Genomic DNA, 55,695 nt, shown 5'->3' on the forward strand with positions numbered 1-55,695 from the left:
TCGAGGGAGACGACCGGCTCGACGGTGACGCCGTCACCCACGGGCACCGCCCGCAGCTCGAGCGCGTCGCCGGCGCCGGTCGGCACGAGCAGCACGTGGGCCTCGAGCGCCCCGGCGACGGAGCGCACCACGACGCGGGCCCCGACCGCCGGCACACGCCCCTCCGGCGCGGTCGTCCACGGTACGACGAGGCTCGCCGTCACCTGCCCGCCCGCGAGGTCGGCCAGCAGGCGGTCGGCCTCCGACGTCCCGGCGTGGGCGAGCACGGTCGTCGCGACGACCGCGCTGGTCACGAAGGGCACGGGGGCGACGGCGGCGGCGAGCTCCTCGGCGACGGCCGCCGCCTCCCGCAGGGAGGCACCGTGCCCGCCACGGTCCTCGTCGACGAGCAGCCCGGCGAGGCCCAGGTCGACGCCGACGGCGCGCCACAGGGGCGCGACGAGGGACCGGTCGCCGTCGTAGCAGGCCGTGACGGCCCCGACGGGGCACCGGTCGGCGAGCAGGTCGCGCACGGCCGCGCGGAGGTCGGAGACGACCTCGGAGTCGAGCAGGTCCGGGACGGCGTGGGTGGTCATCGCGGGATCTCCTTCCACGGCACGTCCTTGTCGACCCGGGGCTCCCCGGGCAGTCCGAGCACCCGCTCGGCGACGATGTTGCGCAGGATCTCCGAGGTGCCGCCCTCGATGGAGTTGCCCTTGGCGCGCAGGTAGCGGTAGCCGGCGTCGCGGCCGGTGAAGTCGACCCGGTCGGGGCGCACCAGGGTCCAGTCGGAGTAGCGCAGGCCGTCGTCGCCGAGGAGCTCGACCTCGAGCCCGGAGAGCTGCTGGGCGAGGCGCGCGAAGACGAGTTTCATCGCCGCCCCCTCGGGCCCGAGCTGGCCGCGGGCCAGCTTCTGCTGCAGCCGCAGCCCGGCGGCGCGGGCGACCTCGGCGTCGACCCAGTGCCGCACGAGCCGGTCGTGCAGGCCGGGCGTGCGCGCCTCGGGGTGGGCGCGCCAGGTCTCGGCGACCCGGCCCACCATGCCGCTCTCCCGCGCGGGCGACCCGGCGCCGATCGCGACGCGCTCGTGGTCGAGGGTGGCCGTCGCGACGCGCCAGCCCTCCCCCACCTCGCCCAGCCGGTGGGCGTCGGGGATGCGGACGCCGGTGAGGAACACCTCGTTGAACTCGGCCTCGCCGGTGAGCTGGCGCAGCGGGCGGACCTCGACGCCGGGGTCGGTCATGTCGCACAGGAAGTAGGTCAGCCCGCGGTGCTTCGGCACGTCCGGGTCGGTGCGGGCCACGAGGATCGCGAACCGGGCCGTGTGGGCGCCCGAGGTCCACAACTTCTGGCCGTCGACCACCCACGTGTCGCCGTCGAGCACCGCCCGGGTGCCGAGCGCGGCGAGGTCGGAGCCGGCGCCCGGCTCCGAGAACAGCTGGCACCACGTCTCCTCCCCCGTCCACAGCGGGCGCAGGAAGCGGTCCTGCTGCTCGGGGGTGCCGAAGGCGAGGATCGTGGGGGCGGCCATGCCGAGGCCGATGCCGTTGCGGTGGGGCGCGTTGTCGGGCGCGCCGGCGGCGGCGAACGCCTCCTCGACCACCGGTTGCAGGGCCCGGGGCAGCCCCAGCCCGCCGCGACCCGGCGGGAAGTGCACCCACGCCAGCCCCGCGTCGTACCGGGCCCGGAGGTGGTCGAGGCGCTCGGTCGTGGCGGGGTCGTGCTCGGCGAGGAACGCGGCGACCCGCTCGCGCAGCTCGGCGGCGGCGCTCACGCCGGCTGCCCCGCGGCGGCGCGGCGGTCGGCCTGGCGGCGCAGCTCGTGGCGGGCCAGGGCCTGCTTGTGCACCTCGTCGGGGCCGTCGGCGAAGCGCAGCGTGCGGATGCCGGCGTACGACGCCGCGAGGGGGAAGTCCTGCGACAGCCCGCCCGCGCCGTGCACCTGGATGGCCTTGTCGAGGATCCACTGCACGGTCGACGGCGTCGCGATCTTGATCGCCTGGATCTCGGTGTGGGCGCCGCGGTTGCCGACGGTGTCCATGAGCCACGCCGCCTTGAGGACCAGCAGGCGCAGCTGCTCGAGGCGCACCCGGGACTCGGCGATCCAGTCGCGCACGACGCCCTGCTCCGACAGCGAGCGTCCGAACGCCACGCGGCCGTCGGCGCGGGCGCACATCAGCTCGATGGCGCGCTCGGCGACGCCGATGGAGCGCATGCAGTGGTGGATGCGGCCCGGGCCGAGCCGGGCCTGGGCGATCGCGAAGCCCTGGCCCTCCTCGCCCACCAGGTTCGCGCGGGGCACCCGGACGTCGTGGAAGACGATCTCGGCGTGCCCGCCGTGGTCGCGGTCGTCGTACCCGAAGACCTCCATCGGCCGGACGATCTCGACGCCCGGGGTGTCGCGGGGCACCAGGATCATCGACTGCTGGCGGTGGCGGTCGGCGTTAGGGTCGGTCTTGCCCATGACGATGAGCAACTCGGCCTGCGGGTTCATCGCGCCCGTGATCCACCACTTCCGCCCACTCACGACGTACTCGTCGCCGTCGCGGACGATGCGCGTCGCGATGTTGGTCGCGTCGGACGAGGCGACGTCGGGCTCGGTCATGGCGAACGCCGAACGGATCTCGGCGTCGAGCAGCGGGCGCAGCCACCGCTCCTGCTGCTCGGGGCTGCCGAACATCGACAGCACCTCCATGTTGCCGGTGTCCGGGGCGGAACAGTTGAGCGCCGCCGGGCCCAGGCGGGGGGCGCGTCCGGTGAGCTCGGCGAGCGGCGCGTACTGCAGGTTCGTCACCCCCGGCCCGTGCTCGCCGGGGAGGAACAGGTTCCACAGCCCCCGGCGCCGTGCCTCGGCACGCAGCTCGTCGAAGACCGGCACCGTGGACCAGGCCCACGGGTCCTCGAGCGCGTCGAGCTCGGCGGTGAACCGGGCGTCGGCGGGCTCGACGTGGGTGGTCAGCAGGTCGTCCAGCGAGGAGAGCAGCTCCTCGGTGCGGGCGTCGTGGCGGAAGTCCATCGTGGTGTCCTCGCTCGGGGCCGGTGCTGGGGTGGGCGGTGCTGGGACGGGCGCTGGTCAGGGGCGTGCGGGCAGGGCGGCGAGCCCCATCTCCAGGAGGGGTACGACGACCGCGCCGACGTCGGCGAAGCCGTCGCCGACGGTCTGGCCGTGCTGGTGCCGGAAGTGGATGCCCTCGAGGATCACGGCGAGCTTGAACGCGGCGAGCCCGAGGTGGACGTCGAGGGCGCGCAGGTCGGTGTCCCGCGCGGCGGCGTAGCGCTCGAGGATCGCGTCCTCGTCGAGGAAGCCGGGCGCGCGGCCGGCGTCGGCGACGGCGCCCGGGGCGACCTCGGCGAGGCGGCCGTAGAGGACCATCAGGGCGACGTCGGTGAGCGTGTCGCCCAGCGTGGCCATCTCCCAGTCGATGACGGCCGCCACGGCACCGGTGTCGTCGACGAGCGCGTTGTCGAGGCGGTAGTCGCCGTGCACGATGCCCGGGCGGGTGCCCGCGGCCGCCGCCTCGACGGCGCCCTCGAGGCGCCGCTGGAGCTCGTCGGCCGCCGGGAGGTCGCGCGAGCGGGAGCGCTCCAGCTGCGTCGACCACCGGCGTACCTGGCGCACGAGGAAGCCCTCGGGGCGCCCGAAGTCGCCGAGACCGACCTCCTCGGGCGCCACGGCGTGGAGCGCGGCGAGGGTGTCGACGAGCCCCTCGCTGATCCGCCGGGTGCGCTCGGGGCCGAGGGGGGCGAGCTGGTCGGCGGTCCGGTACGGCGTGCCCGCGACGTCGGCCATGACGTAGAAGGGGGCGCCGAGCACCGTGTCGTCGCTGCACAGCGCGTACGTCGCGGGGACCGGCACCGTCGTCGGCGCCAGGGCGGTCATCACCCGGTGCTCGCGCGCCATGTCGTGGGCGGTGGCCAGCACGTGGCCCAGGGGCGGGCGGCGCACGATCCACGTGCGGGCGCCGTCGCCGACGCGGTAGGTCAGGTTGGACTTGCCCCCGGCGATGAGGGAGCCGCGCAGGTCGCCGGCCAGCTCGGTGGCGGGGTCGGTGGTGAGGGTGGCGCGCCACCAGGCGGTGAGCGCGGCGGGGTCGAGACCCGGGACGTCGGTGTCGGTCATCGGGGCGCCGTCACCCGACCAGGATGCTGACGACCTCGGCCACGCAGGCGGGCTTCGCGCCGCCCTCGATCTCCACCGTGACCCGCGTCGTGAGCTGGTGGCCGCCGCCGCCGGGCTCGAGCGCGAGGATCTCGACGCCGGCGCGCACCCGCGAGCCGACCGGCACGGGCGCCGGGAACCGCACCTTGTTGCTGCCGTAGTTCACGCCCATGCGCAGGCCGGTGACCGTGTAGACCTGCTGGCCGAGCATCGGCACCAGCGACAGGGTCAGGTAGCCGTGGGCGATGGTGCCGCCGAACGGGCCGGCGGCGGCCCGCTCGGGGTCGACGTGGATCCACTGGTGGTCGCCGGTGGCCTCCGCGAACGTGTCGACCTGCTGCTGGGTCACGGTGTGCCAGCCGGAGTGGCCGAGGTGGGTGCCGACGAGCTCGCGCACCCCGGCGACGCCGTCGACGATGCGCGGCCCGGCTGCTGACCCGGGAGCGGACTCAGGCACGGGGGCCGCCGGCGACGTAGAGCACCTGGCCGGAGACGAAGCCGGCGCCCTCGCTGGCGAAGAACGACACGGCGTGGGCGATGTCGTCGGGGCGGCCGGTGCGCGCGACGGGGATCTGGGAGGCGGCGGCCTGCTTGAACTCCTCGAAGTCCATGCCGACCCGGGCCGCGGTGGCCGCGGTCATGTCGGTCTCGATGAAGCCCGGGGCGATGGCGTTGGCGGTCACGCCGTACCGACCCAGCTCGATCGCCAGGGTCTTCGTCAGCCCCTGGATGCCGGCCTTGGCGGCGGAGTAGTTCGCCTGGCCGCGGTTGCCGAGGGCGGAGGTGCTCGACAGGTTGACGATGCGGCCGAAGCCGGCCTCGCGCATCGGCGCGGCGACGGCCCGCGACAGCAGGAACGCCCCCCGCAGGTGCACCGCGACGACCGAGTCCCAGTCGTCCGCGGACATCTTCAGCAGCACGTTGTCGCGGATGATGCCGGCGTTGTTGACGAGCATGGTCGGCGCGCCGAGCGCCTCGGTGACGCGCCGGACGGCCTCGGTGACGCCCTCCTCGTCGGTGACGTCCACGCCGACGGCGAGCCCCCGGCCCCCGGCGGCCTCGATCTCGGCGACCACCGCGCCGCAGGCGGCCTCGTCGAGGTCGAGCACGGCGACGGCGTGGCCGTCGGTGGCGAGGCGGCGGGCGACCGCGGCCCCGATGCCGCGGGCGGCGCCGGTGACGATCGCGACGCGCTGGGTGTCGTTCACGGGGGGTCCTCCAGGGTGCTGGGTGGGGTGGGGTGGCACGGCGATGGGGTGGGTGGGTGGCGCGGGCGGGCGTCAGGCCCGGTGGCCGCCGGCCTCGAGCGCCTGCTGGAGCCGGTTCATCTGCCCCAGCCAGCGGTCGGTGTCGCGGGCGCGGCCGACGTAGTAGTCCGCGACCTGCGGGTGCGGCAGCACGAGGAACCGGTCGTCGGCGAAGGAGGCCCACAGCGCCTCGGCCACCTCCTCCGGGGCCAGCGCCTCGTCGCGGGTCAGCAGCTCCTTGAGCGGGCCGGACTCCTCGAGCATGCGCGTGCGCACGCCCTGGGGGCAGATGGCCTGCACGACCACGCCGCGGTGGCGGTAGGTCGCCGACAGCCACTCCGCGAAGGCGACGGCGCCGTGCTTCGTGACCGAGTACGTCGGGCTCCCCAGCATGGTGAGCAGGCCCGCCGCGGAGGCCGTGACGACGAACCGGCCGCGACCGCGCTCGAGCCAGCCGGGCACGAGCAGCCGCGCGGCCCGCACGTGGGCGAGGACGTTGACGTCCTGGGCCAGCGTCCACGCCGCGTCGTCGGCGTCGAGGCCGTGACCCGCCTCGATTCCGGCGTTGCCGCACCACACGTCGATCGGGCCGAGGACGGCCTCGGCGCCTGCGACGACCGCCTCGACCCCGGCCGCGGTGGCCAGGTCCCCCGCGACGGCACCCTCGGCTCCGACCTCGGTGGCGACCTGCTCGGTCGCCGCCGGGTCGCGGTCGCTGACGACGACGCGCAGGCCGCCGGCGACGAGCCGGGCGGCGAGCGCCCGGCCGATGCCGCCGGCCGCGCCGGTGACGACCGCGGTGCTCCCGACGGGGGCGCTGAACGCCTCGCTGACGGGGGTGCCGTCGGCCATCGTCACGAGAGGCGCTCCAGCACCATCGCCATGCCCTGGCCACCGCCGACGCACATCGACTCGACGCCGAACTGCTTGTCGTGGTGCTGCAGGGAGTTGATGAGGGTGCTCGTGATGCGCGCGCCCGTCATCCCGAAGGGGTGACCGAGCGCGATGGCGCCGCCGTTGACGTTGAGCTTGTCGACGTCGATGCCGATCTGCTGCGCGGAGCCGAGCGCCTGCACGGCGAACGCCTCGTTGATCTCGAACAGGTCGATGTCACCCAGCTGCATCCCGGCGTGGCGCAGGGCTGCGGGGATGGCCTCGACGGGCCCGAGGCCCATGATCTCCGGCGAGAGGCCGGTGACCGCGGTCGAGACGATGCGCGCCAGCGGCGTGAGCCCCAGTTCCTTCGCCTTCGTGTCGCTCATGACGACGAGCGCCGCGGCGCCGTCGTTGAGCGGGCAGGCGTTGCCGGCCGTCACGGTGCCGTCGGGACGGAAGACCGGCTTGAGGCCGCTGACGGCCTCGTACGTCGTGCCCGCCCGCGGCCCGTCGTCGCTCGACACGACGCTGCCGTCGGGCAGCGTGACCGGGGTGATGTCCTTCGCCCAGAACCCGTCGGCGATGGCCTTCTCGGTGAGGTTCTGGCTGCGGACCGCGAACCGGTCCTGCTCCTCGCGCGTCATGCCGATCGCCTCCGCCACGTTCTCGGCGGTCTGGCCCATCGCGATGTAGAGGTCGGGCAGCTCGCCGCTCTCGCGCGGGTCGGTCCACGACTCGCCGCCCCCCTCGGCGCGGCGCGCGGTGCGGGCCACGGCGTCGGCGAAGACGGGGTTCTGCGCGGCGTCGATGTCGGAGAACCCGGCACCGAAGCGGCTCACCGTCTCGACGCCGGCGGAGAGGAAGACGTCGCCCTCGCCGGCCTTGATGGCGTGGAACGCCATGCGGGTGGTCTGCAGGCTCGAGGAGCAGTAGCGGTTGACGGTGACGCCCGGCAGGTGGTCCATGCCGCCGAGCACCGCGACGGCGCGGGCCAGGTTGAACCCGGACTCGCCCGCGGGCTGACCCACGCCGAGGGCGATGTCGACGATGTCGCGGCGGTCGAGCTCGGGCACCTTGGCCAGGGCGGCCTCGACCATCTGCAGCGCGAGGTCGTCGGGGCGCATGCCCTTGAGGGAACCCTTGCCCGCGCGGCCCATGGGCGAGCGGGCGGCGGAGACGATCACGGCTTCGGGCATGGGGACCTCTTCTGCGTCGGGGCGCGCACGGGTCGCGACCGGGGGTGACTAAGCGCTTGCTTAGTGCGAGCATGGGACAGGACGCGACCCGCGTCAACCCCTCCCGAGAGGATGTGCCGGTGGACGAGACCGAGACGGCCCCGAGCCCCAGCCGCGCCGACAGCTCGCGGTCCCGGCTCGTCGAGGCGGCCGTGCGGGCCTTCGCCGAGAAGGGGTTCCACGGCACGACGACGCGCGACATCGCCACCGGGGCCCAGATGAGCCCGGCCGCCCTCTACGTGCACCACCGCTCCAAGGAGGAGCTGCTCTTCGTCATCTCGCGCGAGGGCCACCTGGCCACGCTCGAGCTGCTGCGGCGGGCGCGTGCCGCCGACCCGGACCCCGCCGAGCAGCTGCGGCAGGCGGTGCGCGACTTCGCGGTCCACCACGCCCGCGGGCACACGCGGGCCCGGATCGTGAACTACGAGCTGGCGGCGCTGAGCGAGCCGCACCTCGCGGAGATCAACGGGCTGCGGCGCGCCATCGACGCCGAGCTGCGCGGCATCGTCGTCGACGGGGTGGCGACCGGACGGTTCGCCTGCCCCGACCCGCGCATCGCCGCGGCGGCCGTGCTGTCGATGGGCATCGACCTGGCGCGGTGGTACCGCGAGGGCGGCGGGTGGAGCCCCGAGGACGTCGGCGAGCGGTACGCCGAGATCGCGCTGCGGATCGTCGGGGCCTGATCGGGCCCGAGCCCGTCGGTCGGTCGTGGCGAGCTCAGCCCGCCCGGCCCCGGCGCACGACGGTGCGGGCGAGGATGCCGAGGGTGGCCTTGAGGCTCTGCTCGGGGATGAGCGGGAAGATCGCCTTCCACTCCGGCCGCGCGGCCGACCAGTCGTAGAAGCTGGTCACGAGCGTGCGCTCGCGACCGTCGGCGCCGGGCTCGACCGGTTCCAGGCGGTAGCCGTAGACGTGCCCGATCGGCGGCCTGACGCGCCCGACGATGCTCCAGGAGACCTCGCGGTCGGGCACGAGCGACTCGATGACGACCGTGACGTCGTACTCGTGCAGGTCGGGGATGTCGCCCAGGGCGTCGCGGTCCATGTGGACGACGAAGCTGTCCCCCACCGCGCACGGCCGCTCACCGGTGGCGTCCATGAGCATGCCGGAGGCGTCGATGTCGACGTGGCCCTGCGGGTCGGTGAGCAGGTCGTAGACGGCGGCAGGCGGCGCCGCCACGACGCGCTGGACCTCGATGCGCTCGGCGGACGCCTGCTGGTCGCTCTCGCTCACGCCCCCGAGAGTACGGCGGGCCCGACGGTCGCGGGGCGCGCGACGTGCGCGACGAGGCAGGGGTCGACCTCGACCTCCTCGACGCCGAGGGGCAGCAGCATCGCCTGCAGGGCGCCGAGGGACATCTCGACGGCGGGCGTCGCCGTACCCATCGCGGCCTCGAGCGCGCGGCGACCGCTGAAGGCCAGGCCGACGCGGCCCACGCCGTCGACGCGGGCGGTGCGCAGGACGAGGGCGCCGCAGCGGGTGGTGCGGACGGGGACGAGGTACTCGCGGTTCACGGCCCCAGCCTCCGCCCGGCCGCGCGCCCCGGGGAGGGGGCAGGCCGTCAGGGAACGGCACCGCCCCGTCAGGATCCGGTCAAGGACCCGACGGTCTCAGCCGAGGGCGGCCTTCTCGGCCGCGATGGTGGTGTCGTCGCCGTGGCCGGTGTGCACGACCGTGCCGTCGGGCAGCGCGAAGAGCTTCGCGCGGATCGACGCCTCGATCGTGGGGCGGTCGGAGAACGAGCGGCCGGTGGCGCCCGGCCCGCCGTTGAACAGGGTGTCGCCGGTGAAGACGGCGCCCAGCTCGGGGGCGTAGAGGCACACCGCGCCCGGGGCGTGGCCCGGCGTGTGGAGCACCTGCAGCGTGGTGCCCCCGACCGCGATCTCCTGGCCGTCGCTGAGGTCGACGTCCCACAGCTCGTCGGTGTGGGTGAGCTCCCAGAGGGGGCGGTCGTCGGGGTGCAGCAGGATCGGCGCCGTGACGCGCTCGCGCAGGGCGGGCGCGACGCGGACGTGGTCGTCGTGGGCGTGGGTGCACACGATCGCCTTGACCTTCCGGTCCCCCACGATGCCCAGGATCGCGTCCACGTCGTGCGGGGCGTCGATGACGACGCACTCGGCGTCGTCACCCACGACCCAGACGTTGTTGTCGACGTCGAACGTCTCGCCGTCGAGCGAGAACGTGCCGGCGACGACGCCGTGGTCGATGCGGGCGGCCATCAGAGCACCACGACCGAGCGCAGCACGTCGCCCTGGTGCATCCGCTCGAAGGCGGCCTCGACGCCGTCGATGGCGATCTCCTCGGTGACGAACGCGTCGAGGTCGAGACGGCCCTGGCGGTAGAGGTCGACCAGCATCGGGAAGTCGCGACTCGGCAGGCAGTCGCCGTACCAGCTCGACTTCAGCGACCCACCGCGACCGAACACGTCGATCAGCGGGATCTCGGGGATGGTCATGTCGGGCGTGGGGACGCCGACGAGGACGACGGTGCCGGCGAGGTCACGTGCGTAGAACGCCTGCTTCCACGTCTCGGGGCGACCGACCGCGTCGATGACGACGTCGGCGCCGTCGGCGCCCCGGTGGCCCGCGGCCGCGCCGGCGATGGCCTTGATGGCCTCGACCGCGTCGGTCTCCGAAGAATTCACCGTGTGGGTGGCGCCCAGCTTCGTCGCCGCCTCGAGCTTCCCCGCGTCGATGTCGACCGCGATGATCGTGCCCGCGCCGGCCAGCGCCGCGCCCGCGATCGCCGCGACGCCGACGCCACCGCAGCCGATGACGGCCACGACGTCGCCGCGCGACACGTTGCCCGTGTTCATCGCCGCACCGATGCCGGCCATGACGCCGCAGCCCAGCAGGCCCACGGCCGCCGGCCGTGCCTCGGGGTCGACCTTCGTGCACTGCCCGGCCGCGACGAGGGTCTTCTCGGCGAACGCGCCGATGCCCAGCGCCGGCGACAGCGGGGTGCCGTCGGCCAGCGTCATCTTCTGGGTCGCGTTGTGCGTGGCGAAGCAGTACTGCGGCTCCCCCCGGTCGCACGCGCGACAGTCACCGCACACCGCGCGCCAGTTGAGGACCACGAAGTCGCCCGGGGCGACCGTCGTGACGCCCTCGCCGACCGCCTCGACGACGCCGGCCGCCTCGTGGCCCAGCAGGAAGGGGAACTCGTCGTTGATGCCGCCCTCGCGGTAGTGCAGGTCCGTGTGGCACACCCCGCAGGCCTGCACCTGCACCAGCGCCTCACCCGGCCCCGGGTCCGGCACCAGGATCGTCTCCAGGCTCACCGGCTCGCCCTTGGCCTTCGCCACGACCGCCTTGACCTCGTGCATCAGCGTCTCCCTCTTCCCGGGCCGGGGCCCGTACGTCGTCTCGCCCGCCAACGTATCGCCCCGGACCGACGACCTCAGACCAGGACGCTGGTGACGGGCTGGGAGGAGTCGGCCGGCAGGTCCAGCGCGGAGGGCGTGCGGCCGCGGGCGACCATCTCTGAGCCGAGCGCCGCGACCATGGCGCCGTTGTCGGTGCACAGGCCCGGGCGCGGGATGCGGACGCGGACACCCACGCGCTCGGCACGCTCGACGACCATCGCGCGCAGCCGGGTGTTGGCGGCCACACCGCCGCCGACGAGGAGGTCCTCGACGCCCTCGGAGGTGGCGGCGTCGAGCGCCTTGCGCACGAGGACGTCGCAGACGGCCTCCTGGAAGCTCGCGGCCACGTCGGCGACGGGCACGGTCTCCCCCGCCCGCTCGCGCGCCTCGACCCAGCGGGCGACGGCGGTCTTGAGGCCGGAGAACGAGAAGTCGAAGCGGTGCCGCTCGAGGTCGCGCCGCGCGCTGAGGCCGCGGGGGAAGTCGATGGTCACCTCACCCGAACCCGCGGCCCGGTCGATGTGCGGCCCGCCCGGGAACGGCAGGCCGAGCAGGCGGGCGACCTTGTCGAACGCCTCCCCCGCGGCGTCGTCGATGGTGGCGCCCATCGGGTCGACGCCGAGCGTCAGGTCGGTGACCCGCAGCAGGCTGGAGTGACCGCCGGAGACCAGCATGGCGATGCAGGGCTCGGGGAGCGGACCGTGCTCGAGCTGGTCGACGGCGACGTGCGCTGCGAGGTGGTTGACGCCGTACAGGGGCTTGCCGAGGCCGAGCGCGAGGGCCTTGGCGCTGGCGACGCCGACGAGCAGCGCGCCGGCGAGCCCGGGGCCGCTCGTCACGGCGACGGCGTCGAGGTCGCGCAGCCGCACGCCGGCGGTCGCGCAGGCCCGCTCGATCGTCGGCACCATCGCCTCGAGGTGGGCCCGGCTCGCGACCTCGGGCACGACGCCGCCGAAGCGGGCGTGCTCGTCGACGCTCGTGGCGACCGCGTCGGCGAGCAGGGTCGTGCCCCGCACGATGCCGACGCCCGTCTCGTCGCACGAGGTCTCGATGCCGAGGACGAGGGGTTCGTTGCTCACCGGAGCCATTGTTCCAGAGGTCGCCGGCGTCAGCAGAGGTCGGCGTCGACCGTGCGCGGCACCGCGATCATCAGCCGGGCCTCCGCCGACGAGACGACGTGGGTGCCTGCGTGGTCGACGAGGAAGCCGAGCCCGTGCGGGGTCGACCAGACGTAGCGGCCCGGTCCCGTCTGGCGGGAGCGGTAACCGGCGTGCGTCTTCCACCGGTGGTGCCGGCGGCCGAGGGGGCCGCTGTTGTGGGTGCCCGTCTGCGCGCGCCCCGGTGGGCCCGTGTCGTCGTACGGCGTGGGGTGGTCGAGGTCGACCGCCCGGCTGGTGGAGGTCGCGTAGGGCCAGTAGTCGCCACCGGTGACGAGGTGGACGCGCTCCCGGAGCGACTCCGGGTGCTCGTAGGCGGTGGTGCGGACCCGGTCCGCCAGGTCGATGACGGGCCGGACCGTCACCTCCGCCCCGGCGAGCAGCCCCTGCAGGGCGGTGAGGGTGCGGGGGCCCAGCTGCTCGACCCGCGTCACGCCCGTCTCGCCGAGCAGCACCGCCTCGTGCAGGTGGACGTAGAGCGTCGACCGCGGGCGCAGGGCGCTCCAGTCCGTGGTGCGGAGCGCGTCGAGGAGGTCGGCGGGGAACGCGGTGGCCCGGGACGGCTCGTCCCTGGCCTGCGTGTCGGCGTCCCCCGCCTCGGCTCGCGTCTCGGCCTTCGCCTCGGACTCCACCAGCAGCTGCAGCAGCTCGGCGGGTCGGGCGAGGTAGCCGAGCGCCACGGCCCGCAGCTCGTCCGCTCCCGCGTCGGGGTGCTGCGGCGCGAGGATCTCCGCCGTCCGCGTGACGGTCGCGTCGACCCAGGCGGCGTCGCCCGCGTCGATCCGGGCGATCAGCGTCCGCAGCCCGTGCTCGTCGCTGCGGCCCAGACCGACGTAGCGCCGACGGCGCTCCTCCTCGGCGCGGGCCTCGTGCAGGTCGGGGTCGGCCTCGACCACCTTCGCCTCGGCGACGGCGATCACCCGGCCGCCGGCCTCGGTGGCGATCATCCGGGCGATCGCGGCGTCGACCACCCCGACGCGGTCGAGCGGCAGGTGGCGGGACATGCGGGCGACCCGGCGCGCGACGTACACCTCCGCCGTCCCCGTCCGCAGCACCGCCCAGGTGCGGGGCAGCCGGTGCTGCAGGTCGAGCACGTCGGCCAGCGCGTTCACCGTCGCCGTGACCCCGGTGCCGCGGGCCAGGGCGATCTCGCCCAGCGCGTGGTCCTGCACCCGCGGGGTGCCCTCGCCACCCACGGGCACGAGCGGGTTGCCGCGGCGCGCCGACTCCCCCGAGTGCAGCGCCGCCCACGCGGCCAGCAGCTCCAGGTCGCGCACCTCGGCGAGCCGACGATCGCGCACCGCAGCGGACGCCGCAGCGAGCAGCTCCGCCGGGACCAGGTCGTCGAACATGTGTTCGATTCTACGCCGGGCGCGAGATCCGGGCAACGGTCCGTCCCCAGCCTTTGGGCACTCGGCCCACCTGCACGACAGGACTCACCTCGAGCACCGCCGAGCCCGCTGCTGGTGCACACGCGTCGGCTCCTCGCCGGAGGGAGAGAGCGCCGCGTCGGGAAGGCCGCGGCCGGCAGTGGCAGACCAGCGCCGCTCACCCGAGCCGCCACCGGCCAGCCGGCCGCGGGACCACGCGCCGGCCGGCGCCTGCGGGACTACAGCTCCCGCTGCAGCACCAGCGCGTCGGAGCCGTCGCGGTAGTACCGCGGCCGACGGTGGATCTCGGCGAACCCGGCGTGCGCGTAGAACGCCACCGCCCCCGCGTTGCCCGCGGCCACCTCGAGCAGCAGGCGCTCGGCGCCCGCCTGGCGAGCGACGTCGAGCACCGCGGCGAGGAGCGCCGTGGCCACACCGGTACGCCGCGCCTCGGGTGCCACCCCGATGCGGAGCAGGTCGGCGACGTCGCCCGCGACGCCCAGGACGGCGTACCCGACGACCGGTCCGGCCGAGGGCGTGCCCGGTCCACCGGCCGGCGGCGCGGCCACCACCACGGTGCGCCCCGGGCCGGTGAGCTCCTCGGCGACGAGGTCGGCGCTCCACGCGTCGACCCCGAAGAGGGCGGCCTCGAGGGCGACCAGCCGGGAGACGTCGGCGGGCCGGGCGATCCGCAGCGCCGGGGGCTCGCCCGCGCTCACCGGTCGGCGGCGGCGACGGCGTCGGGGCGCCGCAGGTAGAGCGGCTCGGGGTCGAGCAGCTCCACCCGCTCGCCCGCGACCGCCCGCGCGAGCCAGCCGGCGTCGGGCTCGGTGGGCCCGACGGACCGCGGGAAGGCCTCGGGGTAGAGCAGCGCGCCGGCCCCGACGACCGGCACGTCGGACGCCACGTCGGCGGGCCGGGCCACGACGGGACCCTCGCGGCGGGTGCCGTCGGCGTCGTACGACGCCAGGTAGACCTCCTTGCGCCGCGCGTCCGTGGCGACGAGGAACGGCTCGCCCACCGCGCCGGTGGCCACGGCCTCGACGGCGAGCGCGTCGAGGGTGCACACGCCGTACGTCGGGAGCTCGAGCACGTGCGCCAGCGTGCGGGCGGTCACCAGCCCGACCCGCAGGCCGGTGAAGGGGCCCGGGCCCACCCCGACGACGAGCGCCGTGAGGTCGAACCGGTCGACGCCGGCCTGCGCGAGGCAGGACGCGACGAGCGGCGCGAGCTGCTCCCCGTGCTTCATGGGGCGCTCGGCGACGCCGGCGGCGAGGACGGTGTCGGTGTCCGCGTCGTAGACCGCCGCGCAGACCCGGGGCGTGGCGGTGTCGAAGGCGAGCAGCACGCGGGCGAGCCTAGACGAGCACGCCGGCCCAGCGCGGGCCGACGCCGCGCACGCGGACGACGCGGGGGTCGGCGACCTCGGCCCCCTCGGCCCCCACGGCCCCGTCGCCGCCCTCCGCGCGCTCGATCACGACCTCGAGGCGCTCGTCGGCGAGCTGCTCGGCCAGACCGGCGCCCCACTCGACGACGGTGACGGCCTCGTCCAGCGAGGCGTCGAGGTCGAGGTCGTCGAGCTCGGCCGCGCCCCCGAGGCGGTAGGCGTCCACGTGCACGAGGTCCGGCCCGCCGACGGTCGAGGGGTGCACCCGCGCGATGACGAAGGTCGGCGACGTGACGTCGCCGCGCACGCCGAGGCCGGCACCGAGGCCCTGGGTGAAGGTGGTCTTCCCGGCCCCCAGCCCCCCGGTGAGCACGAGCAGGTCGCCCGCCCGCAGCACCGCGGCCAGCCGCCGGCCGAGCGCCCGCATGGCGTCGGCGTCGGGCACCTCGTGGACCGACGCCACACCGCTCGCCCCGCCGCTCACCGGGCACCCCCCGCGGGGCGGACGAGCTCGACGTACGGCGCGGGCCGACCTGACTCGACGAAGCCGTGCGCCTCCCAGAACGCCAGCGAGCGGGGCAGCTCCGGACGGGCGAGGACGGCGAGCGTGCGGTCGCCGGCGTGCGCGACGACGGCCTCGACCATGCGCGACCCGACCCCGTGGGCCTGCCACCCGGGCAGCACCCCGAAGCGGCGCACCCACACCAGCCCCCGCACCGGGTCGGGGTCGAGGAGCAGGGCACCGACCGCCTCGCCGGCGCCGTCGGGGCCGGTCGCCTCGGCCAGCATCCCGCCCGCGGGGCGCAGGGCGGCGGCCAGCGACGCGGGCGTCTCGGCGAGCGCGTCCGCCGGCGGGTCGAGCGCCGGACGGGCCGCGAACGCGGCGCGCACCACGGCGTGGACCCGCGCGGCCTCCCCGGGACCCACGAGCCGCACGGCCAGGGTGCCTGCGACGGGTACGACGGGTGCGGCGGGCACGGCGGGACCGGCGGGAGCGGCGGGAGCGGCGGGAGCGGCGGGAGCGACGTCAGCCACGGGAGGCCGCCTCCAGGAGGTCGTCGAGGGCCTCGTTCACGCGCTCGTGCCGCTCGAGGATGACCATGTGCCCCGCGTCGTCGAGCTCGAGCAGGCGCGACCCGGCGATGTGGGCGTGCAGCTTGCGGCTGTGGCCGATGGAGGTGAGCTTGTCGGCGGTGCCGCAGACGATCGTCGTGGGGACGGACTCGAGCGCCTCGACGACCGCGAACTTGTCGAGGGTGCCGAACGCCGGGAAGAACTCGGCGAGCACCTCGAAGGAGGTGCGGCTGAGCATCCGGTCGACGAAGCGGACGTAGCTCTCGGGCACCTCGCTGCCGAACGCGTAGCGCTCGGTGGCCACCAGTGCGACGGCCCGCCCGGCGCGCCGGAAGCCGTCGACCACCCGGTGGCCCCGCGCCAGCGCGGCGACCGCGCGCACGGCGAGCTGGCCGCCGATGGTGCGGGGCAGCACGGGCACCAGCACGCGGCTCGGGTCGAGGCCGCCCGCGGTGGTGGAGACGAGACCGACGCCCACGACGCGGTCGCCGAACATCTCCGGGTGCTCCTCGGCCAGGGCGATGACCGTCATGCCGCCCATCGAGTGGCCCACGAGCACGACGGGGCCCTCGGGCACCACGTGGTCGAGCACCGTCCGCAGGTCGCGGCCGAGCTGCTCGATCGTGGCGTTCTCCCGGCTCGACCGGCCCGAGCGTCCGTGCGAGCGCTGGTCGTAGAAGACGGTGCGCACCTGGCCCCGGTAGGCGGCCCGCTGGAAGTGCCAGCAGTCGAGGTCGAGGGCGTAGCCGTGGACGAACACGACCGTCGGGAGCACGCCGCCCGTCACCCCGGCCGGCGCCGCCTCGGGCTCGTCGACCTCGACGTGCAGCGCGACGCCGTCGTCGGCCACGACCGTCACGGCGGGCGAGCGCAGCGACCCCAGCTCGACCTCGTCGCCGGCGCCGCGGCGTCCGATGACCTTGCGCCGGTGCGCGACCCCGGCCGCGGCGGCACCGGCCAGTGCGGCACCCGTCGCACCGGCGGCCAGCGCCCACAGCGCCCGCCGGCCGGCCCGGCCCTCGTGCGACCCGTCAGCCACGACGTACCCCCTCGCTGTCGACGTGGACCCGCCGTGCTCGCCCGCGCATGCGGGTGACGACCTCGTAGTCGATCGTGCCGCAGGCCCGCGCCCACTCCAGCGCGGTCGGCTCGCCGGCGGTGCCCGGGCCGAGCAGCACGACGGGGGTGCCGGGCGGCAGCAGCTCGCCGTCGAGGTCGACGACGAACTGGTCCATGCAGACGCGGCCCCGCACCGGCCGGCGGCGGCCCGCGACCAGCACCTCCGCGGCCTGCTCCGGGCCCACGCCGGCAGCGGCGTGCCGGGGGACGCCGTCGCCGTACCCCAGCGGGACGAGCCCCACCGTCGTCGCCCGGTCGGCGACCCAGGTGTGGCCGTAGGAGACACCGTCGCCCGGCCGCAGCGCCTTGCTCAGCACGAGGGGCGCGCGCACCGTCATGGCCGGCACGAGCGCGGGCCGTCCCCCGGGCACGTCGGCCTCCGGCACGTCGGGGGCGGGGTCGATGCCGTACGACGCGATGCCGCACCGCACGAGGTCGAACCGGGCGTCGGGCCGCAGCAGCGCCCCGGCGGAGTTGGCGAGGTGCCGCACCTCGGGCCGCAGGCCGGCGGCGTGCGCCACCTCCAGCGCGGCGCGGAAGACCTCCTCCTGCGCGGCGTTCGCCGGGTGCGCGGGCTCCTCGGCGGCGGCGAGGTGGGACCAGATCCCCGTGACGCGCAGGTCCCCGGCCGTCTCCGCCGCGCGAGCCGAGGCCACGAGCGCGGGCCAGGCCTCGGGCAGGGCGCCGCCGCGGTGCAGACCCGTGTCGACCTTCAGCTGGAGCCGGGCGGGCCGGCCGGTGGCCCGGGCCGCCCGCACCACGCCGTCGACCTCGACGGGCGAGTACGCCGTCACGTCCACGCCCGCGGCGACCACCGGCGCGAGGTCCTCGCCCGGCATCGTCAGCCAGCAGAGCAGCGGTCCTTCGTCGCCCGCGGCGCGCAGCACCAAGGCCTCCGCGGGCGTCGCCACGCCCAGCCAGTCGGTGCCGGCCGCGCGGGCGGCGCGCGCCACCTCGACCATCCCGTGGCCGTAGCCGTCGGCCTTGACGACGGTCATCATCGCGGCCGGCGCGACCCGTTCCCGCAGCACGCGGACGTTGTGCCGCACGGCCGCGAGGTCGACGACGACCTCCGGGCGGTCCGCGGCAGACATGGGGGCGATCATCGCAGGCCGACGAGCAGGTCGCGCACCACCTCGGGGATGGCGTCGGCCACCTGCCCGGCGGTGATGGGGCCGCCCTGGCTCGCGTACGTCGCGGCCGCCCCGTGCAGCCACGCGCCGGCGGAGGCGGCGTCGTACGGCGTCAGCCCGGCCGCGAGCAGCGCGCCCACGAGGCCGCCCAGCACGTCGCCGGCCCCCGCGGTCGCGAGCCACGGCGTGCCGCTCGCGACGACGCGCGCCCGGCCGTCGGGGCGGGCGACGACGGAGCGGCGGCCCTTCAGCAGCACGACGGCGTCGTGGCGCTCGGCCGCGCGGCGGGCGTGGGTGAGCTGGTCGGCCTCCACCGCGGCGCGCTCGACGCCGAGCATCGAGGCCAGCTCGCCGGCGTGCGGCGTCAGCACGGCCGGCACGGGCAGGCCCTGCTCGGGGTCGACGTGACGCAGGGCCTCCGCGTCGACGACGACGGGCACCCCGTCGGCGAGCGCGGCCCGCAGGGCGGCCCCGGCGCGCTCGTCACCGCCCGAGCCGACCGTCCAGGCCTGCACGCGGCCGACCCCGACGACCTCGGGGTGCACGTGCCGCACGCGGTCGAGCACGGCCGGGTCCCCGACGTAGCGCACCATCCCGACGAGGCCGGTCGCCGCGCCCGCGACGGCCAGCAGGCCGGCGCCCGGGTAGCGTCCCGACCCGGCGCGGACGCCGACGACGCCCCGCACGTACTTGTGGGCGTCCGGCGCCGGCCGGGGCAGCAGGGCCGCGACGTCCGCCGCCTGCAGCGCCTCGACCTCGGCGAGCGGCAGGTGCGGGCCCAGCCCGATGTCGACGAGGTGCACCGTGCCGGCCGCGGCCGCGGCCGGGTCCACGAGGTGGGCGACCTTGTGGGTGCCGAACGTGACGGTCAGGTCGGCCCGCACGTGGTCGGCCTCCGGCAGGCGCCCCGTGTCGACCTCGACGCCGCTGGGGACGTCGACGGCCACGACCTTGACGCCCGACCCCGCGGGGGCCAGCACCTCGAGCGCGCGCCGGGCGTCGGGGCGGAGCCCGGGACGACCGCCGATGCCGACGATGCCGTCCACCACGACCTCGGGCAGCCGGCGTCGCGCGCCGGCCCCGTCGTCCTCACCCAGCCCCCGCCGCACCCGGCCGCCGGCCGCGCGCAGCGCCGCCAGCCCCGCGGCGTGCACCTCGTCCGCCAGCAGCACGGCCTCGACCGCGACCCCGCGGCGGGCGAGGAGCGCGCCGGCGAGCAGGGCGTCCCCGCCGTTGTCCCCGCCGCCCACGAGGAGCGTGACCCGGCGCCCGTAGGCGGAGCCGAGCAGCCCCACGACCGCGTGCGCCAGACCGGTGGCCGCCCGCTGCATCAACGTGCCGGCGGGCAGACCCACCGCGAGCGCCGCCTCCGCGGCCCGGACCTGCTGCTGGGTGTGCGCCGACCTCATGGGGTCACGCTATCGACCCGGCGCGCTGGCGGGACCTGGCACGGTGGGGGGATGACGCACGACGCCTCGTCCCCCACCGCCGACGTCGCCGTGATCGGCGGCACCGGCTTCTACTCCTTCCTCGACGACCCGCGCGAGGTCACGGTCACCACGCCGTACGGCGAGCCCTCCGCCCCCGTGTCCGTCGGCACCGTGGCGGGTCGCTCCGTGGCGTTCGTGCCGCGGCACGGCCCGCACCACGAGTTCCCGCCGCACCGCATCAACCACCGCGCCAACCTCTGGGCGCTGCGCTCGCTGGGGGTGCGGCAGGTGCTCGCGCCCTGCGCCGTCGGCGGGCTGCGGCCCGAGGTGGCGCCCGGCGACGTCGTCGTGCCCGACCAGCTCGTGGACCGCACGTCGGGCCGGGTGCAGAGCTACGTCGAGACCGGCGCCGTGCACCTGCCCTTCGCCGACCCCTACTGCGCGGGGGTGCGGGCCAGCGTGCTCGCCGCGGGCGAGGCGACCGGCGGCGGGGCCGAGCGCGGCATCGTCGACGGCGGCACGATGGTCGTCGTCGAGGGCCCGCGCTTCTCGACGCGCGCCGAGTCGCGCTGGTTCGCCGACCAGGGCTGGACGCTCGTGAACATGACGGGCCACCCCGAGGCGGCGCTGGCCCGCGAGATGCGGCAGTGCTACGCCGCCATCGCGCTCGTCACCGACATGGACGCGGGCGCCGAGGGCGGCGAGGGCGTCGGCCAGGCCGAGGTGTTCGAGCGGTTCAAGGCGAACCTCGACCGCCTGCGGGGTCTCCTCACGGCGACCATCGAGCGGCTCCCCGACCCCGACGGCTGCAGCTGCTCGTCGTGGGCCGACGACGTCGAGCTCACCTACGACGTGCCCGGACCCGCCTGATGCGCGTGCTGCTCACCGGCGCGGCCGGGTTCATCGGGGGCGCGATCGCCGACGCGCTGGCCGAGGCGGGCCACGAGGTCGTGGGCGTCGACCTCATGCTCCCGCAGGCGCACGGCTCCGCGGAGGCGCCGCCGGGCGTCCACGTGCACGACGTGCGCCGCCCCGAGGTCTGGCCCGCGCTCCTCGAGGGCGTCGACGCGGTGTGCCACCAGGCGGCCGTCGTCGGGGCAGGCGTGAAGGTCGCCGACCTCCCCGACTACGCCTCCCACAACGACCTCGGCACCGCCGTGCTGCTGGCCGCGATGCACGAGGCCGGCGTCGACCGCCTCGTGCTCGCCTCCTCGATGGTGGTCTACGGCGAGGGCCGCTACACGTGCCCGGAGCACGGCGACGTGAGCCCGCCCCCGCGGCCGGTCCCGGCGCTCGAGGCGGGCGACTTCGAGGTGCCGTGCCCCGTCTGCGGCGGGCCGCTCGACTGGGCCCTCGTCGACGAGTCGGCACCGCTGGCCCCCCGGGGTGCGTACGCCGCGAGCAAGGCCGCGCAGGAGCACTACGCCGCCTCGTGGGTGCGCCAGGCCGACGCCGCGGCGGTGGCGCTGCGCTACCACAACGTCTACGGCCCGCGGATGCCGCGGGACACGCCGTACTCGGGGGTGGCGGCGATGTTCCGCTCCTCGCTGGAGCGGGGCGAGGCGCCGCGCGTCTACGAGGACGGCGCCCAGGTGCGCGACTTCGTGCACGTCGCCGACGTGGCGCGGGCCAACGTGGCCGCGCTCGAGGCCGTGGTGGCCGCCGAGCCGGGCCACTGGGCGGCGTACAACGTCGCGTCGGGCCACCCCGTCACCATCCGCGAGGTCGCCGAGCTCGTCGCGACGGGCACCGAGGCCGGGCTCGCGCCCGAGGTCACCGGGCAGTTCCGCCCCGGCGACGTGCGCCACGTCGTCGCCTCGCCCGAGCGGGCGGCGGCCGAGCTCGGCTTCCGCGCGCAGGTGCTGCCCGCCGACGGGCTGCGGGCGTTCGCGACGGCGCCGCTGCGCGCCTGAGGTGGCGCCGCCGCGGGCCCGCGGCTCACCAGCTGGTGTAGAGGAGGTGCTCCAGGACGAGCGCCAGCACCACCTGCAGCCCCAGGGCCGGGGTGCGCCAGCGGGCCGGCAGGAGGGCGAGCGAGAGCGTCAGCCAGGGGATGAACGGCAGCCAGATCCGCTCCACCTCCGCCTTGCTCATGCCCGAGGCGTCGGCGGCGAGGACGCAGGCGAACCCGCCGCCCGCGAGCCACAGCAGGGCCCGCAGGTCGGGGCCGGGCCCCGGCTCGTCGCTGCGCCGGGCCCGCAGCGCGGCCGCGACGTGGGCGCCCCAGGCCCCCGCGCCGGCGCCGACGGCGAGCCCCGCGCTGAGCAGCAGCGCGGCGAGGTTCCCCCACGCCCAGTACGACGCGGGCCGCAGCGTCGCGATGCCCGCCCAGTAGCGCTCGACCAGCACGGGGTAGGCCTCCCACCACGCGAACCCGGCCGCGGCGAAGAGGAGCACCACGACGAGCGCGGTGGCGGCCGCCACGGGCAGCGGGCGCCACGAGCGCGCCACGAGGAGCACCGCGAGGGCGACGAGCCCGATGAGCGGCATGCCGTAGGACATGAGCACGCCCAGCCCGAGGAGCACGCCGGCCAGGCCCGACCAGGCCAGGCCGCGCCAGGCCAGCCAGCCGCCCGTGCGGCTCGCCCGCGCCCCGGCCGCGAGGCACGCGAGCCCCCACGCGGTCGTGACCGCGATGACGGCGTCGCCCGAGGTGGCGAGGTAGACCGCGGACGGGGTGAGGACGAGGAACGGCGCCGCGCGGCGGGCCGCCGCCTCGGCCCCGAGCACCCGGAGGGTGACGAGCACGGCGGGCGCCAGCGTCGCGGCGAGCAGCACGACCACGACCGCGGCGGCGAGGTCACCGCCCAGGCCCAGGCGCACGAGCAGCACGAAGAAGAGCGTCATGCCCGGCGGGTGGCCCGCCACGTGGGTGGGCCACTGGCCCTCGGACTCGTCGGGGATCCGGGCGGTGAAGCCCTGCAGGAACGCCCCCACGTCGTCGACCGCGCGCGCGGTCGGGAGGTACTCGTCGTCCGCGCCCAGCTTGCGCGTCAGCCCGCTCTCCCCGTCGGTCAGCGCGAGCGCCAGCAGCCAGGCCAGCCCCGCGCCGTACGCGACGAGCAGGAGGCCGCGCCAGCCCAGGCGGTCCGCGAGTCGACCGCCCCAGGCGACGCCGGCTGCCGCGAGCAGGAGGGCGGGCACGGTCCCGACCCCCACCCCGGGCCGCCAGAACCCGTGCAGCGGCGGCAGGTCGCCGGAGACCTGCGCCCTCGCGGAGCGCGCCCACACCTGCCAGTCGACGGCGGGCGGCACGACCAGCGCGGCCAGCACCAGCAGGGCGGCCACCACCAGCCCCACCCCGGCCGCCGTCGCGACGGTGCGGGGCCGGGGGCCCGCGGCGGGCGCGGAGGTCGAGGTCGGGGGGAGGTCGGCCATGCCGGTCACCCTAGGCAGCGACCGGTTGGGCGAGGGGGCCCCGCGCACGGCCGCGTCGACCGGGCGTCGCCCAGGCGCCACCTACTGTTGGCTGCTGTGACACCCCCCTCCTCCTCCGGGGACCTCCCCGCCGGCGCCTGCGACCTGGTGCTGCCGTGCCGGGACGAGGCGGCCGCGCTGCGGCACCTGCTGCCGATCGTCCCCGACACGTTCTCCGTGGTGGTGGTCGACAACGGCTCGCGCGACGGCACGGCGGACGTCGCCCGGTCGCTGGGCGCCCGAGTGGTGGCCGAGTCGACCCCGGGGTACGGCGCCGCGTGCCACGCCGGCCTGCTCGCCGCGACCGCCGACCTCGTCGCGTTCATGGACGGCGACGGCTCGTTCGACCCCGCCGCCCTGCTGCCCCTGGTCGAGGACGTGCGCTCCGGGCGCGCGGACATGGCGGTCGGGCGCCGCCGCCCGGTCGGGCGCGGCGTGTGGCCGTGGCACGCCCGGGCCGGGAACGCGCTGGTCGTCGCCTGGCTGCGGCGCCGCATCGGCATGCAGATGCACGACATCGGGGCCGTGCGGGTGGTGGGGCGCACCGCGCTGCTCGACCTCGGCGTCGAGGACCGGCGCTTCGGCTACCCCGTCGAGCTGGTCGACCGGGCCGTGCGCGCCAGGTGGCGCATCGCCGAGCACGACGTCGCCTACCACCCGCGGGCCGAGGGCACCCGCTCGAAGGTGTCCGGCTCCGTGCGCGGCACCGTCCGCACCGCCCGCGACTTCTGGCGGGTGCTCTCGTGAGCGAGGGGCCCCCGCAGCCCGCCCACGTCCTCGTCGTCGCGAAGGCGCCCGTCCCGGGCCTGGCGAAGACGCGGCTGGGCGCCGAGGTCGGCATGCCCGAGGCCGCGGCGCTCGCCGCGGCGGCGCTGCTCGACACGCTCGAGGCGGCCGAGGCGTACGCCGGCCCCCACCGCTGCCACGTCGCGCTCGCCGGCGACCTGGCGGAGGGCGCCGAGACCGAGGCGCTGACGACGGCGCTGGCCGGCTGGACGGTGCGGCCGCAGGTCGACGGCGACTTCGACGAGCGGCTCGCGGCGGCGCACGCCGCCGTGCCCGGCCCCGTCGTGCAGGTCGGCATGGACACGCCCCAGGTGACCCCGGCCCTCCTCGCCGAGGTGGCCGCCGGCCTCGCCGACCACGACGCGGTGCTGGCCCCGGCGGCCGACGGCGGCTGGTGGGCGCTGGCCCTGCGCGACCCGCGCGACGCGGCGGCCCTGCGGGGCGTGCCGATGTCGACGGCCGACACCGGTGCCGCGACCCGCGCGGCGCTCGAGGCGGCCGGGCTGAGCGTCGCCACGGCGCCCGAGCTCGTCGACGTCGACGAGGTGGGCGACGCCCGCACGGTGGCCGCGGCGGCGCCCGCGACCCGCTTCGCCCGCGGCTGGCGGGCGGCCACCGGGCACGCCGACCCATCCGCTTCCGCCGCGGCGTCGAACCCCACCCCATGCGCACGTCACGACGACCCGGCGGGAGGAGGTGCCCGATGACGGAGCTGTCCTTCTCCGAGCTGTTCGCCCGCGCCCTCAACGGCACGCCCTGCACGGTGATCGGGGCCGCCGACGCCTCGGGCGACGCCCCCGAGGCGCTGCCGGTGGGCGAGTGGCGCCGCCCCGCCCAGAAGTCCGACCTCGCCGTGCTCGACCTCTGCGAGGGCGTGACGATCGACGTCGGCTGCGGACCGGGTCGGATGGCGGCGGCCCTGGCCGAGCGGGGCCACGACGTGCTCGCCATCGACGTCGTCGCCGAGTCCGTCCGCCTGGCGCGCGAGCGGGGCGTGGTGGCGATGCAGCACGACGTCTTCGAGGCGCTGCCCCACGAGGGCCGCTGGACCACCGTGCTCCTGGCCGACGGCAACGTGGGCATCGGCGGCGACCCGGCGACGTTGCTGCGCCGGGTGCGCGAGCTGGTGGAGCCCCGCGGCCGCGTCGTCGTGGACCTCGCCGGTCCGGGCGTGGGCATCGCCTCTCGGTGGGCCCGCCTGCAGTGCGGCGACGACGTCAGCCGCCCCTTCCGCTGGTCGGTCGTCGGGGTCGACGCGATCGAGGATCTGGCCCGCGCGGCCGGCCTCGAGGTCCTCACCCTCCACGTGGTCGACGACGACGAGGACGAGCGGTGGACCGCCGTCCTCGGCAACCCCGCCCCCGCCACCGGGTCCGGCGCGTCTTCGTGAGCCGGCCGGCCGTGCCCACCGAGGCCGCTTTCACCTCGCGGCTGCGGAGCGCGGCCGTCGCGGCCCGGGTGGGCGCCGTCCTCGGCGTCTGCTTCGCCGTCTGCTTCCTCACCGGGCTCGTCAGCCACTGGGCGCAGCTGCCCCGGCCCGCGGTCCCGTTCCCGACGTCCCCCGCGTGGGGCTACCGGGTGACCCAGGGCCTGCACGTCATCAGCGGCATCGCGTGCGTGCCCCTCCTGCTCGTCAAGCTCTGGTCCGTGCAGCCCCGCCTGCTGCGGCCCGTGCCCCGCGGCACGCGCCGGCGCCTGCTCGAGGTCGCCGAGCGCGGCTCCATCGGCGTGCTCGTCGCCGCCGCGATCTTCCAGCTCGCGACCGGCCTGGCCAACGCCGCCCGCTGGTACCCCTGGCAGGACTTCTCCTTCCGCACCACCCACTTCGCCGTCGCCTGGGTCGCCATCGGCGCCCTCGTGCTGCACGTCGCCGTCAAGCTGCCCGTCATCCGCGCCGCGCTCGGCGCCGACGTCGACGACACCGCCCTCGACCGGCCGACCGCCACCCGGGCCGACGCCCTCTCGCGGCGCGGGCTGCTGCGCACCACGTGGGCCGCGGCCGGCGTCGCCGTGCTCGCCACCGCCGGCAGCAGCGTCCCGTGGCTGCGCGACGTCTCCGTGCTCGGCGTCCGCTCGGGCGACGGACCCCAGGGCGTGCCGATCAACACCTCGGCCGAGCGCGCGGGCGTGCGGGCGGCCGCGAGCGACCCGGCGTACCGGCTCGAGGTGGTGCACGGCGAGCGCACCGTGCTCCTCACCCGCGCGGACCTCGCGGCCCTCCCGCAGCGCACCGAGACCCTCCCCATCGCCTGCGTCGAGGGCTGGAGCGCGTCGGGCACGTGGGGCGGGGTGCGGCTGCGCGACGTGCTCGACCTCGTCGACGCGCCACGCCGCCCGCACGTCGTCGTGACCTCGCTGCAGGAGTCGGGGCCCTACCGGCGCACCGAGCTGCCCGGGAACTTCGCCGACGACGACCGCACTCTGCTGGCCCTCGAGCTGTCCGGCGAGCCGCTGACGCTCGACCACGGCGCCCCGACGCGCCTCATCGCGCCGAACCGGCCCGGCGTGCTGCAGACCAAGTGGGTCACCCGTCTGGAGGTGCGGTCGTGACGGCGGTCCGCGGGGTGCTGGGGGCGCTCGGCGTCGGGCTGGCGGCGTACGGCGCGTTCCTCCTGCTCACGCGCCAGGAGGGGCCGCAGGTGCTCGACGTCGCCCTGTGGTTCGTCGTCGGCGTCGTGCTGCACGACGCCGTGCTGGCCCCCCTCGCGGGGGCGGTGGGGTGGGCGCTGCCCCGCGTGGTGCCCGGGCCCGCCCGCGCGCCCGTCGCCGCCGGTCTCGTCGTGCTGCTCACCGTGACGCTGGCCGCGGTACCGGTGCTCGGCCGGTTCGGCGCGCTGCCCGACAACCCCACGCTGCTCGACCGGCCCTACGCGGCGGGCTGGGGCGTCCTCGCGGGTCTCGTGACCGCGGCCGTCGTGGCGGGCACGGTCGTGCGGGCCCGGCGCGCCTAGGCGCGGCTAGCGCTCCAGCACCACGAACGCCGTCGCGACCCCCGCGTCGTGGCTCAGCGACACGTGGGAGTCGCGCACCCCCAGCGCCGTGGCGCGGGCCAGCACGGTGCCCCGCAGGGCGAGGTACGGCGCCGCGCCCGCCTCGCGCAGCACCTCGGCGTCGTGCCACGCGAGGTCGCCGGGGGCGCCCAGGGCCTTGGCGAGCGCCTCCTTGGCGGCGAAGCGCGCGGCCAGCGACTCCAGCGAGCGGCCCGCGACCTCGGCGGGGGTGAAGAGCCGCTCGCGCAGGCTCGGGGTGCGCTCCAGGGAGGCACCGAACCGGCCGACGTCGCAGACGTCGACCCCCACGGCCACGATCGGCACGCCCGGCCCGCGCCTACTCGACCGTGACGGACTTGGCGAGGTTGCGGGGCTGGTCGACGTCGTGGCCCATCACGGTCGCGAGCTCGCAGGCGAAGAGCTGCAGCGGCACGGTGGCCACGAGCGGCTGCAGCAGCGTCGGCACCTTGGGCAGGCGGAAGAGCACGTCGGCGTAGGGCTGGATGTCCGTGTCGCCCTCCTCCGCGAAGCAGATGGTGCGGGCGCCGCGCGCGCGGACCTCCTGGATGCCGCTGATCATCTTGTCGTGCAGCTGGTCCCGCCCGCGCGACGGCACGATGCAGAGCACGGGCAGGCCCTCCTCGACGAGCGCGATGGGGCCGTGCTTGAGCTCGCCGGCGGCGAAGCCCTCCGCGTGGAGGTAGGCCAGCTCCTTCAGCTTGAGCGCACCCTCGAGCGCGACCGGGTAGCCCGCGTGGCGCCCGAGGAACAGCACGGAGGTGGCGTCGACGTGCTCCCCGGCGAGGTCGTAGACCTGCTGGGCGCGGTCGAGCACGTCCTGGATCTGCGCCGGGACGGCCTCGAGCTGGCGGACCACCTGGTTGATCTCGTCGCCGTACCGCGTGCCCTTGACCTGGGCCAGGTAGAGGGCGAGCAGGTAGCACGCGACCAGCTGGGTGAGGAAGCCCTTGGTGGAGGCGACCCCGATCTCGGGGCCGGCGTGGGTGTAGATGACCGCGTCGGACTCGCGGGGGATCGTCGAGCCGTTGGTGTTGCAGATGGCCAGGACGCGGGAGCGCTGGGTGCGTGCGTGCCGGATGGCCTGCAGGGTGTCGGCGGTCTCGCCGGACTGGCTGATCGCGACGACGAGCGTCGAGTAGTTGAGGATCGGGTCGCGGTAGCGGAACTCGCTCGCCAGCTCCACCTCGACCGGGATGCGGCACCAGTGCTCGATGGCGTACTTCGCGACCATGCCGGCGTAGAACGACGTGCCGCACGCGATGATGATGATCTTGTCGATGTCGCGCAGCTCGTCGTCGCTCAGGCGCACCTCGTCGAGCTGGAGCCGGCCCTGGGCGTTCGTGCGGCCGAGCAGCGAGTCGGCCACGGCGCGCGGCTGCTCGAAGATCTCCTTGCGCATGAACCAGTCGTGGCCGTCCTTCTCGGCGGCCGAGAGGTCCCAGTCGACGTGGTACTGCCGGCCCTGCGCGGGGACGCCGTCGAAGCCGGTGACCTCGACGCCCTCGCGGGTGATGGTGACGACCTGGTCCTGGTCGAGCTCGAGGGCCTCGCGGGTGTGCTCGATGAACGCGGCGACGTCGGAGCCGAGGAAGTTCTCGCCGTCACCGAGGCCGACCACCAGCGGGGAGTTGCGGCGCGCGGCGACGACCCGGTCGGGGTCCAGCGCGTCGACGGCCACCAGCGTGAAGGCGCCCTCGAGGCGCGAGCACACGCGCTGCATCGCGACCGTCAGGTCCTCCCCCGACGCCAGCTGCAGCTCGAGGAGGTGGGCGGTGACCTCGGTGTCGGTCTCGGAGACGAGCGCGATGCCCTCGTCCTCGAGCCGCTTCCGCAGCGCCGCGAAGTTCTCGATGATCCCGTTGTGCACCACCGCGAGGCGGCCCTGGCTGCCGAGGTGGGGGTGGGCGTTGACGTCGGTGGGGGCGCCGTGGGTGGCCCAGCGGGTGTGGCCGATGCCGGTGGTCGAGGTCGGCAGTGGCGTCTCGGCGATCGCCTTCTCGAGGTTCGCGAGCTTGCCCGCCCGCTTGTCGACCGCCAGCGCGCCCTCGTGGACCAGCGCGATGCCCGCGGAGTCGTAGCCGCGGTACTCCATCCGCCGCAGACCCTCGATCACGACGTCCTGGGCCGAACGCTGACCGACGTACCCGACGATTCCACACATAGCGGCTGAGTCTACGGCGCCTCCGGGCTTTTCCCGGGACCCGCGACTCCGGGCCCCGGTGCCGTCGCGGCGGGACGGCGTGCTGCAACAATGCCCCCCATGTCTGCCGCCGGCGACGTGGTGCACCTCGACCACCACGGACGCGAGCCCGCCTCCCCGTACGTCGAGCTCGACCGGTCCGCGTGGGCCGGGCTGGCCGACGCCACGGAGAGCCCGCTGACCTACGCCGAGATCCGCCGGCTGCGGGGCCTGGGCACCCACCTGGACCTCGACGAGGTGCAGCAGATCTACCTGCCGCTCTCGCGGCTCCTCAGCCTCTACGTCGAGGCGAACGGCCAGCTGCACCGGCGCACCGAGGGGTTCCTCGGGCGCCCGCAGCCCCGCCGTACCCCGTTCGTCATCGGCGTCGCCGGCTCCGTCGCGGTCGGCAAGTCGACGACCGCCCGCGTGCTGCAGGAGCTGCTGGCCCGCTGGCCCGAGCACCCCAACGTCGCGCTGGTCACGACCGACGGGTTCCTCCACCCCAACGCAGAGCTGGAGCGCCGCGGGCTGCTGGGGCGCAAGGGCTTCCCGGAGTCCTACGACCGCCGCGCGCTGCTGCGCTTCGTCGTCGACATCAAGTCGGGCCGCGACGAGGTCGAGGCGCCGATCTACTCGCACCTGTCCTACGACGTGCGCCGCGACGAGAAGGTCGTCGTGCAGCACCCCGACATCGTCATCGTCGAGGGCCTCAACGTGCTGCAGCCCGCCACCGTGCGCGACGACGGCAGCACGAGCCTCGCCGTCAGCGACTTCTTCGACTTCTCCGTCTACGTCGACGCGGCGACGAGCGACATCCGACGCTGGTACGTCGAGCGGTTCCTGCGCCTGCGCGAGACCGCGTTCCAGGACCCGGCGTCGTACTTCCGCAAGTACGCCGCGCTCACCGAGGACGAGGCCGTCGCCGAGGCGACCCGCATCTGGGACGCCATCAACGGGCCGAACCTGGTGCAGAACGTGCTGCCGACCCGGTCCCGCGCCACGCTCGTGCTCCGCAAGGACCGCGACCACTCGGTGCGGTACGTGCGGCTGCGCAAGCTCTGACGCGGGACCGGTCGGGCGCGGGCCGGGCGGGGGCCGGGGTCAGGCCCCGCCGCCGCCCGCCTTGCGCCGGTGCATCTGGGGCGCGGCGCCGCCGGCGACCTCGGGACCGTGGGCCTTGCCCTCGTTGCCCACCGAGTCGTCGGGGTGGTCGTGCGCCTGCTTGCGCGCCAACGCCTCCCGCATCTTGGCCTTGACGTCGTCCGGGGCCTTGTTCGATCCGTTCGATCCGTTCGATCCGTTCGATCCGCTCACGGGTGCCTCCTCGGCTCGCGCGTCGGGCGGGCGCCCGCCGACCTCACCACCCTGTCATCCGTCGGACTGCGGGGTCGAGCGCGTTTTCCCAACGCTGACGCCGACACCCGAGCAGGTGCCGCGGGACGCGGCCAGGGAGACCCAGCTGACGGCCGTCGGCGGCGACAGGGAGGGCGCTGTCACATCGGTGGGTGGTCCCGACGAACCACCCAGCGACTGCGGCGCGTCGAGTCCACGCTGGCGTCGGTCAGTCCGCCGGCTACCGCACCGCGACCCGCTCCCGGGCCCATGCCGCCGCGTGCGTCCGGGATCGCGCGTGCGAGGCGGTCGAGGTCGGTGGATGCCAGGGCGTCGCCTTGTCGGCAGGTGCGAACGCGGCGCCGAGGCCCGGCCGGTCACGGTTGCGGCCGGCCGAAACCATGGTCGACGCGGCGTCCTGCCGCCAAGTAGTGCTCGGTGGTCGAGACCCGCGCCTACCCGATCGACACTCGACAGCGCTGCTCGCGACCGCGAGCCATGCCAGCACTCATCCCGAGCAGGGACCCGTTTCAGGGACCGAGTCCGGACGGGTCAAACGGGACGGTCGGCGCGCGCAGTGGCTGCCCGCCGCGCGCCGGGCAGCGGTGTTCCGTTGAGGGATCCGTCAATGGGACGACGAGTCTGGGGTGCTCTCGCGCTGTTGGGCTAAGGCCGGATGCCGCGCTCGGCCAGCTCTCGTTCTGGGTCCACCGGCGCGCCAGCATCGGGACGGATCTCTAGGTGCAGGTGCGGGCCGGTTACGTTGCCGGTAGCCCCGACGGTGCCGATGCGCTGTCCCGCCTGTACCTGCTCGCCTACCGCTACTTCGATACTGGCTTGGTGGCAGTACCAGACTTCGGTGCCGTCGTTCAGTTCAAGGACGGTTCGTTGGCCGTACGGCCCGGAGGAGCCGGCTGAGCGGACCGTCCCGGCGGCTACTGCGACCAGAGGTGTCCCGGCAGGTGCGGCGAAGTCAAGGCCCGTGTGGGTGGAGGACCATCTCGCGCCGGACTGGCCAAAGCGTCCCGTGAGGCGGTAGCTCTGCAACGGGAGCACCCATCGGTTCGCCTCGCGCTCTCGAGCTTCAATCTCTGCAGCAGCTATAGCCTCCGCGCGCCGCTGACCTATAAGCGTTGCTTGGGCTTGCGCTGCGGCGGTCAGGTTCCCCAGCGCGCGAGCGCGTTGCTCTGCCGCCGCGGTCAGATCCGGTGCCTCGGGGGCGGTGGGCTCGGCCGCGCCTGGGCGCAAGGCCCCGCGGCTCACCCGGTCTGAGCGGTCTCGCAGGAGTGCAGCTTCGCGATTTGAGACGCCCGATGTGAGGTCGATCGCCGGACGCCGGTTCGAGTCGACGAGGGCGGTTGCCCCTGCGGAGCCAGAACTTCCAGTGACGGAAGCCGCCAGTCCGGCGATTATCACGAGCCCGGCGCCGACGACGCCCAAGCGTGCGTCCGCAAATCCGTCAAACCGACGTACAGAGTTCGAGGATGGGGCTCGCGACCCATGGGGCAGCAGGGAGCGTCGTCGCGGCTGAGCGGCGTGGCGGCCAGCCGAGGAGGCGCTGGAAGCAGCGGCGCGCTGCGGGGCAGCCTGTTGCTCGGGCTCGGTCTGGGGCTCGGTCTGGGCAGGCCCCGGACGCCGACGCGTTGAGTGGACTGAGAGCCGGGGCTCGCCGCGGTGCGAGGGCGCTATTGCAGGGCTGGGAAGAGTGCTTCTACGCAAGATGAAATCTCTTTGCTTCCTGTTGTCCCCGGTCGTGGTGGCTTCCGCGCGGCTTCGGCGGCGCGGTTCACACGTTGCGGGGGGAGTGCCATACGACGGCGCCAAAGGCGCACAGCCGGGTATTGACCGACGTCGGAGGGGCGGCGTGGGGGCATGCTCGGAACCACCGCGGGGGGGTTGATGATCCCGAGCATGCGTCTGAGGTTCCTGTCGCCCGCAAGAACGCGCGAGGAGGCGACTGGAATGCGGCCCGCGTGGGGGAGCATCCCACGGGCGACAGATGATTACTGCGCGAGCAACGCGCGCATCACGTCGATCTCGGCGGTCTGAGACGTGGCAATCTGTCCGGCGAGCTCGAGGGCGTCGTCGTTTTGGCCGTTAGCCTGCTCGTCCTCGGCCATCTCGACGGCGCCCTGGTGGTGCTCGATCATCATGGTCAAGAACATCTGGTCGAACTCAGGGCCAGACGACTGATCGAGCGCGTCCATTTCCTCGTCGCTCATCATGCCCTCCATGCCCCCACTCGAGCCGTGGCCCATGTCGGTGTGGTCCATTTCGGCACCGTCGGCCTCGACGTCCCACTCTTCTAGCAAGCCCGTCATGACCTCGATCTCGGGGCCCTGAGCGGCCTCGATCTGCTCGGCCAGGTCAAGCACCTCGGTGCTTTGCGAGCGGCCCTCCGCCATGGCCGCCATCTCGGTGGCCTGCTGGTGATGGGGAATCATCTGCTGCACGAACTCGACGTCGGCATCGTTGTAGTTGGCAGACGGCTCGCTGCCGTTGTCGGCGTCATTCGCGTTGTCTGAGCATGCGGCGAGGGTCGAGCTCAATGCGGTCGCGGCAGCTGCGAGCGCAACCGCACGGAAGAAAGTAGGACGGTTCACGGTCGTTCTCCTTGCTGAAAGGCTGGGGCACCCCCGGACGTCGGTCGTTTGACCGCGCCGGGTTGGTGGATCTGGGCTTGGTAGATCGAGCCCCTCAGCAGCGGATGACGCAGAGTTCGAGACGCGTGCGACCTATGGGCCGCAGGAGGCCGAAGACCAGCACCCCGAGATTGCAAAGGTGATATGGGCGGGCACGAAGCCAAAGAACGCGCCCCAGCCACGAAGCGCCCCGGGCCAGCAAGAGGAGGCCGCCAAGCGCTGCCAACACCGATAAGCACATCATCAGCAGGCCGTGCTGATGGCATCCCTCTACGTCACTAGGGGTCCCTGTCTCGTGCTCGCCGCAGTGGCCATGGCGGTCCTCGGAGGCCCCCGGCTTCCGTTCATTCTCAAGACCGAAGCTGTGTCTCGCAGCGGCGACCGCCTCTGCGGCCGCTGGATCGACCCGGGCCCGGGCAACGATCGCACCATTGATCAGCCCGCCCGTCGCCCCGGGTGCGCTCGTCCCGCCGAGGGGCTCCCCAGCGTGGAGGACCGCAGAAGATGCGGGCTGGCCATGCATGGACAGCGTGTGCATGCCGATCACGCCAGCGACCACAACTGTGCACAACAGCACTAGCGCCCAGCCCGCTCCAGCGGCACTTAGGCGCGGCGAGTAGCGGCGCAGCAGTCGGTCCATCGCGCTCAGCGTAGATGCGAAGACAAGCGCCTGCACAACGCCGGAGCCATCTCCCGGTCGTCGCACCCTTCTTGGGCGATACCCCCGGGGGGTATATGCTGGGGCGACGCATTGCCCGAAAGCGACAGGAGATGAAGGCTGATGGCTACTGCAACGTTCGACGTGGTTGGAATGACCTGCGGCCACTGTGAGGCATCCGTGCGCGAGGAGGTGTTGAGCATCGGTGACATCTCCGACGCCGTTGCAGATGCCTCTCAGGGCATTTTGGTCGTCACAACTGTGGACGTCGTCGGAGAGCAACTCGCGCGCGCCGTAGTCGCGGCCGTAGGCGAAGCGGGCTACACGGCGCAGCCCCGCTGAGTGAGCAGACCCGGGAGAGGGGCCTCGCCCGTGCCCGGGACCGCTCTTGGACCGTCCGCGGGCCGCCGGCCCGGCTCGAATCTCTTCTTCCCGCCTTCGGAAGGCTCACGATGTCCGACCAAGACCACGGACCCGACTGCCCTGTCAACACCCACGGGACTGGCCAAGAGGCCCAGCAACTGCAGTCGCAACTAGTTGAAAACAGCGATTCAGGTGCCCACCCGAGCCCTGGGCTGAGCCACCGAACTGCTGCGGTGGAGCACCCGCACGGTGGGCACGGTGGGCACGGTGGGCACGGTGGGCACGGTGGGCACGGTGGGCACGGCGGGCACGGCGGGCAATTCCGTCGGCTGTTCTGGATCATGCTGGCCTTGAGTGTCCCGGTGGTCGCGATGTCGCCGATGTTCTCGACGCTTGTCGGCTATGACCTGCCTGACCAGGACTGGGCGAGATGGGTTTCCCCCGTTGTGGGCTCGGTGGTCTACGTCTGGGGCGGGGGGCCCTTTCTGCGGGGCGCATTCGACGAGATCCGCGGCCGCAAGCCCGGGATGATGCTGTTGATCGCGCTCGCCATCACCGTCGCCTTCACTTCCTCCTGGGGCGCCAGCGTAGGTCTCGTGCACCAGGAGTTGGACTTCTGGTGGGAACTTGCCCTGCTGGTCGTCATCATGTTGCTGGGCCACTGGATTGAGATGCGCTCCCTGGCTCGCACCAACTCTGCGCTCGACTCATTAGCTGCCCTATTGCCGGACGAGGCGGAACGGGTTCAGGGCGAGCAAACCGTTCGGGTGCCGGCGGGTGAATTGCGCGTGGGCGATGTCGTCTTGGTCCGACCAGGCGGCAACGTCCCGGCCGATGGGCGGGTTGTTGAAGGTCGTGCCGAGATGGATGAGGCCATGATCACAGGCGAGTCTCGGACCGTGCTCCGCGCGACTGGTGACGCTGTCACGGCCGGCACGGTTGCTACGGACTCGGCCTTGAGGATCGTGGTCACCGCGATCGGGGACGACACCACCCTGGCCGGCATTCGGAGATTGGTCGAAGATGCCCAGAATTCGTCGTCTCGTGCGCAGCGCCTTGCAGATACCGCCGCAGCGTGGCTGTTCTGGTTCGCGCTGGGCTCAGCGCTTCTCACTGCGGTCACCTGGACGGTTCTCGGTCTTCCCGACGAGGGTGTCGTACGCACGATCACCGTGCTGGTGATCGCCTGTCCGCACGCGCTGGGCCTTGCAATCCCGTTGGTCGTGTCCATTGCTACCGAACGCGCTGCGCGAGGCGGGGTTCTCATCAAAGACCGCCTTGCTCTTGAGCAAATGCGCTCGATCGACGTGGTGCTGTTCGACAAGACCGGGACCCTCACCAAGGGCGAGCCCGCAGTCGTCGACGTCAGTTCGGACAATGCCGGGCTGAGCACGAATGAGTTGCTGGGCCTCGCAGCTGCGGTAGAGGTCGACAGTGAGCACCCGCTAGCGGGTGCGGTTGTTCGCGCCGCCCGCGACCGCGGAGCGCCCCTCTACCGAGCCAGTGGCTTCACATCCTCACCAGCTGTCGGCGTTCGCGCCGAGATCGAGGGCCACGAGTTCTGGGTCGGCGGGCCGCGGCTGCTGGAACAGCTCAGCCTGGAGGAGACCCCGGCAGCCGTCGCCTGGCGCCACGACGGAGCCACGGTCCTCCACCTCGTCCGCGACCAAACAGTTATTGGCTCACTACAACTGGCAGACGAGATCCGCCCTGAGTCCGCCCATGCGGTCAACGCACTTCGGCGCCGCGGCGTTGAAGTCGTCATGATCACCGGGGACGCAGAGGGGGTGGCACAAGCCGTCGCCAGCGAAGTTGGGATTCAACGTTACTTCGCTGGGGTCCGCCCCGAGGACAAGGCCGCCCTCGTGGCCACGTTGCAGCACGAAGGATCGCGGGTGGCGATGGTGGGCGATGGTGTGAATGACGCCCCAGCTCTAGCGAAGGCCGATGTTGGCATCGCCATCGGCGCGGGTACGGACGTGGCGGTCGCTTCCGCAGGCGTGATCCTCGCCAGCGACGATCCCCGCTCCGTGCTCTCCGTCATCGAGTTGTCGACGCAGTCCTACCGCAAGATGCGACAGAACCTCTGGTGGGCAGCTGGCTACAACCTGGGTGCAGTCCCCCTCGCTGCGGGGGTCTTGGCACCCGTTGGATTCGCGCTGCCAATGTCGGTTGGAGCGATACTGATGTCCGTCTCGACGGTCGTGGTGGCCCTCAACGCCCAGTTGCTGCGACGCCTCGATCTGCGTCCCGAAGCGCACGCCCAGGCCGGCGTCGTGCTTCGAGCTGATGCGGTACGGCAGCCAGGGCTGAACCCATGACGAGTGCCGCAAAGACACTTCTTGCCGCTGTCCTTCTCGTGACCACGGGCTGTGCGGGGTCACAAAGCACCGACTCCGAGCCCATCGCAATCACCCATCTCCACACCGCCGTCCGCGACCCAGTCGACGGTTCGCTGCTCTTGGCGACTCACCAGGGCTTGTACCGTAAACAAGCTGGCCGAGAGGGTGCTGATCTGGAGCTCGTCAGTCCCGTGATGGACCTGATGGGCTTCACCATGGGCCCAGAAGGCACCTATTACGCCTCCGGGCACCCCGTGATGGACCCCGCCTGTAGCGCGGTCACGGGGTGAGGGTGCGACCGGCGTTGTTGCGTAGCCAGGTCGAGGGGTCGTCCCCGCTGAACCCGCGACGCAGACGGCCCTCGCGGCTCGCGAGGACTTTGCTGCGGTGCCGCTCGAGCCCAGCGACCTGCGCCGCGTGGTGCGCTACCGCGCCGACGGGGAGCTGGCGCGACCGACCGAGGTTCACGGACGTCCTTCACTAGCGCTTCACTAGCGCCGTCACGGCGGTTTTCACAGGCCGCTCGTTTCTAGAGGGCGGACGGCTCAATCGAAACGGCTGTGCACGCACGGCCCAACGCCTTGTGCTGCGGGCGGTGCCCCGGGAGGGATCATCGAACGGGACGCTAAGCATCCCCGGGAGCGAGTAGCAAGACAGTCAGTGTCACTGAGAGCATCGGGAAATAAGACGTAAGTTTACATAAGGTAACTTATCGGCAAGCCGGGCATTCGTGATCGAGGGCTGCGCGCTCGGGTGTTGCTTGCAGGTGGTCGACGCATGAGCGACTTCTGCTGCGGGCCGGACGACGAGGCACCCGAGGACAACAAGACGGAGGGAGCGCCTCACGGGCACAACCTCCTGCCCCTGCTTACGCTCTCCCCCGGCGCCACCGAACGGTCCGGCGCGTCCGATGGCGCGCCGGATAGCTCCCTCGCCACCGCTCCCGCGGGGCACACCTTCGACGACGACTGCTGCGGCCCCTCGAGGCGGGCGGCCGACGCGCCCCTCAAGCTGGAGAGGTTCGCTCCGTGGTGGCGCGATCGGGCCCTCCTGCTGCCCGCGATCTCGGGGCTACTCCTCGCCCTGGGCCTCCTGGCCGACCACGTTGTCGACGCCGGCTCCTTCGCCCTGGCCCTGCACGCGACCGCGCTCGGGGTCGGCGGGTGGACGTTCGTGCCCGGAGCCCTGCGCCGACTACGGCGCGGGCGCCTCGGTGTCGGGCTGCTCATGACGATCGCCGCACTCGGGGCGGTCGCGCTGGGAAAGGTCGGCGAGGCCGCAGCACTAGCCTTCCTCTTCTCGATCGCCGAGGCGCTCGAAGAGCGGTCGATGGACCGGGCCCAGCACGGACTCCGCGCCCTGCTGACGCTCATCCCCGACACCGCCCGGGTGCGACGAGCCGATGCCGAGATCGACGTTCCGGCTGCCGAGCTGAGGATCGGCGACCTCTTGGTGGTCAGGGCCGGCGACCGGATCTCCACGGACGGCGTCGTCGTCGAGGGACGCTCGAGCCTCGACACCGCCGCGATCACCGGAGAGTCCATCCCCGTCCAGGTCGGTCCGGGTCAGACCTCACTGGCCGGCTCGGTCAACGGACAGGGGACGCTGCTGGTCCGCGCGGCCGCCGACGGCCGCGACAACTCCCTGACCCAGATCGTGCGACTGGTCGAGGAAGCGCACGCCCGCAAGGGTGATCGCGCCCGTCTGGCCGATCGCATCGCGCGGCCGCTGGTGCCCTCGATCCTCCTCCTCTCCACCCTGGTCGCCCTCGGCGGCCTGCTGCTCACCGATGAGCCGCTCGTGTGGGTCGAGCGGGCACTGGTCGTGCTCGTGGCAGCCTCGCCCTGCGCGATGGCGATCGCCGTGCCGGTGACCGTCATCTCGGCCATCGGGTCAGCGAGCCGTCTGGGCGTCATCATCAAGTCGGGCCACGCCTTCGAACAGCTCGGCACGATCCGAACCGTCGCGTTCGACAAGACCGGCACCCTCACCCGCAACCGTCCCGAGGTGGTGGACGTCCGCACGACTGCCGACTACAAGGAGGTCGACGTGCTGCGATGGGCCGCGGCGCTCGAGGCCACCAGCAGCCACCCGCTCGCCGAGGCCGTCGTCGCCGCCACCAAGGAGAGGGCTCGTGCGAGCGAGGTCAGCGAGATACCCGGGCGAGGCGTCACGGACTTCGTAGACGGCCACAGGGTTCGGATCGGCAGCCCTCGTTGGGTCGAACCCGGACCTCTGATGGTCGTCACCGACGAGCTCGCCGCGGGCGGGATGAGCGTGGTGGTCGTCGAGGTCGACGGGGCGGTCGCGGGCGCGATCGGCGTACGGGACGAGCTCAAGCCCGAGGCGGCGGAGGCCGTCTCGATGCTCCATGAGCGCGGCATCTCCACGATCATGCTCACCGGCGACAACCACCGCACGGCCCAGACTCTGGCGCAGCAGGTCGGGATCCTCGACGTCCGCTCGGAGCAGCTGCCGGCCGACAAGGTGGCCGCGATCGAAGCGTCCGCACGTCTCGGCCCGACGGCGATGATCGGTGACGGCATCAACGACGCACCGGCCCTCGCCTCGGCGAGCGTGGGCATCGCCATGGGGTGGCGGGGTCGGCGGCAGCGATCGAGTCCGCCGACGTGGCCTTCACCGGCACCGACCTTCGCCAGATTCCCCGCGCCCTGGACCACGCCCGGCGCGGCCGACGGATCATGACCGGGAACATCGTGATGGCACTGGCCATCATTGTGGTGCTCGTGCCCCTGGCGCTGCTGGGCGTGCTCGGACTGGCCGGTGTCGTGCTGGTCCACGAGCTCGCAGAGGTCCTGGTGATCCTCAACGGCGTCCGCGCATCCCGCGTACGTCGCGACCCCGACGAAGCCTCGTCCGACCTCCGCCGGAGCGCTCGACCCACGCCGGCACCGGGTGGCGAGCGCGGCGCGACGACGTCGGTCAGGGCAGGGGCAAACTAGGAGCGCGCTGAGGCACCTCCCTGCCCGCGCGAGATCTGGCCCACGAGCCGACCGGGAATGGAGTCTTTCTACTATCGCACATAGTATTTAGGCGATGCGCTCCGCGACCCCACCCCAGAGCACCCGAGGCCACGAGGCCCGAGCGGCCGCCCCGCGGCGTTCCGGGCCTGTGCGTTGGGGGTGGGGGCGATGGGTCTGGCGTCGGCTCACCGCGATGCGTACCGCCGTCATTCTGTTGGTCCTGCTTGCGGTCGCCGCCATTCCTGGTTCGGTGCTTCCCCAGCGCGGGGTGGCCAGCAACCCCGTGGCCGTGAACCGCTTCTACCTCAAGCACCCGGACCTGGCTCCGTGGCTGGACCGGATGTGGCTCTTCGAGGTGTACTCCGCTCCCTGGTTCGCCGCCATCTACGTCCTGCTGCTGATCTCGATGACCGGCTGCGTCATCCCCCGGTGCGCCACGCTGTGGCGGGAGTTCCGCAGCCCCCCACCGAAGGCACCTCGCCACCTCGCTCGCGAGTCCGACTTCCACGAATTCACGGTGGCCGACCCCGACCCCGACCCCGACCCCGACCCCGACCCCGACCCCGACCCGGCCGGCGCAGCGGGACCGCCCGTCTCCCGAGACGGCGCCGCCGCAGCCGCGCTCGACCGTGCCGAGGAGCACCTGCGGCGACGTGGTTTTGCCGTCGTACGAGCTCCCACCGAGGTCCGCGCCGAGAAGGGACGCGTCCGCGAGCTCGGCAACCTCGTCTTCCACCTCTCCCTGCTCATCCTGCTCGTCGGTGTCGCCGGTGGTCGACTGTTCGGCTACGAGGCCCGCGCCGCGGTCGTCGTGGGCGGCTCCTTCACTAACGTCGTGTCCTCCTACGACGCCTTCACCCCGGCACCCTGGATGGATCCCGAGGACCTGGAGCCGCTCAGCTTCACCCTTGACAGCTTCGACGCCGAGTTCGAGGCCGCTGGTGGCCGAGCCGGCGAACCGCGGGACTTCGACGCCCGGGTCACTTACACCACGACCGGGGGCGAAGGCACCGCTGAGGTGCGACCGAACCAACCCTTGGTCGTCAACGGCACCAAGTTTTTCCTCACCGGCCACGGCTACGCACCCCGGCTGACCGTGCGCGACAGCACCGGCGACGTCATCTCATCGGGCCCGACGATCTTCTTGCCCAACGACAGCGTCTTCACCTCCGACGGTGTCGTCAAGGCTCCCGACGCCCAGCCCGAAGGCCTCGCCCTGGAGGGCACCTTCTACCCCACCGCGGCTCCGGTCCAGGACGGGTTGGTCTCGGTGTTTCCCGACCAGCTGAACCCTCGGGTGGAGCTTGACGCCTGGACGGGCGACCTCGGACTCGACGACGGAGCCACCCAGTCGGTCTTCACCCTCGACAAGACGCGTCTGCGCGAGGTCAGGGAGGTCGACGGCACCGTGTGGAGCGCGACCCTTGCACCCGGCGAACAGGTCGCGCTGCCTGGTGGCGCGGGAACGGTGACGTTCAACGGCGTCACACGGTTCGCCAACTTCCAGGTCGCTCGCGACCCCGGCAAAGAGATCTCGTTGGTCGCCGCGATCCTCCTGATGGTCGGACTGACGGTCTCCCTCGCCGTTCCCCGACGTCGCATCTGGGTCCGCGAGAGCGCCGTCCACGAGACCCCCACGCTCGAGATCGCCGGCCGCGCACTCGCGCGCCGCGCGCTCCCCCCGGGAGAGATCGCACGGGTCGCGGCCGCCGCAGCGTCCCCCCCCGCGCACTCCCCCGCACCCCAGCCGAACGCCTCGCCTCCGCATTCTCAGGAGACCCCGTGAATTTCTTCCTCGACCTCGACGTGGCGCGCCTGTCCGACAGCCTCGTCGCCTCGGCCATGGCTGTGCTCGGGCTGGCCTTGCTGGCCTACGCCGCCGATCTGGCGCTCCGGCACCGCCGGACCAGGACCGAGCCCGCCACGGCAGCCGTGCTCGCCCCCGCCTCGATCGGGTCCTCCCACGACGTCCGCGCGGACGAGCACGCCGCACCCGAGACAGCCGCGGCCGACGACCCGAACCCGGTCGACGGCGCCTCGCGAGAACCGGAACGCATGACCGGACGCGCCGGCACGTCGCTGAGCGTGCTTGGTGTCGGCCTCCTGGTAGCAGCGGTGATCGCCCGCGGTTTCGCTGCTGAGCGCGCGCCCTGGGCGAACATGTACGAGTTCGCTCTCACCGGTTCCGCCTCCGTCGGAATCTTCTACCTGGCCTCGCTCCGCCAGGCCCCCGTCCGAGCCATGGGTGTGTGGGTCGTCGGACTCACGCTGCTGCTCCTCGGTCTGGGCACGACGGTCCTTTACACCCCGGTCGACGGGATCGTCCCGGTCCTGGACTCCTACTGGCTGGTCATCCACGTCGCTGCGGCGATCATCGCCGAAGGTCTCTTCACCGTCGGCTTCGTCGCCACCGCCGCACAGATGGTGCGCGCCCGCCGCCGCAGGTCGACCGACTCCCGTCCCCCGGCAGTCGATGGCGCGTCGGACGATCCCTTCGCCAAGGTTGCCCACAACGCCCACCTCGTGGCGTTCCCCATCTGGACTTTCGCCGTCCTCGCCGGGGCGATCTGGGCCGAGAACGCATGGGGCCGCTACTGGGGATGGGACCCGAAGGAGACCTGGGCGTTCATCACCTGGGTGCTCTACGCCGCCTATCTCCACGCCCAGGCCACCGACCGCCGCTGGGCACGCTCCGCGGGCTGGCTCGCCATCGCCGGGTTCCTCTCGTTCCTCTTCAACTTCTTCGGCGTCAACATTTGGCTGCCGGGCCTGCACTCCTACGCCGGAGTGTGAGGCGATGACCACCGCCGCCATGACCACCACCGCCATGACCAGCACCAGCAGGGAGGTCGCTATGCTGGCGCAGTACACCGGCGCAGCGAGCGAGGGCGGCTCGAGCCCCTGGGTCTCCACGCTCGTCCTCGGGATCTTCACCCTCGTCACGACCTTGGTCGTGCTCTACCTGATCGCGCGGGGCCAGAAGTGAGCCGTACCCCTCCCGCCACCCGGCGCCCGCCCCGGTTCCTCCCGACGGCCCTGCTCGCGACGCTTCTCGCCGCCACGGTGTCGTTCTTCCTCGCCTGCGCCGCTCCGACGCCGTCGTACGCCCACACCGATCTCGTCTCCTCCGACCCGGCCGACGGCGCGCAGCTCGAGCAGGCACCCCGAGAGGTCGCGCTGACGTTCAGCGAGGAGATGGATCCGGCGCTGAGCGCGGTGGTGCTCACCGTCGCCGACCGGGTCGCCGAACGTGTGACGGTCACCAGTGGTTCCTCGCCCACCGTCGTGCTCGCCTCGCTGCCCGAGGTCGAGCTCCCGGCCGGGCGCCCGGCGACCGGAGCGCCGGCAGAGACACCACCCCAGTGGCGCGTCGACTACCGCGTCGTGTCCCGCGACGGGCACCCCGTGGCCGGATCCATCACTTTCACTTCACCCGTGCACGCACCTGCGGCCGCGCCGCCGACCGCCGGCACGCCGGCGCCGACGGACGCCGAGGGGCCGGACGGGCCGGCGGCGACATCGACCCCGGCCAACAACGCCGACGGCAGCGGCAGCGGCAGCGGCTGGCGGGGTCCCGCACTGGTCCTCGGGCTGGCATCGCTGCTCCTCGCCGCCGGAGCCGGTGCGGTCGTGCGCCGCGTCCGACGGTGACGGCGCCACCCGAGCCCTCATCGCGGCCGGTGCCTTCCACCGAGGGCGGGCCCCGGCTCGCCGCCCCGGTCGACCGATCGAAGGCCGTCGTGTCAGTGGGTCTGCTGCTCCCGGCCGTCGGCGTCGGTGTCGCCCTGGTCGCGCTTGGGCTCACCGGCGGGCTCGCGCCGCTCGGCATCGTGGGACTTCCTGATCCGGGTTGGCTCACGCGCCTCGGTCTTCCCGCGGTGCAGGTCCTCCGGGACCTCGCCGCGATGGTCACTGTCGGTGCCCTCGCGATGGCCGCCTGGTGTCTTCCCGGGAAGAAGAGTGAGCGAGGACGAGGGCTCAGCACCACGCAGTCGCGCCTGGTCGGGCTGGCCCAGGCGACCGCCTCGGCCTGGGCGATCGCCGATGCGACCCTGGTGGTGCTCGTGTATTCCGACGTGGTCGGCGAACCCCCGGGAGCCCCGGGATTCTGGAACCAGGCGCTCTTCTTCGCAACCGGCATCGAGCTCGGTCAGTACCTGACGTGGGGCACGGCGGCCGCAGTGGTCGTCGCCGTGGGATGCGCGCTCGTCAGGACGACGGGCTCGCTCGGATTCGTCACGCTCGTCGCGCTGGCCGCGCTCTGGCCGATGGCACTGACCGGGCACGCAGTAGGGACACTCGGTCACGACGAAGCGGTCAACCTGCAGATGCTGCACCTGGTCGGGACGGCGGTCTGGCTCGGGGGGCTCGTCGGACTCGTCATCGCCCGGCGGTTCATCGACCGCGCGGACCTCGTCGCGGTCGTGCGTCACTACTCCACCCTCGCGGGCACCTGCCTCGCACTGGTCACGCTTTCCGGCCTTCTCGGTGCCGTCTTGAGGCTGCGCCAGTGGGACGGGTTCTTGTCGTCCTACGGAGTCGTCCTCGGCCTCAAGCTCGCCGCCGTGACGGCGTTGGCGGTGGCCGGCTGGTGGCAGCGGACACGACTCATCGCCCAGCTCGCGGCCGGGTGTGACCGAGCCTTCGTCCGTGTGGTCCTCCTCGAGGTGGCGGTCCTGGCTGCGGCCGCAGGCCTCGGGGTGGCGCTGGCTCGCACGGCCCCACCCCCACCCCCCGGCTCGGACCAGCCCCTGACGACTGCGCAGTCGCTGCTCGGCACCGACATCCCGCCGCCGTTGGACGCGGCACGCTGGTTCACGGGTTGGAGCCTGGACTCGCTCTTCGGCCCGCTCGCCGTGCTCGCCGTCGTCGGCTACCTGGCCGGGGTCCTCCGGCTTCGACGACGAGGCGACGCGTGGCCGGTGCTGCGCACCCTGAGCTGGATCGTGGGCTGCCTGCTCTTCTTGTGGGCCACCAACGGCGCCCCCGGGACGTACGGCCGAGTCCTCTTCAGCATGCACATGGTGCAGCACATGACCATCGCCACGGCCGTGCCGGTGTTTCTCGTCCTGGGCACCCCGGTGACGCTCGCGCTCCGCGCGCTGCGCCGCCGTACTGACGGCTCCATGGGTGCGCGGGAGTGGCTGCTGCGGCTGGTGCACTCCTGGCCGCTCCATGTCGTCGGGCACCCCGTCGTCGCTGCCGGCCTCTTCATCACCGGGATCGTCGGCTTCTACTACTCCTCGGCCTTCGAGACCTCCCTGGAGTCACACACCGCGCACATCCTCATGGTGGTCCACTTCCTGGCCTCGGGATACCTCTTCGCCGAGTGCATCGTCGGCGCAGACCCCGGCCTGCGCCGGCCGCCGTACCCGTTCCGGGTGCTCCTCGTCATGGTCACCTTTGGGTTCCACGCGCTCTTCTCGGTGTCCCTCATGGCCAGCACGAGCGTCCTAGCCCAGACCTGGTACGCGCTCGTGAAGCCACTTTGGGGCGAGTCGTTGGCCGATGACCAGTACCTCGGTGCCTCGCTGGGCTGGGGGCTGGGCGAGTACCCCCTGGCGGTGATGGCCGTCGCACTGATGATCTCCTGGGCACAGGCCGATCGACGCGAACGCCGGCGCTTCGATCGCAGCGAGGACCGCGGCGGCGGCAGCGAGCTGGCGACCTACAACGAGCACCTGATGCGACTCGCCGCTACCATTCCCGACAACCCGGAACGTCCGCGCAGGCTCGATGCCCTGACACAAGCGGACCCCGACCCACCTTCGGGAACCCAGCGAGAGGACGACGCAGGATGAAGCAGCTCGGGCAGCTCGAGGCCGAGGTCATGGAGCTGCTGTGGAAAAGCGAGAGCCGGCTGTCCGTCCACGACGTCCGAGACAACCTGACGCGTCCCCTGGCCTACACGACCGTGATGACCGTGCTCGACAACCTGCACACCAAGAACCTCGTCGGTCGCGAGAAGCAGGGGCGTGCCTTCGTCTACTCCCCCACCCGCAGCCATGAGGAGCACACCGCAGAGCTGCTCGGCAACGTTCTCGAGGGCAGCAACGATCGAGGTGCCGCGCTGATGCACTTTGTCGGGCAGTTGACGCCCGACGAGGTAGCCCAGCTCCAGGCTGCGGTTACGCAGGCCGATCCCGTCGGCAGGTCGACCGACCCGAGGGACGGCTCCGCATGATCGCCGCCGCCGTCCTCCTGACCTACGCGGCACTGGCCGCCAGCGTTGGGGCTAGGACGCTGAGGCGCTGGGTGTGGCTTCAGCGCCACCCCCGCTGGGGAATCCTGGCCTGGCAGACCCTCGGGCTCACCGTGCTCCTGGCGGGCCTGCTCTCCGCGGTGTCCCTCGCGCTCCCGTTCCTGTCGCTCCGCTTCCCCCTCGCCGACGTCATCGGCGTTCCCCCGATCGCTCTCGTCGAGCACTACGCGACTCCGCTGGACCCGTGGCCCGGTCTCATCGCCCTCACCGCCGTGGGAGTCCTCCTCGCCCTTACGACCGTGCGCCTCGTCCGCGACGCACGCGGGCTCACGTCAGAACGGCGGGCTCAACGCGACCAGCTCATGCTCGTCGGCCGTCGCCATCCTGACGGGTTCATCGTGGTGGACCACGACACGCCGGTGGCCTACTGCCTGCCTCGCTCGGCGCGCGGCGGCGCGCCCGCGGTCGTCGTGTCCAGCGGCGCCGTCGACCTGCTGACCGTCGAGGAGCGCTACCTCGTCCTCGCCCACGAAGCCCGTCACCTCGCTGGCCGCCACCACCTCGCACTGACCGTCGCAGGCACCCTGGCGCGGACCTTCGAGCGGATCAAGGTGTTCCCCACGGCACTCGAGCAGATCACCGTGCTCGCCGAGATGGACGCCGACGACGCGGCTCGCACCCCTCGAGAACGACGCGCGCTCGCCAGCGCGCTGGTCACCCTGGGCTGCGGAGCACGCCCTCAGGCCGCCCTCGGCGCCGGAGACACCGCGGCCCTGCAACGAGTACGTCGCCTGGTCGCGACCGAGGTAGCACCTCGCCTCAACCTGGGGCAGGGAGCGCTGGTCGGCCTCGTCGCCTCGACCATCCTTGCGATACCGCTCTCGATCGCGATGGCCCCGGCGATCGAGACGGCCGTTCGCCAGTGCTGCTCGCTCTCGGTCCGACCCGCCAGCTGAACGACCAGCCGCCGGACTCCCGGCGGCTGGTCGTTCAGCCGGTGGTCGGCCACGGGTTGCGCACGCATCCGTCCAGCCCGTAGGTCTGCTGCTGCATCACCGGGGCCGGCTGTCCAGGGGCCGGGCAGCTGACGTGCGGCTCACCCAGAGCGTGACCGACCTCGTGGTTGACCAAGTACCGACGATAGTCCGCGAGATGACCCTCGTAGTCGGGCACACCACCAGTCCATCGCCGCGCGTTGAGAACGACAAGACCACCGTTGCGGCACGAGACCTCTCCGCCCGTCCGTAGAGGGGCGCACAGGCGGTCCGTGGTGTCCGGACTCGCTACTACGATCCGGACGTCCGCGTCTCGTGCGACCCGCACAAAGTCGGCGTCGCGTTCGGCCGCCCAGCCCCGCTCGTCGCCGAGCACGGCATCGATCGCCACGGCTGCCGGTTCCGCACCGAGGGGAAGGCCCACCTCGACCTCGACGGTGTAGTGCACGGTTCGCCGGCCGGGCCCCCGATCGCCGGACACCTCGAGCGACGGCGTGCCGCCCGGAATCGAGGCGACCGCGAACCTGCCCGTGGCGGCTCGAGGGATCTCCACGGCCGTAGAGGGGTCGCCAGGAGGACCTCCCGTGCCGGGTGCGGGCACCGTCGGCGACCGCTCCGACAGAGGGTCGCCCAGCTGCCCCTGACCGGGCCCCTCGACATCGGACGCACCTGCGTCAGCTGCGTCGGCGGGGTCGGGCGCACCTGACGTGGCAACAGCAGGGCCAGAGTCGCTGAGTCTCGCTTCGCGGCCGAACGGAGCGACTGCGACGGCGCCGACCACCAGGACGCAGCAGGCAGACGCCGCGACGACGGGCACGAAGGCATCGCCGCCTCGACGCGCTTGACGACGGCCGTGGCGGTCAGCGCGGTGTCGAGCCCCGGTCCGGGGCGTCTCATTCCGCCAGCGCGTCATCGAGAAGGCCTCGCAGGGTGGACTCGTCGACGGCCCCGAGTACCCGGGCGGCCACCCGGCCCTCGCCGTCGAGCACGAGGGTCACGGGGACCGCCGAGGTCCGCAGGGCCGACCCGAACTTCAGCAGGAGCGCAGCGCTCTCCTCGGGCACGACGCTGTCGTAGGGGATGCCGTACGAGCGCTCGAACGCTCGGGCCGCATCGGCGTTGTCGCGCACGTTCAGTCCGAGGAAGACGACCTGGTCGGCGTACTCGGTGGCGACCTGGGCCAGCACCGGCGCCTCCACCCGGCACGGTCCGCACCAGGACCCCCACACGTTGACCACGGCGACACCGGCCCTCAGGTCGACGTCGGTGACCTCGTCACCACCCAGGGTGCTCGCCCGGAACTCACCGACCTGCTCCCGCTCTGCGGGCTCGTACTGCTGAACGAGATCTCGCGCTGCGCCCCCGGAGCCGGCCGGCCCGGTAGAGACCTCCACCGCGTTCAGTCGCTGGTAGGCCACTACGACCAGCACCAGCACCACGAGCGCGGCCCCCCACGCCCACCACCGGCGCCGGTTCACCGGAGGCCCAGGCGCCTCGGAAGGGCTCGGCGATCGCTCGCCCGGGCCGGTCACAGCGGCGCCTGCCAACCGGCGACGACCACCTGCAGGCTCGCCACGAGGCTCGCCCAAAGGCCAGAGACCTGCAGCACGCCGACTCCGACAAGCATGAGGCCGCCGACCCTGGTCAGCGTGACCGTGCGGGCGCGCGCCCACGCGAACACTTGCAGGGACCGGGTCAGGAAGATCGCGGCGAGCACGAACGGGATCCCCAGCCCGATGGCGTACGACATCGTGAGCAACGCCCCCCGACCGGCCGTCGAGGTCGTCGTGGCCAGCGTCAGCACCGCGGCCAGCGCAGGCCCGATGCACGGCGTCCACCCGATGCCGAAGACCGCCCCGAGGAGCGGAGCGCCGGCCAGGCCGACCCTCGGCGTGACCCGTGGCCGGACCGTCCGCTGCAGACCCGGCAGACGGCCCGCGAGCCCCATGAAGAGCACGCCGAACGTGATCGTGACTCCGCCGGCCACGCGCACGATGGTGTCCTGGTGCTGGATGAACCGCGCGCCCACCGCCCCGAAGAGAGCGCCGTAGCTGGTGAAGACGACCGCGAATCCGAGGACGAAGAGACATGCGCCGATCACCGTCCGAGAACGCTGACGACGCGGCGTCACCGCCGGGGCGGCGATGTCGGTCCCCCCGGTCCCCCGGGCGCCGCCGACCGGACCAGTCGGCGAGGCTGCCTCGGCGCCGGCCATGCCCGCGACGTAAGAGAGGTAGCCCGGGACCAACGGCAGCGAGCACGGCGTGAAGAACGACAGCAGGCCAGCCAGGAGAGCGACCGGCACGGCCAGGAGAAGGGAGGCATCGAGGATGACGCCCTGAGCCTCGGTCACAACGCGCGCCTCATAGCAGTCTCGACCAGTAGGACCAGAACCGGACGCCGATGAGGGTCAGCACGACGAGGTAGGCCGCCAGCAGCACCGGAGCCCGCCAGGCGTGGAGCGCCGCGACACCTCGATGCTCGACGATCCTGTGTCCGAACACCCCGGCACGCATGTTGCGCAGCGTCACGAACCAGAACGTCGGCAGCACCACGGCCCACACGACCATGCAGTAGGGGCACAGCGCCCCGATCCGGTAGAGGCTCTGGAAGATCAGCCACCCGACGAAGACCAATCCCAGGGTCACGCCGGCCTGGAGACCGCCCCAGTACCACCGAGCCAGGCCGGCGCCGCCCAGCAACGCCGCGCCGGTCGCGAGGACGACGGGAAACGCGGCCACTCCGATCACCGGGTTGGGAAAACCCAGCAGCGACGCCTGGGCCGACTCCATCACCGACCCGCAGCTCAGGACCGGGTTGATGCTGCAGCTGGGAACGTATCCCGAGTCCTCGGCCAGCCGGATCCGCTCGACGAGGAGGACTGCAGCCGCCACCAGCCCAACGGTTCCGGCAGCCAGCAGCCACCACGCCAACGGGCGATCCGCGGGCCGTCGGCTGGTCGGTGCTTCACTCACCGAGCGCTCTGTCGAGTGCGTCGGCGAGGTCCTGCACGGTCTCGGGCTGGACCAGTCGACCGTCGATGTAGAAGGTCGGCGTCCCCGAGACGTTCAGGCTGTGGCCGTCCTCGACGTCGGCCTGCACCCGGTCGGCGACCTCGGCGGAGGCGTAGTCGGCGTCGTACTGCGCCATGTCCAGGCCGAGGTCCACCGCGTAGCTGCGGAAGAGATCGTCCAGCGGCGCGCTCCCCTCACCCCACGACGCCTGGGTCTCGAACATGGTCTGGTACATCGCCTCGAACTCGCCCTGCCGGGCAGCCGACTCGACCGCTCGGGCGGCGCGCTCGGAGTTGAAGTGGCCCGGCAGCGGGAAGTAGCGCGCCACGAAGGTCACTCGGCCGGCGTACTCCTCGCGGAGCTGCTCCACGACCGGGTAGGCCGCACCGCACGACTCGCACTCGAAGTCGAGGAACTCGACGAAGGTCACGCCCGATGACCCCTCCTCACCGAGGATCCTGCTGTCGGCGCGGACGAGGGGTGACTCGCTGACGGTGTCGTCGACGGTCTCGGTCGGCGTCTCTCCCCCTCCGGTCAGCGAGACGATGGCGACGGCAGCGACGATCAACGCCACGACCGCCCCGATCACCAACGAGATCCTTGTCTGCAAGTTCAACGCCCGTACCTCCGCATCGCAAGCCCGCATCTACTATCAGACATAGTAATACTGGCCATGTGACGCTGCGGGAATCCGCGTTTCAACCCTAGGCTCGGGTCGGCGCCCCGCTGCGGCGGGTTGGTGGTGGCAGCACAGGCCGCATGGCTTGTGGGGCGCGACGCTCCTTAGGTACGTGGGTGACGACCGCGGTCATTACGCCGGTCGTGTCAGCACCTGTGCAGGGTTGGTTGGTCGCCGTCCCCTTCGTCCTCCGATTCGCGGGCGACACCACTCCGCTGCCGGCAGGCGTCCATGGCGCCGCCACACTCCTCGTGCTCGGGGTTCTGGCCGGCCATCTCCTCGCCGTGCTACTTCTCGTCGGTGTCGTCCGATGGGCATCCCAAGCAAGTTCATCGAGCCCCGACGGCAGGTGTGAAGACGCGGATCGCACTCGGTAGGCGGGGATGTTGTCCAGCCATAGCCCCCGGAGCGGAACCGGGTTTACGAACCGGCTCGGAGGCTAGAAGAGCGCGGGCTGATCGGCATCGGGGTCGCCAGCTCGCCGCACCTCCTCGAGCCCGGCTCCGCGCTGCAACGCTTCCCTGAAGGCCCGAGCACGCCGGTAGAAGCCCCGGACATCACGCAGCGGGCTCCCGATGCGGTGGGCGTCGCGTCGCCCATTCCTGACCGTTCGACAGGGCGTCTCCGACCTGTAGGTCATTGACGTTCACGCACAGCGGGTTGTCGCATCGGTGGGTCAGCATCGGCGCCGCCTCAAGCGCCGCTCGGCCGTGCGCGAGCGCGTAGGCGAAGCGGTGGGCGACCACCACATGGTCGCTGCCATCGGCCTTCGATCGCACCCAGAACCGGCCGTGACCGTGACCGGAGATCGCGCCGACCCACCAGGCGCATGACGACCCCGGGATGAGCACGACGTGCGACCAGAACCGGCGCGCAACCCGGTCGTCACCTGACACCGCTTCGTTGACCTCGAAGTCGGTCGGCGTGGCCGCCGGTTGCGACTGTCCCGGGCTGGGGGCGGCTTGTCGTGCCGGTGCGCTCACGTTAGCGCTGCCGCGGTCCAGCAGCGCGCCGACCTGCGGATACGAACTCGGACTCGGCGGGAGCACCCGTTGCTGCCCCGCAGCGGAGGCGAGGCGTTCGGCGAGCACGTCGAGTCGGGTGGCGGTGCTGCGCATCCGAGTAGCCGTCGCGTGGGCGGCGCTGGCCACCAACTGGCGGGCTCGCGAGCGGTCGGTGTTCCGGACCCGTGACGCCGTGACCTTCCCCGTGCTGACGGTTACCGCACGAGCGGGCTGATCGTCGCTTCGGTCGACGTCCCGGGCGGCGGCGTCGCGGGCGGTCCCGTCGGTCATCCGACCGGCTCTATGTCTCGCTGGCTTCGCGGGTCACCTGCAAGCGTGCGAACTGCGGTGCACGGCGCTCCACGGTGGCGGTGTAACGCGCTCATGCAGGCCGGTGACGGCCTGGTCGACCGCGGTTGAGAACGCCTCGACATCCTGGCGGGCGGTGAATAGATCGACGTCCTGGATGGGGCGGATGCTGATGCCGTGCTCGAGGATCGCCCCGGCGCCCGCGAGGGCGAAGTCGTCGCTCGCGATCGCGGACAGGACTGCATGGGAGACCTCACAGCGGAAGGCGCGGGTCGCGTCGTCCTCAGGGGTCACGGCGGGTCGTCGTTCTTGTCGTAGGCGTCGGTACTGGCCAGGAGCGGGAATCGCTCCTCCCAGCCCGTGCGCACCCGCTGGGGCAGCACCAGGTCGTCCCACAGCGCCACCAGCCGGTCACTGTTGAGCAGGCTGCGTTGGATCTCGACGGTGCCCTCGACCACCGCGGCGCCGTAGACCATGCGCTCCACCGCGGGGTTGGCCAGGTCCATCGCCCGGGGGTTGGGCGACCAGATCACCCAGAGGAGCACTTCGACCATGGTCCCTACGGGCCCGCGAAGCTCGTCGAGGTCGGCGGGCACGTCGAACGGCTTCACGTCGCCGAACAGCACACGCTGCGTCACCGCCACCACCCCCTTCTCTCCGTCGATCCGCTGGCCTGCTGCCCAGGGTAGGCGCCGGGCGGCGCGACCGCACTCGACTGAACCCCGACCGACCTTGCTCGCCCTCGTCGGTCAGCAATTTCCGATGAGGACGCGCATGAGCAGCGCGGCCGCCCCCAGCGCGGCGGAGACCCCCATGATCCAGCGCGCCAGGCGCGGTACGGGTTCATCGTCGAGGAATCTGAGGTCGTCGCGGCGTGCGAGGAGGTGGAGCAGCAGGCCGAGCACTAGGCCGATCACCGCCAGGATCACGACGACGTCGAGCGCTCCGACGAGCCTGTCGACGATGGGAGTCGGCGGCAGGCACGCGGGCGGATCGACGATCGGGGGTTGGGCGGTGGTCTGATCGTTGAGCCGGTTCATGCGGCTTGTTTGGCGCGGTCATGGGGTGAGGGTGCGGCCGGCGTTGTTGCGTAGCCAGGTCGAGGGGTTGATGTTGTCGGCGTAGATGGAGCCGTTGGTGGGGTGGACCTCGAAGTGCAGGTGGCAGCCGGTGCTGTTGCCGAGGGACCCGACGTAGCCCACGATCTGCCCGGACTGGACCTGGTCGCCGTCGGCGAAGTCGGCGGCGGCCATGTGGGAGTACCAGGTGGTGAGGGCGCCGGGTCCGGTCTCGATCTTGATGAAGTTCGGGCCGGCCCAGCCGCTCTGTGAGGGGTCGGTGCGCACGACGCCGGCGTGGGCGGCGTAGACCGGCTCACCGCAGGGCAGGGAGAAGTCGGCGCCGGTGTGGGCGCGGGCCCAGTTGCCGCCGGAGTTGCCCCAGTTCTGCCGGTCGATCGAGACCCCGTTGGCGACCGGGTAGGTCACCTCACCGGGTGGGACGTTGAGCCCGGAGCAGGGCTGGCCGGCCTCGAGGACCTCGACGCCGGCGTCGGTCATCTGGGTGATGAGGTCGACCGCGTCGTCCCACAGCGGGGCGTAATGGAAGGGGTCGGCGTTGCGTTGGGTCTTGTGCGCCGCGAGCGTGGGTTCCATGGTCTCCCAGCCCTCGACGCGCAGCAGGGCCTCGTAGAAGTTGATCGAGGACATGCGGGGTCCATCCGCTCCTCGTAGCTGCCCCAGGCGCCGTTGGCGCGCTGCTGGAAGAGCCCGCGGGAGTCCGGGCCGGCGTTGTCGCCGTAGTCGATGACCTTGAGGCTGGACTCGCCCATCGCGGTCATGACCGCGATGGCCTGGGCACGCGCCGGTACGGGGATCTCCTCACCGGCGACGATGATCGCCGCGGCGTTGGCGACCTGCTCGGGGTCCCATCGTTCGATCCCGCCGGTGGGGACGTTGCTGAACTCACCGCGGTGTTGCTGGCGCCCGCCCCTCCTACCGCGCCCCGACCCGCGCGCGGAGCCCGTCGAGCACGATGCCGAGGCCGACGGCGAAGTCGCCGCCGGAGCGGGGGGCGTCGTCGATGGCGCCGGCGCTCGCCGCCTGGAGGTGGGTCTGCTCGGCGACGACGTGGCCGAGCACGAAGTGCAGCAGCGTGCGCGCCCCGATCTCGGCCAGCCCCTCGTCCACCTCGCCGAGCCCCTCGGCCCGGCCGGCGCGCAGCGCGGCGAGGAGCGCGTCGTACGGCGCGGTGGCCCCGGTGCCGAAGGCGTACGCCGTCGCCACGACCTCGCCCCCGTCGCGGTAGGCGAGCACCGCGTCCCGCACCCACCCGCACACGGCGGCGACCTGCGCGTCCCAGGGGGCGGCGAGGTCGGGCTCGAAGCGCGCCCGGGCGAGGATCTCGTCGGCGACGGCGGCGAGCAGCGCCTGCTTGCTCGGGAAGTGGTGGTAGAGCGCGCTCGGCCGCACGCCCAGCTCGGCGCCCAGGCGGCGCATCGACAGGTCGCCGAGCCCGTAGCGGTCGAGCACGTCGACGGCGCGGGCGACGACGTCGGGGCGGTGGTACCGCACGAGCGCCACGACTCCTCCTCGCGGGGCCCGGCAGGCGGACCCCGATTGACCGACCGGGACTCCGACCCTAACCTGAACGCCGTTCACCTGACCACCGGTCAGGTCCGGATCCCCCAGGAGCACCCCGCATGAGCACCCCCTCCCGCACCGGCCGCCCGCGCCGCTCGACCGGCACCGACATCGCGCTCGTCGCCGGCTTCGCCGCCCTCATCGCGATCTGCGCCATCCTCCCGGCGATCAAGCTCGCCGGACCGGTCCCCATCACGCTGCAGACCTTCGGCGTGCTGCTCGCCGGCGCCGTCCTCGGCGCGCGCCGCGGCTTCCTGGCCGTCCTGCTGTACGTCGCGGCCGGCGCGGTCGGCCTGCCCGTCTTCTCCGGCGGCGCCTCCGGGCTCGGGGTCATCGTCGGCCCCTCCGGCGGCTACCTCCTCGGCTTCGCCCTGGCCGCCGGCCTGTGCGGGTTCATCGTCGAGCGCCTCCCCCGCCGCGCCGTCGCGGCGCCCGGCTACTTCGCCGCCGGCCTGTTCAGCAGCGCCGTCTTCATCCACACGCTCGGCATGGCCGGCCTGGTCGTCAACGCCGACCTCACCTGGGCCGCGGCCTTCGACGTCGACAAGGTCTTCTGGATCGGGGACGTGCTGAAGAACGTCGCCATGGCCGTCGTGGCCTTCTCCGTGCACCGGGCCTTCCCCGACCTCCTGCCCCGGCGTGGGGACGGCACGGCCGCCGGGCGCGCGGCCGCCGCACCCGCCGGCACCCCGGCCGGCTGACCACCCCTTGGGTCACATCCGGATCGAGGACGTCGTCGTCCGGGCCGACACGGCCGACGGCGACGTCCTCGTGCTCGACCGCACGACGCTCGACCTCACCGAGCGGCGCGTCGCGCTGGTCGGGCCCAACGGCTCGGGCAAGTCGACGCTCGCCCGGCTCCTCAACGGCCTCGTCGAGCCGACCGCCGGGCGCGTCGTCGTCGACGGGGTCGACGTCGCCGAGGACGGTGCGGCGGTACGGCGGCGCGTCGGCTTCGTCTTCACCGACCCCTCCGCGCAGCTCGTCATGCCCACCGCGCTCGAGGACGTGGCGCTCTCGCTGCGCCGTACCCACCGCGACAAGGCGCGCCGGCGGGCCGCGGCCCAGGACGTGCTGGAGCGGTTCGGCCTCGGGGAGCTCGCGGACCGCAGCGTCCACGCCCTCTCGGGCGGGCAGCGCCAGCTGCTGGCGCTCGCGGGCGTGCTGGCCACCGACCCCGCCGTGCTCGTGGCCGACGAGCCGACCACCCTGCTCGACCTGCGCAACGCACGCCTCGTCGGCGACCTGCTCCTCGGGCTCGAGCAGCAGCTCGTGCTCGTGACGCACGACCTCGAGCTGGCGGCGCGGTGCGAGCGGGCGCTGCTCGTCGACGGCGGCCGCGTCGTGGCGGACGGGCCGGCCGCCGACGTCGTCGACCACTACCGGGCCACGGCGTGACCACCCTGCCGCTGGGCGCCTACCGCCCCGGGCGCACGTGGCTGCACCGGCTCCCGGCCGGTGCGAAGCTGCTCGCCCTCCTCGTGACCGCGGTGGTCGTCACCCTCGTCCGCGGACCGGCGAGCGCCGTCGTGTTCGTGGCCCTGACGGTGGGCCTGGTCGCCTGGTCGGGCGCCCCCCTGCGCCGCACGCTGCGTTCCCTGCGG

General features: G+C 73.4%; 59 protein-coding genes and 1 pseudogene (2 of these 60 only partly in view). 23 read left to right on the forward strand and 37 right to left on the reverse strand.

All coding sequences use genetic code 11. The features are described 5' to 3' along the window. The 8 genes from KK617_RS01490 to KK617_RS01525 all read right to left on the reverse strand — a co-directional run. A protein-coding gene (locus KK617_RS01490) for an acyl-CoA dehydrogenase family protein (RefSeq protein WP_277497622.1) crosses the window boundary here: on the reverse strand, positions 1 to 575 show its 5' portion. Its footprint begins 556 nt before the window's first position; 575 of the gene's 1,131 nt are visible here — the first part of the coding sequence; its start codon is at positions 573 to 575; the stop codon falls past the left edge of the window. Next, on the reverse strand, positions 572 to 1,753 hold the full coding sequence (locus KK617_RS01495; protein WP_277497623.1) for an acyl-CoA dehydrogenase family protein: 1,182 nt from the start codon (positions 1,751 to 1,753) through the stop codon (positions 572 to 574). Before KK617_RS01495 ends, KK617_RS01490 begins: the two co-directional genes overlap by 4 nt. After that, entirely contained in the window at positions 1,750 to 2,994 is a 1,245-nt protein-coding gene (locus KK617_RS01500) for an acyl-CoA dehydrogenase family protein (RefSeq protein WP_277497624.1), read from the reverse strand. The genes KK617_RS01495 and KK617_RS01500 overlap by 4 nt, the downstream gene beginning before the upstream one ends. Positions 2,995 to 3,051: 57 nt before the next feature. Then, positions 3,052 to 4,098 (reverse strand): phosphotransferase family protein, encoded by a 1,047-nt coding sequence (locus KK617_RS01505; protein WP_277497625.1) that lies wholly within the window; start codon positions 4,096 to 4,098, stop codon positions 3,052 to 3,054. A gap of 10 nt (positions 4,099 to 4,108) precedes the next feature. Further along, positions 4,109 to 4,594, reverse strand: coding sequence for a MaoC family dehydratase (locus KK617_RS01510; RefSeq protein ID WP_346812588.1), 486 nt, complete (start codon positions 4,592 to 4,594; stop codon positions 4,109 to 4,111). Then, positions 4,587 to 5,345, reverse strand: coding sequence for a 3-oxoacyl-ACP reductase FabG (gene fabG, locus KK617_RS01515; protein WP_277497626.1), 759 nt, complete (start codon positions 5,343 to 5,345; stop codon positions 4,587 to 4,589). The genes KK617_RS01510 and fabG overlap by 8 nt, the downstream gene beginning before the upstream one ends. A 72-nt stretch (positions 5,346 to 5,417) precedes the next feature. Next, positions 5,418 to 6,236, reverse strand: a complete 819-nt coding sequence (locus KK617_RS01520) for an SDR family oxidoreductase (RefSeq protein ID WP_277497690.1) — start codon at positions 6,234 to 6,236, stop codon at positions 5,418 to 5,420. A 2-nt stretch (positions 6,237 to 6,238) separates the two neighbouring features. Continuing rightward, the gene (locus KK617_RS01525; protein WP_277497627.1) at positions 6,239 to 7,456 is read right to left on the reverse strand and encodes an acetyl-CoA C-acetyltransferase; all 1,218 of its coding nucleotides are present in this window, start codon (positions 7,454 to 7,456) and stop codon (positions 6,239 to 6,241) included. Between the two features lie 119 nt (positions 7,457 to 7,575). Between KK617_RS01525 and KK617_RS01530 the strand changes: the two genes are divergently transcribed. Beyond that, positions 7,576 to 8,178, forward strand: coding sequence for a TetR family transcriptional regulator (locus tag KK617_RS01530; protein ID WP_277497628.1), 603 nt, complete (start codon positions 7,576 to 7,578; stop codon positions 8,176 to 8,178). Positions 8,179 to 8,212: 34 nt separating this feature from the next. Here the strand turns inward: KK617_RS01530 and KK617_RS01535 are convergent, their stop codons facing one another. The 13 genes and pseudogenes from KK617_RS01535 to KK617_RS01595 all read right to left on the reverse strand — a co-directional run bounded on the left by KK617_RS01535 (position 8,213) and on the right by KK617_RS01595 (position 19,508). Further along, complete coding sequence (locus KK617_RS01535; protein ID WP_277497629.1) at positions 8,213 to 8,728, reverse strand: polyketide cyclase; 516 nt, start codon at positions 8,726 to 8,728, stop codon at positions 8,213 to 8,215. Beyond that, on the reverse strand, positions 8,725 to 9,009 hold the full coding sequence (locus KK617_RS01540) for a hypothetical protein (RefSeq protein WP_277497630.1): 285 nt from the start codon (positions 9,007 to 9,009) through the stop codon (positions 8,725 to 8,727). Before KK617_RS01540 ends, KK617_RS01535 begins: the two co-directional genes overlap by 4 nt. Before the next feature lie 96 nt (positions 9,010 to 9,105). Continuing rightward, positions 9,106 to 9,714, reverse strand: coding sequence for an MBL fold metallo-hydrolase (locus KK617_RS01545; RefSeq protein ID WP_277497631.1), 609 nt, complete (start codon positions 9,712 to 9,714; stop codon positions 9,106 to 9,108). Then, entirely contained in the window at positions 9,714 to 10,820 is a 1,107-nt protein-coding gene (locus KK617_RS01550; RefSeq protein WP_277497632.1) for an S-(hydroxymethyl)mycothiol dehydrogenase, read from the reverse strand. The genes KK617_RS01545 and KK617_RS01550 overlap by 1 nt, the downstream gene beginning before the upstream one ends. 74 nt (positions 10,821 to 10,894) lie before the next feature. Next, positions 10,895 to 11,938: a tRNA (adenosine(37)-N6)-threonylcarbamoyltransferase complex transferase subunit TsaD gene (gene tsaD / locus KK617_RS01555; protein WP_277497633.1), complete on the reverse strand. Its 1,044-nt coding sequence runs from the start codon at positions 11,936 to 11,938 to the stop codon at positions 10,895 to 10,897. A 29-nt stretch (positions 11,939 to 11,967) separates the two neighbouring features. Next, positions 11,968 to 13,368, reverse strand: coding sequence for a hypothetical protein (locus KK617_RS01560; RefSeq protein ID WP_277497634.1), 1,401 nt, complete (start codon positions 13,366 to 13,368; stop codon positions 11,968 to 11,970). Between the two features lie 257 nt (positions 13,369 to 13,625). Beyond that, positions 13,626 to 14,105 (reverse strand): GNAT family N-acetyltransferase, encoded by a 480-nt coding sequence (locus KK617_RS01565; RefSeq protein WP_277497635.1) that lies wholly within the window; start codon positions 14,103 to 14,105, stop codon positions 13,626 to 13,628. Next, positions 14,102 to 14,734, reverse strand: a complete 633-nt coding sequence (gene tsaB / locus KK617_RS01570) for a tRNA (adenosine(37)-N6)-threonylcarbamoyltransferase complex dimerization subunit type 1 TsaB (protein WP_277497636.1) — start codon at positions 14,732 to 14,734, stop codon at positions 14,102 to 14,104. Before tsaB ends, KK617_RS01565 begins: the two co-directional genes overlap by 4 nt. Before the next feature lie 10 nt (positions 14,735 to 14,744). Then, a pseudogene (gene tsaE / locus KK617_RS01575) lies at positions 14,745 to 15,218 on the reverse strand (tRNA (adenosine(37)-N6)-threonylcarbamoyltransferase complex ATPase subunit type 1 TsaE); the annotation flags it as partial. A gap of 35 nt (positions 15,219 to 15,253) precedes the next feature. Further along, on the reverse strand, positions 15,254 to 15,808 hold the full coding sequence (locus tag KK617_RS01580; RefSeq protein ID WP_277497637.1) for a GNAT family N-acetyltransferase: 555 nt from the start codon (positions 15,806 to 15,808) through the stop codon (positions 15,254 to 15,256). Continuing rightward, complete coding sequence (locus KK617_RS01585) at positions 15,801 to 16,886, reverse strand: alpha/beta hydrolase (RefSeq protein ID WP_277497638.1); 1,086 nt, start codon at positions 16,884 to 16,886, stop codon at positions 15,801 to 15,803. The genes KK617_RS01580 and KK617_RS01585 overlap by 8 nt, the downstream gene beginning before the upstream one ends. Continuing rightward, complete coding sequence (gene alr / locus KK617_RS01590; RefSeq protein ID WP_277497639.1) at positions 16,879 to 18,060, reverse strand: alanine racemase; 1,182 nt, start codon at positions 18,058 to 18,060, stop codon at positions 16,879 to 16,881. Before alr ends, KK617_RS01585 begins: the two co-directional genes overlap by 8 nt. Positions 18,061 to 18,068: 8 nt before the next feature. Further along, on the reverse strand, positions 18,069 to 19,508 hold the full coding sequence (locus KK617_RS01595; RefSeq protein ID WP_277497640.1) for an NAD(P)H-hydrate dehydratase: 1,440 nt from the start codon (positions 19,506 to 19,508) through the stop codon (positions 18,069 to 18,071). A gap of 51 nt (positions 19,509 to 19,559) precedes the next feature. On the opposite strand from KK617_RS01595, the gene KK617_RS01600 reads away from it, so the two are divergent. Both KK617_RS01600 and KK617_RS01605 read left to right on the forward strand, forming a co-directional pair. Next, positions 19,560 to 20,399, forward strand: a complete 840-nt coding sequence (locus KK617_RS01600; RefSeq protein ID WP_277497641.1) for an S-methyl-5'-thioadenosine phosphorylase — start codon at positions 19,560 to 19,562, stop codon at positions 20,397 to 20,399. Continuing rightward, positions 20,399 to 21,442 carry an NAD-dependent epimerase/dehydratase family protein gene (locus KK617_RS01605; protein WP_277497642.1) on the forward strand — a complete coding sequence of 348 codons (1,044 nt, stop codon included), beginning with the start codon at positions 20,399 to 20,401 and terminating at the stop codon, positions 21,440 to 21,442. Before KK617_RS01600 ends, KK617_RS01605 begins: the two co-directional genes overlap by 1 nt. 25 nt (positions 21,443 to 21,467) lie before the next feature. Here the strand turns inward: KK617_RS01605 and KK617_RS01610 are convergent, their stop codons facing one another. After that, positions 21,468 to 22,907 (reverse strand): hypothetical protein, encoded by a 1,440-nt coding sequence (locus KK617_RS01610; protein WP_277497643.1) that lies wholly within the window; start codon positions 22,905 to 22,907, stop codon positions 21,468 to 21,470. A 96-nt stretch (positions 22,908 to 23,003) separates the two neighbouring features. Between KK617_RS01610 and KK617_RS01615 the strand changes: the two genes are divergently transcribed. The 5 genes from KK617_RS01615 to KK617_RS01635 are packed head-to-tail and all read left to right on the forward strand — an operon-like array spanning position 23,004 to position 26,683. Continuing rightward, positions 23,004 to 23,693: a glycosyltransferase family 2 protein gene (locus KK617_RS01615; RefSeq protein WP_277497644.1), complete on the forward strand. Its 690-nt coding sequence runs from the start codon at positions 23,004 to 23,006 to the stop codon at positions 23,691 to 23,693. Beyond that, positions 23,690 to 24,439 (forward strand): DUF2064 domain-containing protein, encoded by a 750-nt coding sequence (locus tag KK617_RS01620; RefSeq protein WP_277497645.1) that lies wholly within the window; start codon positions 23,690 to 23,692, stop codon positions 24,437 to 24,439. Before KK617_RS01615 ends, KK617_RS01620 begins: the two co-directional genes overlap by 4 nt. Further along, positions 24,436 to 25,122, forward strand: a complete 687-nt coding sequence (locus KK617_RS01625; RefSeq protein WP_277497646.1) for a methyltransferase domain-containing protein — start codon at positions 24,436 to 24,438, stop codon at positions 25,120 to 25,122. Before KK617_RS01620 ends, KK617_RS01625 begins: the two co-directional genes overlap by 4 nt. Before the next feature lie 11 nt (positions 25,123 to 25,133). Then, positions 25,134 to 26,282, forward strand: coding sequence for a molybdopterin-dependent oxidoreductase (locus tag KK617_RS01630; RefSeq protein WP_277497647.1), 1,149 nt, complete (start codon positions 25,134 to 25,136; stop codon positions 26,280 to 26,282). Continuing rightward, on the forward strand, positions 26,279 to 26,683 hold the full coding sequence (locus tag KK617_RS01635) for a hypothetical protein (protein WP_277497648.1): 405 nt from the start codon (positions 26,279 to 26,281) through the stop codon (positions 26,681 to 26,683). The genes KK617_RS01630 and KK617_RS01635 overlap by 4 nt, the downstream gene beginning before the upstream one ends. A gap of 6 nt (positions 26,684 to 26,689) precedes the next feature. On the opposite strand, the gene KK617_RS01640 is transcribed toward KK617_RS01635, so the two are convergent. Together KK617_RS01640 and glmS are read right to left on the reverse strand one after the other, a co-directional pair. Then, on the reverse strand, positions 26,690 to 27,046 hold the full coding sequence (locus tag KK617_RS01640) for a holo-ACP synthase (RefSeq protein WP_277497649.1): 357 nt from the start codon (positions 27,044 to 27,046) through the stop codon (positions 26,690 to 26,692). A 13-nt stretch (positions 27,047 to 27,059) separates the two neighbouring features. After that, entirely contained in the window at positions 27,060 to 28,904 is a 1,845-nt protein-coding gene (gene glmS / locus KK617_RS01645; RefSeq protein WP_277497650.1) for a glutamine--fructose-6-phosphate transaminase (isomerizing), read from the reverse strand. A 99-nt stretch (positions 28,905 to 29,003) separates the two neighbouring features. Here glmS and coaA point away from each other — a divergent pair, with 99 nt between their 5' ends. Then, positions 29,004 to 29,987: a type I pantothenate kinase gene (gene coaA / locus KK617_RS01650; RefSeq protein ID WP_277497651.1), complete on the forward strand. Its 984-nt coding sequence runs from the start codon at positions 29,004 to 29,006 to the stop codon at positions 29,985 to 29,987. 39 nt (positions 29,988 to 30,026) lie between these two features. On the opposite strand, the gene KK617_RS01655 is transcribed toward coaA, so the two are convergent. Both KK617_RS01655 and KK617_RS01660 read right to left on the reverse strand, forming a co-directional pair. Beyond that, positions 30,027 to 30,239 carry a DUF5302 family protein gene (locus KK617_RS01655; protein ID WP_277497652.1) on the reverse strand — a complete coding sequence of 71 codons (213 nt, stop codon included), beginning with the start codon at positions 30,237 to 30,239 and terminating at the stop codon, positions 30,027 to 30,029. A gap of 2,021 nt (positions 30,240 to 32,260) precedes the next feature. Next, entirely contained in the window at positions 32,261 to 32,860 is a 600-nt protein-coding gene (locus KK617_RS01660) for a DUF305 domain-containing protein (protein ID WP_277497653.1), read from the reverse strand. An 820-nt stretch (positions 32,861 to 33,680) separates the two neighbouring features. On the opposite strand from KK617_RS01660, the gene KK617_RS01665 reads away from it, so the two are divergent. The 11 genes from KK617_RS01665 to KK617_RS01715 all read left to right on the forward strand — a co-directional run bounded on the left by KK617_RS01665 (position 33,681) and on the right by KK617_RS01715 (position 46,404). After that, positions 33,681 to 33,899 carry a heavy-metal-associated domain-containing protein gene (locus tag KK617_RS01665; RefSeq protein WP_277497654.1) on the forward strand — a complete coding sequence of 73 codons (219 nt, stop codon included), beginning with the start codon at positions 33,681 to 33,683 and terminating at the stop codon, positions 33,897 to 33,899. Between the two features lie 362 nt (positions 33,900 to 34,261). Beyond that, positions 34,262 to 36,241 carry a heavy metal translocating P-type ATPase gene (locus KK617_RS01670; RefSeq protein ID WP_277497655.1) on the forward strand — a complete coding sequence of 660 codons (1,980 nt, stop codon included), beginning with the start codon at positions 34,262 to 34,264 and terminating at the stop codon, positions 36,239 to 36,241. A 798-nt stretch (positions 36,242 to 37,039) separates the two neighbouring features. Continuing rightward, on the forward strand, positions 37,040 to 38,968 hold the full coding sequence (locus KK617_RS01675; RefSeq protein ID WP_277497656.1) for a cation-translocating P-type ATPase: 1,929 nt from the start codon (positions 37,040 to 37,042) through the stop codon (positions 38,966 to 38,968). Next, complete coding sequence (locus KK617_RS01680) at positions 38,965 to 39,225, forward strand: hypothetical protein (RefSeq protein WP_277497658.1); 261 nt, start codon at positions 38,965 to 38,967, stop codon at positions 39,223 to 39,225. The genes KK617_RS01675 and KK617_RS01680 overlap by 4 nt, the downstream gene beginning before the upstream one ends. Positions 39,226 to 39,319: 94 nt before the next feature. Beyond that, the gene (locus KK617_RS01685) at positions 39,320 to 41,032 is read left to right on the forward strand and encodes a cytochrome c biogenesis protein ResB (RefSeq protein ID WP_277497659.1); all 1,713 of its coding nucleotides are present in this window, start codon (positions 39,320 to 39,322) and stop codon (positions 41,030 to 41,032) included. Then, complete coding sequence (ccsB, locus tag KK617_RS01690; protein WP_277497660.1) at positions 41,029 to 42,039, forward strand: c-type cytochrome biogenesis protein CcsB; 1,011 nt, start codon at positions 41,029 to 41,031, stop codon at positions 42,037 to 42,039. Before KK617_RS01685 ends, ccsB begins: the two co-directional genes overlap by 4 nt. A 4-nt stretch (positions 42,040 to 42,043) precedes the next feature. After that, positions 42,044 to 42,232 (forward strand): hypothetical protein, encoded by a 189-nt coding sequence (locus KK617_RS01695; RefSeq protein ID WP_277497661.1) that lies wholly within the window; start codon positions 42,044 to 42,046, stop codon positions 42,230 to 42,232. Further along, on the forward strand, positions 42,229 to 42,897 hold the full coding sequence (locus tag KK617_RS01700) for a copper resistance CopC family protein (protein ID WP_277497662.1): 669 nt from the start codon (positions 42,229 to 42,231) through the stop codon (positions 42,895 to 42,897). The genes KK617_RS01695 and KK617_RS01700 overlap by 4 nt, the downstream gene beginning before the upstream one ends. Positions 42,898 to 42,992: 95 nt before the next feature. Next, positions 42,993 to 45,047 carry a cytochrome c oxidase assembly protein gene (locus tag KK617_RS01705; RefSeq protein WP_277497663.1) on the forward strand — a complete coding sequence of 685 codons (2,055 nt, stop codon included), beginning with the start codon at positions 42,993 to 42,995 and terminating at the stop codon, positions 45,045 to 45,047. Beyond that, positions 45,044 to 45,430, forward strand: coding sequence for a BlaI/MecI/CopY family transcriptional regulator (locus tag KK617_RS01710; protein WP_277497664.1), 387 nt, complete (start codon positions 45,044 to 45,046; stop codon positions 45,428 to 45,430). The genes KK617_RS01705 and KK617_RS01710 overlap by 4 nt, the downstream gene beginning before the upstream one ends. Next, the gene (locus KK617_RS01715) at positions 45,427 to 46,404 is read left to right on the forward strand and encodes a M56 family metallopeptidase (protein ID WP_277497665.1); all 978 of its coding nucleotides are present in this window, start codon (positions 45,427 to 45,429) and stop codon (positions 46,402 to 46,404) included. The genes KK617_RS01710 and KK617_RS01715 overlap by 4 nt, the downstream gene beginning before the upstream one ends. A 34-nt stretch (positions 46,405 to 46,438) precedes the next feature. Here KK617_RS01715 and KK617_RS01720 read toward each other — a convergent pair whose 3' ends face one another. The 11 genes from KK617_RS01720 to KK617_RS01770 all read right to left on the reverse strand — a co-directional run bounded on the left by KK617_RS01720 (position 46,439) and on the right by KK617_RS01770 (position 54,031). Next, positions 46,439 to 46,996 (reverse strand): DUF3152 domain-containing protein, encoded by a 558-nt coding sequence (locus KK617_RS01720; protein WP_277497666.1) that lies wholly within the window; start codon positions 46,994 to 46,996, stop codon positions 46,439 to 46,441. Between the two features lie 340 nt (positions 46,997 to 47,336). Beyond that, positions 47,337 to 47,921, reverse strand: a complete 585-nt coding sequence (locus KK617_RS01725) for a TlpA disulfide reductase family protein (RefSeq protein WP_277497667.1) — start codon at positions 47,919 to 47,921, stop codon at positions 47,337 to 47,339. Positions 47,922 to 47,971: 50 nt separating this feature from the next. Further along, a complete protein-coding gene (locus KK617_RS01730; protein ID WP_277497668.1) occupies positions 47,972 to 48,796 on the reverse strand; it encodes a cytochrome c biogenesis protein CcdA in 825 nt (274 codons plus the stop codon). 10 nt (positions 48,797 to 48,806) lie between these two features. Next, positions 48,807 to 49,376 (reverse strand): vitamin K epoxide reductase family protein, encoded by a 570-nt coding sequence (locus KK617_RS01735; RefSeq protein ID WP_277497669.1) that lies wholly within the window; start codon positions 49,374 to 49,376, stop codon positions 48,807 to 48,809. Positions 49,377 to 49,410: 34 nt separating this feature from the next. Beyond that, complete coding sequence (locus KK617_RS01740) at positions 49,411 to 50,046, reverse strand: thioredoxin domain-containing protein (protein WP_277497670.1); 636 nt, start codon at positions 50,044 to 50,046, stop codon at positions 49,411 to 49,413. Positions 50,047 to 50,693: 647 nt separating this feature from the next. Beyond that, complete coding sequence (locus KK617_RS01745) at positions 50,694 to 51,431, reverse strand: hypothetical protein (protein WP_277497671.1); 738 nt, start codon at positions 51,429 to 51,431, stop codon at positions 50,694 to 50,696. 33 nt (positions 51,432 to 51,464) lie between these two features. Continuing rightward, entirely contained in the window at positions 51,465 to 51,743 is a 279-nt protein-coding gene (locus KK617_RS01750; protein WP_277497672.1) for a hypothetical protein, read from the reverse strand. Next, positions 51,740 to 52,093, reverse strand: a complete 354-nt coding sequence (locus KK617_RS01755) for a transcriptional regulator (protein WP_277497673.1) — start codon at positions 52,091 to 52,093, stop codon at positions 51,740 to 51,742. Before KK617_RS01755 ends, KK617_RS01750 begins: the two co-directional genes overlap by 4 nt. 105 nt (positions 52,094 to 52,198) lie before the next feature. Beyond that, positions 52,199 to 52,489 (reverse strand): hypothetical protein, encoded by a 291-nt coding sequence (locus KK617_RS01760; RefSeq protein WP_277497674.1) that lies wholly within the window; start codon positions 52,487 to 52,489, stop codon positions 52,199 to 52,201. A gap of 18 nt (positions 52,490 to 52,507) precedes the next feature. After that, entirely contained in the window at positions 52,508 to 53,158 is a 651-nt protein-coding gene (locus tag KK617_RS01765) for a M23 family metallopeptidase (protein WP_277497675.1), read from the reverse strand. A gap of 285 nt (positions 53,159 to 53,443) precedes the next feature. Next, on the reverse strand, positions 53,444 to 54,031 hold the full coding sequence (locus KK617_RS01770; protein WP_277497676.1) for a TetR family transcriptional regulator: 588 nt from the start codon (positions 54,029 to 54,031) through the stop codon (positions 53,444 to 53,446). A 119-nt stretch (positions 54,032 to 54,150) separates the two neighbouring features. Here KK617_RS01770 and KK617_RS01775 point away from each other — a divergent pair, with 119 nt between their 5' ends. The 3 genes in view from KK617_RS01775 to KK617_RS01785 are tightly spaced (at most 7 nt apart) and all read left to right on the forward strand, a layout consistent with a single transcriptional unit that may run on beyond the window. After that, positions 54,151 to 54,792: a biotin transporter BioY gene (locus KK617_RS01775; protein WP_277497677.1), complete on the forward strand. Its 642-nt coding sequence runs from the start codon at positions 54,151 to 54,153 to the stop codon at positions 54,790 to 54,792. A gap of 7 nt (positions 54,793 to 54,799) precedes the next feature. After that, positions 54,800 to 55,489 (forward strand): ABC transporter ATP-binding protein, encoded by a 690-nt coding sequence (locus KK617_RS01780; protein ID WP_277497678.1) that lies wholly within the window; start codon positions 54,800 to 54,802, stop codon positions 55,487 to 55,489. After that, positions 55,486 to 55,695 carry the 5' end (the start) of an energy-coupling factor transporter transmembrane protein EcfT gene (locus KK617_RS01785; RefSeq protein ID WP_277497679.1) on the forward strand. It continues 402 nt past the right edge of the window, so 210 of the gene's 612 nt are visible here — the first part of the coding sequence; the start codon lies at positions 55,486 to 55,488; its stop codon lies off the right edge, out of view. The genes KK617_RS01780 and KK617_RS01785 overlap by 4 nt, the downstream gene beginning before the upstream one ends.

It is taken from the genome of Nocardioides sp. ChNu-99 (genome assembly GCF_029493445.1).
Classification (GTDB): Bacteria; Actinomycetota; Actinomycetes; order Propionibacteriales; family Nocardioidaceae; genus Nocardioides.

What these genes read in the sequence shown, in the direction of transcription:
- KK617_RS01500 (WP_277497624.1), bottom strand. Translation starts at nt 2,994, where the DNA reads ATGGACTTCCGCCACGACGCCCGCACCGAGGAGCTGCTCTCCTCGCTG.
- KK617_RS01505 (WP_277497625.1), bottom strand. Translation starts at nt 4,098, where the DNA reads ATGACCGACACCGACGTCCCGGGTCTCGACCCCGCCGCGCTCACCGCC.
- KK617_RS01520 (WP_277497690.1), bottom strand. Translation starts at nt 6,236, where the DNA reads ATGGCCGACGGCACCCCCGTCAGCGAGGCGTTCAGCGCCCCCGTCGGG.
- KK617_RS01525 (WP_277497627.1), bottom strand. Translation starts at nt 7,456, where the DNA reads ATGCCCGAAGCCGTGATCGTCTCCGCCGCCCGCTCGCCCATGGGCCGC.
- KK617_RS01545 (WP_277497631.1), bottom strand. Translation starts at nt 9,714, where the DNA reads ATGGCCGCCCGCATCGACCACGGCGTCGTCGCCGGCACGTTCTCGCTC.
- KK617_RS01550 (WP_277497632.1), bottom strand. Translation starts at nt 10,820, where the DNA reads ATGCACGAGGTCAAGGCGGTCGTGGCGAAGGCCAAGGGCGAGCCGGTG.
- KK617_RS01560 (WP_277497634.1), bottom strand. Translation starts at nt 13,368, where the DNA reads ATGTTCGACGACCTGGTCCCGGCGGAGCTGCTCGCTGCGGCGTCCGCT.
- alr (WP_277497639.1), bottom strand. Translation starts at nt 18,060, where the DNA reads ATGTCTGCCGCGGACCGCCCGGAGGTCGTCGTCGACCTCGCGGCCGTG.
- KK617_RS01595 (WP_277497640.1), bottom strand. Translation starts at nt 19,508, where the DNA reads ATGAGGTCGGCGCACACCCAGCAGCAGGTCCGGGCCGCGGAGGCGGCG.
- KK617_RS01600 (WP_277497641.1), top strand. Translation starts at nt 19,560, where the DNA reads ATGACGCACGACGCCTCGTCCCCCACCGCCGACGTCGCCGTGATCGGC.
- KK617_RS01605 (WP_277497642.1), top strand. Translation starts at nt 20,399, where the DNA reads ATGCGCGTGCTGCTCACCGGCGCGGCCGGGTTCATCGGGGGCGCGATC.
- KK617_RS01610 (WP_277497643.1), bottom strand. Translation starts at nt 22,907, where the DNA reads ATGGCCGACCTCCCCCCGACCTCGACCTCCGCGCCCGCCGCGGGCCCC.
- KK617_RS01625 (WP_277497646.1), top strand. Translation starts at nt 24,436, where the DNA reads ATGACGGAGCTGTCCTTCTCCGAGCTGTTCGCCCGCGCCCTCAACGGC.
- glmS (WP_277497650.1), bottom strand. Translation starts at nt 28,904, where the DNA reads ATGTGTGGAATCGTCGGGTACGTCGGTCAGCGTTCGGCCCAGGACGTC.
- coaA (WP_277497651.1), top strand. Translation starts at nt 29,004, where the DNA reads ATGTCTGCCGCCGGCGACGTGGTGCACCTCGACCACCACGGACGCGAG.
- KK617_RS01665 (WP_277497654.1), top strand. Translation starts at nt 33,681, where the DNA reads ATGGCTACTGCAACGTTCGACGTGGTTGGAATGACCTGCGGCCACTGT.
- KK617_RS01670 (WP_277497655.1), top strand. Translation starts at nt 34,262, where the DNA reads ATGCTGGCCTTGAGTGTCCCGGTGGTCGCGATGTCGCCGATGTTCTCG.
- KK617_RS01675 (WP_277497656.1), top strand. Translation starts at nt 37,040, where the DNA reads ATGAGCGACTTCTGCTGCGGGCCGGACGACGAGGCACCCGAGGACAAC.
- KK617_RS01680 (WP_277497658.1), top strand. Translation starts at nt 38,965, where the DNA reads ATGACCGGGAACATCGTGATGGCACTGGCCATCATTGTGGTGCTCGTG.
- KK617_RS01685 (WP_277497659.1), top strand. Translation starts at nt 39,320, where the DNA reads ATGCGCTCCGCGACCCCACCCCAGAGCACCCGAGGCCACGAGGCCCGA.
- KK617_RS01695 (WP_277497661.1), top strand. Translation starts at nt 42,044, where the DNA reads ATGACCACCGCCGCCATGACCACCACCGCCATGACCAGCACCAGCAGG.
- KK617_RS01710 (WP_277497664.1), top strand. Translation starts at nt 45,044, where the DNA reads ATGAAGCAGCTCGGGCAGCTCGAGGCCGAGGTCATGGAGCTGCTGTGG.
- KK617_RS01715 (WP_277497665.1), top strand. Translation starts at nt 45,427, where the DNA reads ATGATCGCCGCCGCCGTCCTCCTGACCTACGCGGCACTGGCCGCCAGC.
- KK617_RS01745 (WP_277497671.1), bottom strand. Translation starts at nt 51,431, where the DNA reads ATGACCGACGGGACCGCCCGCGACGCCGCCGCCCGGGACGTCGACCGA.
- KK617_RS01760 (WP_277497674.1), bottom strand. Translation starts at nt 52,489, where the DNA reads ATGAACCGGCTCAACGATCAGACCACCGCCCAACCCCCGATCGTCGAT.
- KK617_RS01765 (WP_277497675.1), bottom strand. Translation starts at nt 53,158, where the DNA reads ATGTCCTCGATCAACTTCTACGAGGCCCTGCTGCGCGTCGAGGGCTGG.
- KK617_RS01775 (WP_277497677.1), top strand. Translation starts at nt 54,151, where the DNA reads ATGAGCACCCCCTCCCGCACCGGCCGCCCGCGCCGCTCGACCGGCACC.